This window comes from Roseomonas genomospecies 6 (genome assembly GCF_008365375.1).
Taxonomy (GTDB): Bacteria; Pseudomonadota; Alphaproteobacteria; order Azospirillales; family Azospirillaceae; genus Azospirillum.
On the sequence record NZ_QOKW01000004.1, the window covers coordinates 110,745 to 168,415 of the forward strand.

A 57,671-nucleotide genomic window follows, 5' to 3' on the forward strand; every position below is an offset into this window, starting at 1 on the left:
GACGTGGCCCTCACCGGCGCATCCATAGCGGCGGAGGATGCGGAGGAGCGCACATCCGACGTGCTGGCCGCCTTCCGCGCCAATTTGCCTGACGGGCGGGTGTCGCTGGGCGATCTGATCCAGGCGCTGGGCGACCGGTCGCTGGGCACGATCCTGCTGGCGCTGTCCCTGCCGACGATCGCGCCGGTTCCGCTGGGCGTGTCCTGCCTGTTCGACCTGCCGATCCTGCTCTTTTCGGCCCAGATGGCCTTCGGCAAGCGCGGCGCCGCCTTGCCCGGCTGGGTGCTGCGCCGGTCGGTCAGCCGGAAGCTCGCCGTCCGCATGATCGACAAGGCCATGCCGCGGCTGACCGCCATCGAGAAGATGCTGAAGCCGCGCAACAGCCGTTTCGCCAGCATCGACGGGGAGCGCTGGTTCGGCGTGCTGGTCCTGCTGCTGTCGCTGACCTGCATGGTGCCGCTGCCACTGACCGGATGGCTGCCCGGATTCGCCCTGGTCCTGCTGTCGCTGGGCCTGATCGAGCGCGACGGAAACGCGGTGGCGGTCAGTCTCGCGCTCACCGTGGCCGCCCTGGTTTTCTTCGCGCTGGTCGCCAGCAGCCTGTCCTACGCCGGGCAGACCTTGCTGGCCCTTGCGCCGTCCTATTCCACCTTCACGGCATAGCTTCCGCCTGTCCGCCGGGTTGCGGGGTGACCCCGGATGCGACATAAGTGCGCTCAGGGAATGTTAGGTTCGGGACCCCCTGGGGCTCTTGCTTGTTTAGCCCCGGGGCAAAAACGCTCAACAGCCAACGGCGAAAGGCCGATCATGACACCAACGGAAATCACCGTCGCCGAAAAACGAAAAAGCGGCAAGACGCCGCCGGCCGCGTGGCTTTTCTTCCAGCGTTGGTTGGCAAATCCCCTTTCGATGGGTTCCGTTACACCGTCCTCGGGCGCGCTCTGCCGGCTGATCGGGGAGCAGGTGCTCTGCGCACCCGATCAGGTCGTCGTGGAATTCGGCGGCGGCACCGGCGCGATCACCAAGGCCCTGCTTCAGCGCGGAATTCCGGGCAACCGCATCTTCACCTTCGAGATCGACGACCACCTGTCGCGCTTTCTGCGCGGCCATTACCCGGACGTGAACGTCGTCCATGACGACTGCCGCAAGGCCGCCGACATCCTCGGCCCGGCTCTGGTCGGCAAGGTCGGCACGGTGGTGATCGGCATCCCCATGCTGAACCTGCCGATGCGCGCCCAGAAGGAGGTGGTCGACGCCTGCTTCCGCATCCTTCCCGAAGGCGGGCGCTTCGTCCTCTACACTTACGGCCTCGTGTCGCCCCTGAACCAGCGCGCTCTCGGCGTGAAGGGCAAGCGGCTGGGCTTCACCCCGCTGAACGTCCCGCCGGCCTCCGTCTGGGGCTATTGGAAGGCGAAGCCGTAATCCCCCTCGTCACCCCTTGCGCGGCGCCTGCCGCAGCAGGACATCCGTCAAGCCCGCCGGCAGGGCCGCCATAAGCCACACGGCGGCGGCCATCGGCCAGGGGAAGGCGATGCGGGCCTTGTTGCGGGCAAGGCCACTCCGGATGACCTGGGCGGCGCGGTCCGTCTCCATCAGAAAGGGCATGGGGAAGCGGTTCACCGCGGTCATCCGGCTCTTCACGAAGCCCGGGCAGATCACCGTCACGCCGATCCCCTGCCCCGCCAGATCGCCGCGCAGCGACTCGCCGTAGACCCGCACCGCCGCCTTGCTGGCGCAGTAGGCCGGCGCGCCGGGCATGCCGCGGAAGCCGGCCAGCGAGGCCATCAGGGCGATCTGGCCGCGCCGCCGCGCCCGCATGCCGGACAGCAGCGGGTGGATGCTGTTCAACACCCCGTCCACATTCACTTGAAAGATGCGCCGCGCCTGCTCGGCGCTCTCCACGCCGCCCCCGGTGCCGGCGGAAATGCCCGCGTTGGCGATGACCAGATCGACCGGCGCGCGGGCGTCCAAAGCGGTCAGCCACGCCGCCATGGCCTCGCGGTCCGCTGCATCGACGAGCGCCGTCTCCACCGTCGCGCCCTGCGCGCGGCAGCGCTCCGCCACCGCTTCCAGACGCGCGGAGTCCCGCCCGGTCAGGGCCAGCGTCACGCCCGGCGCGGCGTAGGCGCGGGCCAATTCCTCCCCGATGCCGCTGGACGCCCCGGTGATGACGATCGAGCGCGGATCGCGCATGCCCTTTTCCCCCTGTCCCTGACGCTTGTTGCCGTCGCTCCCCGACGCTATAACCTGAGCCCTGCGATCCCACAAATAGTCGTCGAGGCCGCTTTGCCCGCCAAACGCTCCGCTGTTTCCAGCATGACCGGCTTTGCACGCGTGGACGGCCATGCCGACGGCTACGGTTGGACCTTCGAGGTGAAGAGCGTCAACGGGCGCAACCTCGACATCCGCTGCCGCCAGCCCGCCGGCTTCGACACGCTGGAGGCCGCCGCCCGCGCCGAGATTCCGAAGCGTCTGGCCCGCGGCAGCGTCAACCTGAACCTGACCGTCACCCGCAGCCAGTCGGTGTCCCAGCTCCGTATCAACCGGGAGCTTCTGGCCCAGGTGCTGGAGTTGGCGCGCGAGATCGAGGGCGCCGGGGCCGCCCCGCCGCGGCTCGATTCGCTGCTCGCCGTCCGCGGCATCATCGAGCCGGTGGAGGAGGACGAGGGCGAGGCGCGGGAACGGGTGGAGGCCGCGCTGAAGGCCGACCTCACCCGGCTGATCGGCGAGTTGGTGACCGCCCGCCTGTCGGAAGGGGCGCGTCTGGTCACCGTCCTGAACGGCCATCTCGACGAGATCGAACGGCTGATCACCGCCGCCTCGGCCTGCGCCAGCACCCAGCCCGACGCGCTGCGCGAACGGCTGCGCAATCAGGTCGCCGCCCTGCTCGACGCCGCGCCGGCCCTGCCGGAGGAGCGTCTGGCGCAGGAGGCCGCGATCCTGATCGCCAAGGCCGACGTGCGCGAGGAGATGGACCGCCTGCGCGCCCACATCCAGGCCGCCCGCGACATGCTGGCGGAAGGGGGCGCCATCGGCCGCCGCTTCGATTTCCTGTGCCAGGAATTCAACCGCGAAGCCAACACCCTGTGCTCCAAGTCCGCCGACGTGGAGCTGACCCGCATCGGCCTGTCGCTGAAAGCCTCCATCGAGCAGCTTCGCGAGCAGGTCCAGAACATCGAGTGACGCTGACGACGATGAACGCCCCAACACCATGAATGCGAAGCCCATTTCCCGGCGCGGCCTGATGCTCGTGCTGTCCTCCCCCTCCGGGGCGGGCAAGACCACCATTTCGCGCCGCCTTCTGGACCGCGATCCCGGCATCACCATGTCGGTGTCCGTCACCACCCGCCCGATGCGCCCCGGCGAGCAGCCGGGCGTCGATTACTATTTCGTGGACCTGCCGGAGTTCGACCGCATGGCGGAGCAGGGCGAGTTGCTGGAGCACGCGCGCGTGTTCGGCAACTGCTACGGCACGCCGCGCAGCACGGTGGAACAGGCTCTGGGCGCCGGGCGCGACGTGCTGTTCGACATCGACTGGCAGGGCACGCAGCAGTTGGCGGCCAACGCCCGCAACGATCTGGTCAGCGTCTTCGTTCTGCCGCCTTCCGGCACGGAACTGGAGCGCCGCCTGCACACCCGCGCCCAGGATTCGGCGGAGGTCATCGCCCAGCGCATGGCCAAGGCGTCGGACGAGATCAGCCACTGGGCCGAGTACGACTACGTGATCGTGAACAACGACGTGGACGAGAGTGTCACGGCGGTGCAGGCCATCCTGCGCGCCGAACGCCTGCGGCGGACGCGGCAGGTCGGGTTGCCGGCCTTCGTGCAGAGCGTTCAGGCGGCACTGTAAGGGCGCTGTTGCCCCCACCCTTCCCACGGCTTCGCCGCGGGCCCCTTCCCTCCCCCGCTCTCGGCGGACCTATGGTCCGCCTGCCGCGTCAGCGCAAACCGAAGGTTTGCGCGAGAGCTTCGCAGGAGAGGGAGCTTAATCCCCTCCCCTGCGAAGCGGGGGAGGGCCAGGGAGGGGGCAAAGACCTGGAGGGGGCAAGACCTCACCCCTTCCTGAACGCCCGCGCCAGCGCCGCGAACCCTGCCACATCCACCTCCTCCGCCCGCGCGGTCGGTTCGATGCCGGTGGCGGCCAACAGCGCCTCCGCATCCCCGCCAAGGCTCTTCAGGCTCTGGCGCAGCATCTTGCGGCGCTGGCCGAAGGCGGCGGCGGTCACCTGTTCCAGCGCCTTCCATTCCGCCGGTTCCGGGTTGGCCCGCGGGGTCAGATGGACGACCGTGGAGGCCACCTTCGGCGGCGGGGTGAAGGCCTTGGCGGGCAGGTTGAACAGCACCCGCGCGTCCGACCGCCATTGCGTGATGACCGACAGGCGGCCATAGGCCTTGCTGCCCGGCTTGGCGACCAGACGGTCCGCGACCTCCTTCTGGAACATCAGCGTCAGGCTGACGAACTCCTCGATCCGCGCCAGCCAGCCGATCAGCAACGGCGTCGCCACGTTGTAGGGAAGATTCGCCACGATGGCCCGCGGGGCCGGGGCGATCTCGATGGGATCGACCTCCAGCGCGTCGGCCTCCACGATGGACAGGCGCCCGTCCGCCGCCTGGATCACGTCCTGCAACGCCTCGATGAAGCGGTGGTCGCGCTCGATGGCGATCACCTGCTTCGCCTTGGTCGCCAGCAGCGCGCGGGTCAGGCCGCCGGGGCCGGGGCCGATCTCCACCGCCGTCACGCCGGTCAGGTCGCCCGCCGAGCGCGCGATCCGGCCCGTCAGGTTGAGGTCGAGAAGGAAGTTCTGCCCCAGCGCCTTGCGGGCATCCAGCCCGAAACGGGCGATCACGTCGCGCAGCGGCGGCAGGGCCTGCGGGTCGAAGGCGGGAGTCATGGGTGCGGGATCGGGCGTGGCGTCGGTCATGGCCGCAGTTATAGGACGGTCGACGCCGCACGTCACCTTCACGCTTCGCTTCGGAACGCCGCCTCATCCAGCCCGATTCCGGGCCGCATGCCGGGGTACTCCCTCATTCCTCCAGACCTCAGTCCTCCAGCAGGAAGGAGCGCACCACCGCGATCTGGTCCTCGGTCATCAGGGCCGGGGCGTGGCCGGTGTGGGCGAACTCCACCAGCCGGGCCTTGGGGCCGCGGCGGGTCATCTCCTCCGCCGTGTCCGGCAGCAGGATGTCGGAGGTGGCGCCGCGCAGCACCAGGACCGGGCAGCGGATGCGGTCCCAGACGGCCCACAGGTCCACGTCCTCCATCGGCTGCGCCTTGAAGGCCTCGGCGATGGCGGGGTCGTAGGCGAGTCCGTAGCAGCCGTCCGGACGCGGACGGGCGCTGTGCTCCGCCATATGGCGCCACGCCTCGTCGGGCAGCCGCCCGAAACCCATCAGGACGAAGCGCAGGTAGGATTCGACCGCCGCCAGATCCTCGAACACCGGGTCCTTGCCGACGTAATCGGCGATGCGCTGCAAACCCGCCTTGCCGATGAAGGGGCCGACGTCGTTGATGACCAGCCGTCGGATCGGGCTGTTCGGCTGGGCGGCCAGCAGCATCCCGATCAGCCCGCCCATGGAGGTGCCGACCCAATCCACCGTCTCCACCCCCAGCCGGGCGATCAGCGCCGCCATGTCGGCGCAGTACTGCGGATAGCCGTAGAGCGCCGGGTTGCTCAGCCGGCCGCTCCGGCCGCGCCCGACGACGTCCGGGCAGGCAACGCGCCAGCGGTCCGCCAGATCGAGCGCCAGCGCGTCGAAATCGCGTCCGTTGCGGGTCAGGCCATGCACGCACAGCGCGGTGCGGGCCGCGTCCTCGCGTCCCCACTGGGTGTAGGCGACGCGGTGGAACCCCGCCGCGCTGAGACCGAGAAAGCTGCGTTCGGACATCGGCACGGGCGGCCCCTCCCTGTTGATTCGGTTCTAGCCCTTGCCGGGCCGTGCCAGCTCCGCCGCCTGCCGGGTGACCAGGGGCGACGGCTCCGCCGCCGCGGCGTCGAAGGGATGCCGCGGCGCGTCGTACAGACGACGGATGGCGCGCACGTAGTTCCGCGTCTCCTCATAGGGCGGAACGCCCCGGAAACGGTCCACGGCCCGCTCGCCCGCGTTGTAGCCGGCAAGGGCCAGCGTAACGTCCCCCTGGAAATAGGCCAAGAGCCAGCGCAGATAGCGCACGCCGCCGCGGATGTTCTGGGCGGGGTCGAAGACGTCGGACACGCCGAACCGCTCCGCCGTGTCGGGGATGAGCTGCATCAGCCCCGCCGCCTCCTTCGGCGACACCGCGTCGGAGCGGAAGGCGCTTTCCACCCGGATCACCGCCATCACCAGCGCGGGGTCCAGCCCGTACTGCGGCGCGGTCTTGTGCACCAGCGCGACGATTTCCGGCGGCGGAGCGAGCGCCTCGCGCAGGGGGGCGGCGCCGGGGCGGCACCAGGGGCGGACATGGCCCATGCGCCCCGGCACATAGGCGACCAGCCGCCGCGCCTCCTTGTGCCCGCGCGACGCCGCGGCGCGCAGCCACGCCGTGCCGACTCGCCGGTCGCGCTTCACGCCGACCCCGAACAGGAACCGCCGCGCCGTGCGATAGGCGGCCTCCGGATCGCCCTTCTCCGCCGCCTCGCAATCGGCCATGCGCGTTTCCCGCGAGGAGACGGCGCCGGACTTGCCCGCGGCCAGGGCGGCGGGGGCCGACAGGGCCCCGAAACCGGCGAGGAAACAGGCGAGGAGGAGGGGTGCTGCGCGCACGGGCGGGGCCTTGGGACGTCTGCAAAACCGAAGTCATATGCGATCGCCCGTAAGATGCGGCAAGCGCAGGAGGGGATTACCCCTTTTTCGACACCGCCTGGAGACGGCGCCGCACCGCCCGCGCCCAGCCGCGGATCATCCCAAGCGCCGGAGCCAGCACCGGGCGGATCGCCTCGCGCACCCGCCGCACCGCCCGCTTCGCAGCCCGCCAGGGCGGCAGCGCGCTCAGCCAGGCGAGCCAGCGCACCACCCGGACGTAGCACCAGGCGAAGGCCGGGATGGTCAGCAGCTTGTCCTTTCCGATGTGGAACAGCCGCTCCACCAACGTGACCTTCACCAGCTCCACGCCACCCAGCAGCAGCGCGCCCTGGACCGGATGGCCGGTTCCCATCCAATAGAGGCCGAGGGGCTTCAAAGGTTCCAGCACCACCAGCGGGATCAGGAAGAGGGCCAGCGTCGGGTAGGGGCCGAGCCGGCGGATGCGCGCCGCCAACCGTTCCGCGACACGCAGCCGCCCGATCCAGGCCGCCAGCGGGCGCAGCGCCTCCAGCGCCACCGCGTCGATCAGGAAATAGACCAGCGCCGCGGCGGTCAGCAGGGGCCGCAGCAGGAAGCGGCGCAGCAGCGCGCCCGCTGTCCGGACGAATGCGTGAGAGGTGGAATTCCCTTTCGAGGTAGCCATTAGGTCTTTCGTCAGACGTGCGGGGGCGCTTCGTCGGGTTGGGTTCGAAACGGTCTTCGACTATGTAACAATTTGCGTCTGCTCCTTCGGCTACTCCCGGTGTGCCCCATCGTGCTCGGCCAATACGATCCCTACCTCGTCGCGCTGTCGGTCGTCGTTGCCTCCTTCGGCGGCTACGTGGCCCTGGACCTCGCCTCCCACGCGCGGGAGGCCGGGCGGGGACGGAACGGCTGGCTGGGCGCCGCGGCGCTTGCCATGGGGGCGGGGATCTGGTCGATGCATTTCATCGGCATGATGGCGCTGCGCATGCCGATGCCCGTCTCCTACGACCTCCCCCTGACCGGTCTGTCCTTCCTTCTGGCCGTCGCGGTGTCCGGGGCCGGGCTGTTCGCGGTGGCGCACGGACGGGACCGTTGGGAGCGGGGCCGCTGGCTGACCCTGGCCGTGGCGGGCATGTTGACCGGGTTCGGCATCGTGTCGATGCATTATGTCGGCATGGCGGGGATGCGGATGCCGGTGCCGCTGGTCTATGACCCCGTGCTGGTCATCGTGTCGGTGGTCATCGCCGTCGCCGCCTCCACCGCCGCGCTGTGGCTCGCCTTCCGCACGGCCAGTTCCCTGCAGCGCCTGTCCGGCGCGCTGGTCCTGGCCGCTGCGGTGGTCAGCATGCATTACACCGGCATGGCCGCCGCCAGCGCCGCCGGGCACGGTCACGTGCACGTCCCGGAGCCAGCCTCAACCGCCGAGGACGCTTCCGGGCGGGTGCTGTCCACGCCGACCCTGGCCGTCGGGACCGGCGTCGGGACGCTGCTGATCCTGTCGCTGGGCCTCGCCTCCGTCCTGTTCGACCGCCGCCGCTCGGCGGAACGGGCGGAGGGGCAGGAGGCGCGCTACCGCGCCGTCGTCGACACCGCCGTGGACCCCATCGTTGTGATCGACGAGACCGGCACCATCCAATCCTTCAACCGGGCCGCCGAGACGACCTTCGGCTACGCCGCGGCGGAGGCCATCGGCGCGAACGTCCGCATCCTGATGGCCGACCCGCACCGCGACGCCCATGACGGCTACATGGCCCATTACCGCGAGACCGGCGAGCGGCGGATCATCGGCATCGGGCGCGAGGTGGAGGGCCGGCGCAAGGACGGCTCCACCTTCCCGCTGGAGCTGTCGGTGGCCGAATGGCACGACGGGCGGCAGCGCCTGTTCACCGGCATCATGCGCGACATCACCGCCCGCAAGGCGGCGGAGGACGCCCTGCACCGCGCCAAGGCCGAGGCGGAGCGCGCCCGCGAGGAGGCCCTGGCCGCCCGCGACGACGCGCAGCGCGCCGACATGGCGAAGACCAAGTTCCTGGCCGCCGCCAGCCACGACCTGCGCCAGCCCGTGCAGTCCCTGTTCTTCTTCGCCCATGCCCTGTCCGACCGCTTGGACGGCCACCCCGCCTCCCCCCTGCTGGCGAGCATGAGCGAATCCCTGAACGGCCTGCGCGCTCTGCTGGACAGCCTGCTGGACGTGTCGCGGCTGGACGCCGGGGTGGTTACCCCCGCGGTGACGGAATTCGCCCTGGGGCCGCTGCTGCACCGTCTGGGGGAGGAGTACCGGGGCCGCGCCGAGGAGGTCGGGATCGCGCTGCGCGTCGTCCCCACCAGCGCCTGGACGCGCAGCGATCCCGCCCTGGTCGAGCGCATCCTGCGCAACCTCGTGGAGAACGCCATCCGCTACACCGAGAGCGGGCGGGTGCTGATCGGCTGCCGCCGCACCGGCAACGGCCTGCGGATCGAGGTTCTGGACACCGGCATCGGCATCCCCGAGGACAAGCAGGAAGAGGTGTTCGTGGAGTTCGCCCAGCTCGCCAACCCCGAGCGCGACCGGCGCAAGGGGCTGGGGCTGGGGCTCGCCATCGTGCGGCGGCTGGCCGGGTTGCTCGGCCATGGGGTGACCCTGCGTTCCGAACCGGGGCGGGGCAGCGCCTTCGGCCTGACCGTTCCGTCGGTCGCGGCGCGTCCGGTGATGAAGACCTGCCGCCCCGCCGCCCAGCCCGCCGCCAACGGCAGCAAGGGGCTGGTCGTGGTGGTGGAGGACGACGCGATCATCCTGCTCTCGATGCGGACCATGCTGGAGGAGTGGGGGTACGAGGTCGTTGCCGCCGTCTCCGCCGACGAGGCGGTGGGGACCCTGACCAGCCTCGGCCAGCGCCCCGACATGATCGTCGCCGATTACCGCCTGCGCGAAGGGCGGACGGGGCTCCAGGCCATCCGCGACATCTACGGCGTCTGCGGCGTCCGCGTCCCCGCGCTGGTGCTCACCGGCGACACCGATCCCGCCCGAATCGCCGAGGTCCTGCAGAGCGGCCACCGCCTCCTGCACAAGCCGGTGGCCCCGGAAGACCTCCGCAACGCCCTGACGTCGGCGGCGTAGCCCGATCCTTCCCCTCTCCCGCCCCGGGAGAGGGTGGCCCGCAGGGCCGGGTGAGGGTTGTACGAGGATCAAGACGCTGATTCTCGGCGCTACCCTCACCCTCCCACCGCTTCGCGGCGGGCCCCTCCCTCTCCCGGGACGGGAGAGGGGACTGAAAGGCATAGCCCCGCCCCCTCCCCGCACCCATGTATGGGGGGCCGTTCCAAGAAGCCTCATAAGACCCGGTCTCCGATGATTCCCCGCGCCGTCCGCAAGCCCCTGGCCATCCTGCTTGCCCTTCTCGCACTGGTGGCCGTGGTTCCCGTTCTGGCGGCGGGGGGCGCCCTGCTGTGGCTTCGCCAGCAGATGCCGGTCTACGAAGGCGCCGCCACCCTGCCGGGACTGGAAGGGTCCGTGGAGATCCTGCGCGACCGGCACGCCATCCCGCACATCTTCGCCGCGACCGAGCGGGACGCCTATTTCGCGCTCGGCTACGTTCATGCGCAGGACCGGCTGTGGCAGATGGAGACGATGCGGCGCAGCGGCGCCGGGCGGCTGGCGGAGCTGGTCGGAACCCGCTTCGGCGACTGGGCGCTGCGGCTCGACCGCTCCATGCGCACGCTGGGCGTCTATCGCCGGGCGGAGGAGGCTTACGAGGAATTGTCGCCGGAAGCCCGCGCGGCCTTCGACGCCTACGCCGCGGGGGTGAACGCCTGGATGGAGACGCGGGCGGAGGCGCTGCCCATCGAGTTCCAGCTCCTCCGCCACACGCCGGAGCCCTGGCGCCCAGCGGACAGTCTCGTCTGGGGCAAGCTGATGGCGCTCCAGCTCTCCGGCGATTCGCGGGACGAGCTGTTCCGCGCCAGCGCCCTGAAAAGCCTGTCGCCGGAGCAGATGCGCGACCTGTTCCCCGAGTCCGACCCCACCGCCCCGGTGACCCTGGCCGCCGCGCTGGACGGGATGGACCTGCAAGGGGCGCTGGCGGCATTGCCCGACCTCGGCTTCGACACCGCGTCCAACGAATGGGCGCTGACCGGGGCGCGCAGCGCGACCGGCAAGCCGATCCTCGCCAACGACCCCCATCTCGGGCTGGAGGCGCCGATCCTATGGTATCTGGCGCGGATCGTGACCCCCGAGCACCGCATCGCCGGGGCGACCATCCCCGGCGTGCCTCTGCACGTCCTGGGGCACAACGGGCGGGTCGCCTGGGGCTTCACCACCACCCACAGCGACACCCAGGACCTGTTCATCGAGAAGATCGACCCGCAGGATTCCACCCGCTATCTCACCCCGGACGGCAGCGCGCCGTTCGACACCCGCAGCGAGACGATCCGCATCGCCGGCCAGCCGGACGAGCAACTGACCGTTCGGGAGACGAGGCACGGTCCGGTGCTGACCACGCCGGAAGCCGCCGCGGCGGCGCCGGACGGCCATGTGCTGGCTCTGGCCTTTCCCGGCCTGACCGCCGCCGACACCACGGCGGAGGCGCTGTATCGGCTGAACCACGCCGCCGACGCCGCCGCTGTGCGCGAGGCGCTGTTCCTGCACGTCGCCCCGCAGCAGAACGTCCTCTACGCCGACACGGCGGGCACGCTGGGCTTCCTGTCCCCCGCCCTGGTTCCGGTGCGGCGCGGCGGCGACGGGCGCGTGCCGGTGCCGGGCTGGACCGGCGAGCATGACTGGGTCGGCTACATCCCCTTCGACGCCCTGCCCCAGGCGGTCGATCCGCCGTCGGGCCAGTTCGTCAACGCCAACAACGCCGTGGTCGGCCCCGGCTATCCCTACGCCCTGGCGACCGAATGGCCGGACCCCGCCCGCGCGGAGCGGATCGTGCAGATGCTGGGCGACGGCCCGCACACGGTGGAGGAGGTCGCTGCCCAGCAGATGGACGAGCTGTCCCTGCCCGCGCGAGACCTGCTGCCCCTCATGCTGGAGCCGCTTCGCGCGGTGCCCGACCTGAACGGGCAGGCCCGCGCCGCCCTGGACCGTCTGGCCGGCTGGGACGGGCGCATGGACCGCGACCGGGCGGAGCCGCTGATCTTCTCCTGGTGGGAGCGGGAGTTGGTCCGCAGCGTCTTCGCCGAAGAGCTGGGGCCGCTGTTCCAGGGCTACTGGGACCTGCGCCCGCGCGCCCTCCACCGGGTGCTGACCCGGGCGCCGCAGTGGTGCGACGACCGGACGACTCCGGCCCGCGAGGATTGCACCGTCATGCTGGCCGGGGCGCTGAAATCCGCGCTGGCGGAGATCGAGCGGCGCCATGGGACGGACATGGCGGCATGGCGCTGGGGGGCGGAGCACAAGGCCGCCCTGAACCACCGTCTGCTGGGCCGGGTGCCGCTGCTGGGTCCGTGGTTCGACCTGTCCATCCCGACCGGCGGCGGCGCCTTCACCGTCAACCGCGGCACCACCCGCGTGCGCGACCCGCAAGCCCCCTTTTCCCATGTGCATGGGCCGGGGCTGCGCGCGGTCTACGATCTGGCGGACCTCGGCAACTCCCGCTTCTCCATCGCCACCGGCCAGTCGGGCAACCCGCTGTCGCCCCATTGGGGAGACCTCGTTCAGGGATGGCGCGACGGCGCGGGGCTGCGGCTGACCGGCGACCGCGGCACCCTGGCCCGCGAGGGAGCCAGGGTGCTGACGCTTTCCCCCCGCGACCCAGGGAGTTCCCCATGACCGAGCCTGTCCCCGAACTGACCCTGGACGACATCCGCGCCGCCGCCGCCCGGATCGGGGACCGCCTTCCCGTCACCCCCACCGAAGCTTCCCCCCGCCTGTCGGAGATCACCGGCTGCTCGGTGGTGCTGAAGCTGGAGAACCAGCACCTCACCGGCTCCTTCAAGGAGCGCGGGGCGCTCAACAAGCTGCTGTCGCTGGACGAGGCGGAGCGGCGGGCCGGCGTGATCGCCATGTCGGCGGGCAACCACGCCCAGGCGGTCGCCTGCCACGCCACGCGGCTGGGCATCCGCTCGGTCATCGTCATGCCCGCCTTCACCCCCTTCACCAAGGTGGAGCGCACGGAAAGCCTGGGCGCCCGCGTCGAACTGCACGGCGAGACGCTGAGCGACGCGGCGGCCCACGCGCGCGAGCTTGCGGAGCGGGAGGGGCTGGTCTTCGTGCACCCCTACGACGACCCGCTGATCGCCGCCGGCCAGGGCACAGCGGCGCTGGAGCTTCTGGAGGCCGCGCCGGACCTGGACATGCTGGTGGTCCCGGTGGGCGGCGGCGGGCTGATCGGCGGCATGGCGGTGGCGGCCAAGGCGCTGAAGCCCGGCATCCAGGTGATCGGCGTCGAATGCGCCATGTTCCCGTCGATGCGTCAGGCGCTGGCCGGGCAGCCCATCGCCTGCGGCGGCGCCACCATCGCCGACGGCATCGCGGTGAAGGCCCCCGGCGCCGTCACCCTGCCGCTTGTCCGCCGGCATGTGGACGCGGTGGTGGAGGTGGAGGAATCGCGGCTGGAGGAGGCCGTCTACCGCCTCGCCACCGTCCAGAAGCTGGTCGCCGAGGGCGCCGGGGCCGCCGCCCTGGCCGCCGTGCTGGACGATCCGGAGCGGTTCCGGGGCAGGCGCGTGGGCGTCGTCGTGTCCGGCGGCAACATCGACGCGCGCATCCTGGCGCAGGTCCTGACGCGCGGGCTGGTCTACGAGGGGCGCATGGTGCGGCTGCGCATCGGCATCACCGACGCCCCCGGCGCGCTCGCCCGCGTCGCGCGCCTGCTGGGCGAGGCCGGCGCCAACATCGTGGAGGTGCACCACCAGCGCCTGTTCCACGACGTGCCGGTGCGCATGGCGGAGATCGACGTGGTTCTGGAGACCCGCGGGCGCAGCCACGTCCAACGCCTCGTCGCCCGCATGGAGGAGGCGGGATTTCCGACGGAGCTGATGACCGACATCTCCTGACATGCGATGGAATGCCGCAGCCCGGCTTCCTTCTCAAGTCGTCCCTTCACCCAAGCAGCGCATCCTGTGATAGAGGGAATTCCAGGAATTAGTCTCCATTAGGATGTCCGCGCATGCCTGCCGCCCCCTGGGTTCCCGCCACCGTTGCAACCGTCTACGGATTGACCGCCGCCGACCGTCCCGCCACCGACATCGACGGCGGACCGCTGGGATGCGATCCCGCCCTTCCCCGGACCGGCATCGTCACGGCTCCCCAGACGATCTCCGATCCGTCCCTCACCCCCATCCTGTCGGGGGCGAAGTGGGGCACCGCCCAGGCTGCGGCACCGGTCACCCTCACCTATTCCTTCCATGAGACCGGCGGTCCCGCCGTCGCCACCGCGGGCGTAACCCCCGCGCCTCTCGGCGCGGCCTTCCGCAACGCCGTCCGCGGCGCCCTGGCCAGCATCGCCGACGTCGCCAACATCCGTTTCGTGGAAATCGCCGAGTCGGCGACCGGAGGCCCGCTCGGCGCGCCCGGCGCTTCGGGCGCCTTGGTCGGCCATCTGCGCTTCATCGACGACGCCCAACTGGACGGCAATCCGAACACGGCCTCCTACGCCGTCGGCCCGTCCGCCGCCACCCTGTCCAGCGGTCTGGTCGCCTTCGATGCCGACCGCGTCAACGCCGCCGGCGGAAGCGGCTACGCGACGGTCCTGCGGGAGGTGGGGCGCGCCCTCGGCCTCTCCTACAGCTTCGAACCCGGGGATGCCACTGTGGCCGGCGGCGATCCGCGGACCGAGAACGGCGTGTGGAGCACGGGCTGGACGATGATGTCGGTCACGCCTCCGGCCTCCCGCCTGCCCGCCGGAACGCCGTTCAACCCGGTCGGGCCGATGGCGGCGGACATCCAGGTTCTGCAATCCTGGTATGGGGCCAACCTGAACACGCGGACCGGCAATGACGTCTATCGGATCGACGGGCCGCTCGCGGCCGCGGCGATCTGGGACGCCGGCGGAACCGACACCCTGGACGCCTCCGCGGCGCTGAGCGGCCTGAACATCGATCTGATGGCGGGCACGATCAACAACAACGCCGTCATCGCCAAGGGCGTCGTCATCGAAAACGTCATCGGCGGCGCCGGCAACGACACCATCATGGGGTCGTCCGCCTTCCCCGTCACCGGGACCGGCGGCATGATGACCTACAGTTACGGCCACAACCGGATCGACGGCGGGGCCGGCAACGATTGGATCATGGCGGGTTCCGGCGACGACACGCTGATCGGCGGAGCGGGCAGCAACTGGATCGACGGAAGCCTCGGCAACGACACCGCCGTCTACGCCGCCGCTTCGACCGACGCCTATGCCTACAGCCTGTTTGGCGCCCTGATCCTGTCGATTCCCAAATTGGGCATCAGCGACACCCTGCACGGGATCGAGCAATTGTCCTTCACCGACCGCAGCTTCGCCGCTGCGGACGCCCCGTCGATCATTCCGGCTCGCGTTGGCAATCCCATCAAGGAGCCCCCGGTTCCCACCCCCATCGACCCCTCGCGCCGCCTTTACGTCAACCGCGGCGGCGTCAGCACCGAGGTGGCGATGGACAGCTATTCCGGCCCGGTGAGTTGGCTTCGCAACATGCACATCGGCCAGAGCGACGGTGAGGCGATGGTCGGAACGGAGCTTGCCGACTTCATCAACACGGTGGGCGGCGATGACGCGGTCGACGGCGGCAGCGGCGACGACGTGCTGGACGGCGGCATCGGCTCCAACTACCTGACCGGCGGCGGCGGCAGCGACACCTTCTTCGTGGATGGGCGCGGCGGCGCCGTCACCTGGTCCACCGTGACCGATCTGGAGGCGGGGGAATGGGTCACCGCCTGGGGCTGGAAGGAAGGCACGTCCAAGCTGACCTGGGCCGAGATGGCCGGCGCCGAGGGCGCGAAGGGAGCCACCGCGCACATCGACCTCGACAACAACGGCAGCATCGACATGAGCATGACCATCGCCGGCAGGTCCTCCGGCGCGGTCTTCGTCACCCCCGGCGACGTGAACGGCTCCAGCTACCTCGCCTTCATCCTCAAGTAACGCCCCTTGGCCGACGGGCGTCCGGTCCTTGTCCGGGCGCCCTCCCCACCGGGCGGGCCGTCAGGGAAGCGTTGCGTAGGCGCCGCGGAAATAGAGCAGCGGCTTCCCGTCCTCGCTGCCGGCCAGACGGCGCACGCGGCCCACGATGATGACGTGGTCGCCGCCCTCGTACACATGCTCCCGGTCGCATTCCAGGTTGGCGAGGCAGCCGGTCAGGATCGGCACGCCGCTGTCCCAGCGCTCCACCCCCACCCCGTCCCAGCGCTCCTGAAGATCGCGGCGGGAAAAGCGGGTGGACAGGTCCGTCTGCCCTTCGGCCAGGATGTTCACCGCGAAGGACGGCGCGGCGGTGAAGGCGTCGATCGACATCGCCGCCCGGCCCAGGCAGAACTGCACCAGCGGCGGGTCGAGCGACACCGACGAGAAGGAGTTCACGGTCACGCCGATCGGTTCCCCGTCCGGGGCGACGGTGGTGACGACCGTGATGCCGGTGGCGAAACATCCGAGGGCGTTGCGGAAGGCCCGAGAGTCGAAGGTCATGGCGGCCTGTGTGGCTCGTCGGTTGTTGGGGCGGGGGAACGGCGGCAAAAGGCGGGATTAAACCAGCCGGACCGCCGGTGCAAGCCGCATCTGCCCCTCCCCGCCGGGGACCGCGCCCGGTCGCCGCATTAAACGGATCTTAAGGATAAGCGGCCAACCTCCGGACGCCCGCTCCGGCCAGGAATTCCCGACCGCAGGCCCCAAGGCCCCGAACCGCAAGGTCCCACCCAGCAAGGCTTCATGTCAGCGAACCCGTCCGGCGGCGAACGGCCGATCATCATCAAGAAGAAGAAGGGCGGCCACGGCGGCCATCACGGCGGCGCCTGGAAAGTCGCCTACGCCGACTTCGTGACGGCGATGATGGCCTTCTTCCTGCTGCTGTGGTTGCTGAACGTCACCACCTCGGACCAGCGCAAGGGCATCGCGGACTACTTCTCCCCCATGTCGGTCAGCCGCGAGAATTCGGGGTCCGGCGGCATGCTGGGCGGGCGCACCATCACGGCGCCGGGCGCCCAGATCTCCCCTTCGTCCCCGATGTCCGCCGATGTTCCGGTCTCCGGCCCGCCCGGCCATTCGACCCAGGAGGACGACGAGGCCAACGACCCCACGGACGCCGCCCCGCCGCCCTCCTCGCCGACCGAGCAGAAGTCCAACGAGTCGCGGCTCGACTACCAGAAGCGGCTGGAGGAGCAGGCCAAGCAACTCGGCATGCCCGGCCAGAAGCCGGGGGAACGGCTGTCCGACTTCGCGGAGCGCGTGAAGGAAGGCGGCGAGAAGCTCCAGGATGCCCAGAAGGAGGCCCGCCAGTTCCAACAGGCGGCCACCGAGATCCGGCAGGCCATCCAGTCCGTGCCGGAACTGGAGCCGCTGGCCCAGAACCTGATGATCGACCAGACGCCGGAGGGGCTGCGAATCCAGATCGTGGACCAGGACCGGGTGTCGATGTTTCCCGGCGGGTCGGGCCAGATGTACCCGCAGACCCGCCAACTGGTCATGCAGGTGGCCAAGGCGCTCGCCAAGCTGCCGAACAAGCTGTCGATCAGCGGCCACACGGATGGGACCCCCTTCACCTCCGGCGCCGGGCGCGACAACTGGGACCTGTCCACGGAACGCGCCAACGCCACGCGCCGCGCGCTCATCGCGGGCGGCATCCCGGAGGAACGCGTGCAGGACGTGATCGGGCGCGCCGACCGCGACCTTCTCGTGCCGGACCAGCCGGGCAGCCCGCGCAACCGCCGCATCAGCATGGTCCTTCTGCGCGAAAGCAAGACCGGAGGCGAGCCTGCGGGTGGTGCCGCCGCTCCGCGTTGATACCAAAGCCGGTCAGTCACCGGTACCAAGGCGTTAGTTCCTTACCTTTGTCCGTACCCCTTCTTGTTTTGTCATTGCGTCGCACAACGCCGGGAATGTTTGCCCTGTTCAAAAGGCGAAGCAATGGTTCATACTTCGCGGCAGACACCATTGCCAATCGGCATCGGTCAATCAAGGGCGTTAGCTGCGGGGGAGTCTGTGAGCGTACCCGAAGGCAAGGCGACTGACCTTTTGACGAATTATGATCCCGGCCTTTATTTCGACGAACTGTTCGGAGGCCGTGATTGTCCAGCCGAACATACGGCGCTCATCCGGCAGAGACTGGCCGGTCTGAACTTCGGGGATCTGTTGCGGCGATCGCAGGACGCCGAGCGTGAGCTTTACAATCTGGGCATCACCTTCCTTGTTTATTCGAACAAGGACGCCGTGGACCGCATCCTTCCGTTCGACATCATCCCCAGGGTGATCTCGGCCCGGGAATGGGCGCATCTGGAGGCGGGAATCACCCAGCGCGTGACCGCGCTGAACCTCTTCCTCCACGACATCTACCACGACCAGAAGATCCTGAAGGACGGGGTGATCCCCGCCGACCTCGTGCTGGGCAACGGCTGCTTCCGCCCGCAGATGATCGGGCTGGACGTGCCGTTCGACACCTACATCCACATCATGGGCACGGATCTGGTGCGCGACCGCGAAGGCACCTTCCGCGTCCTGGAGGACAACGGGCGCGTACCGTCCGGCGTGTCCTACGTGGTCGAAAACCGCCACATGATGCAGCGCGTCTTCCCCGACCTGATGCAGGACATCGGCATCCGCCCGGTGGACAACTACGGCCACAGGCTGCTGGACGCGATGATGGAGATCGCGCCGCAGGACGTGGCCGATCCGCAGGTCGTGCTGCTGTCGCCCGGCTCCTACAACTCCGCCTATTTCGAGCACATCTTCCTGGCGCGGGAGATGGGCGTGCCGCTGGTCGAAGGCCGCGATCTGGTGGTGGAGAACGACCGCGTCTACATGAAGACCACCAACGGTCTGGCGCGCGTCGATTCGATCTACCGCCGCATCGACGACGCCTTCCTCGATCCCAAGGCCTTCAACCCGGACAGCATGCTGGGCGTGCCGGGCATCATGGAAGCCTACCGCAAGGGCAACGTGGCGCTGGCCAACGCCGTCGGCACCGGCGTGGCCGACGACAAGGCGATCTACTGTTACGTCCCGCGGATGATCAAATACTACCTGGACCAGGAGGCGATCATCCCCAACGTGGACACGCGCATCTGCCGCGAGGCCGACGCGTTGCAATACACGCTGGACAACCTGGACAAGCTGGTGGTGAAGCCGGTCGGCGAGGCCGGCGGATACGGCATCACCATCGGGCCGCGCGCCAGCAAGGACGAACTGGCGGATTGCCGGGCGAAGCTGCTGGCCGATCCGGCCAACTACATCAGCCAGCCGGTGGTCGACCTGTCGGTTTGCCCCACCGTGACCGACGACGGCATCGATCCCCGCCACGTCGATCTGCGCCCCTTCGCCATCACGGGCAAGAACACCTGGGTGCTGCCCGGCGGCCTGACCCGCGTGGCACTGAAGAAGGGCACGCTGATCGTCAACTCGTCGCAGGGCGGCGGGTCCAAGGACACCTGGGTTCTCCAGGATGGAAATGTCCAGGATGGGGCACAGGAAGGGAGCGCGTCGTGAATCTGCTGGCCCGTTACGCCGAATGCATTTTCTGGATGGCGCGCTACATGGAGCGCGCCGAGAATCTCGCCCGAATCCTGGACGTGCACGAGACCTTCGCGCGCGACACGCGGGGCATGACCAACTGGTTCTCCATCGTCCAGCTCAACGCCGACGAGAAGGACTTCTTCAGCCGCCACGACCGCCCCACGGCGGAGGCGGTGGTCCACTACTACATGTTCGACACCCAGCACACGAATTCGCTGGTGTCCATGCTGCGCATGGCGCGGGAGAACGCCCGCGTCCTGCGCCCCTGGATTTCCACCGAGATGTGGACGCAGATCAACGTGTTCCACAACAAGCTGGTGGAGATGAACGGCAAGGACGTGGCCCTGCCCAACCTGTCCAAGGTCTGCACCTGGATCAAGGAGGAGTGCCAGACCCACACCGGCATCACCGAGGGCACCTTCTACCGCGATCAGGGCTGGTATTTCTACCAGCTCGGCAAGTACATCGAGCGGGCGGACCAGACCACCCGCCTGCTCGACATCAAGTACCACACGCTGCTGCCCTCCCCGCTGGTGGTCGGCTCCACCCTGGACATGAGCCAGTGGACCACCGTGCTGCGCTCCGCCGCGGGGTACCACGCCTTCCGGCGCGTCTACCCGCGGGGCATGTCGCCCACCACGGTCGCCGGCTTCATGATGTTCAACGAGGGCTTCCCGCGGTCCGTTGTGATGTGTGTGCGACAGATCGACGGCCTCTTGACCCGGATGAAGTCCCGTTACACCTTGCGCAACGGCAGTGAGGCGATGGAGAAGGTGGACGAACTGCTCGGCGCGCTTCTGGCCCGCCCGATCGAAGAGGTGATCCAGGTCGGCCTGCACGAGTATCTGGACTGGGTGCAGGGCCAGCTTTGCGGAATCACCAACGAGATCGGACGCGCCTTTTTCGGCCAGGGCACCGTCCCCATGACCCAGAGCCAGTCCCAGTAACCTCTCCGACCGCCCAAGCCTCGATCGCCGAAGCCCAACAGCCACCCAACAGCCCACCAGATGTCGGTCATCCAGCCGCAACTCCGCCCGCTCCAGCAGTTCTTCCGGTCAGGGCCGATGCCCTGCCCCTACCTGCCGGGGCGGGTGGAACGCAAGCTGTTCACCCGGCTGCTGGGACCCTATTCGGCGGAGGTCAACTCGACCCTCTCGCGGGCCGGTTTCCGGCGCAGCCACGACATCGTCTACCGGCCCGTCTGCCCGAACTGCCAGGCCTGCGTCCCGGTCCGCATCCCGGTGGCGTCCTTCGCCCCCACCCGGTCGCAGAAGCGGGTCAGCCGGCTCAACGGCGACCTGATCCTGGCGGAGGCGCCCGCCGCCGCCACGACGGAGCAGTACCGGCTGTTCGCCGCCTACCAGAATTCCCGCCACGGCGAATCCGATATGGCGCGCATGGCGATGGCCGATTTCGCCGCCATGATCGACGAGGGGCGGGCCGACACCAGCCTGTTCGAGGCCCGCGACGCCCAGGGGCGGCTGGTCGGCTGCATGCTGACCGACCGTCTGACCGACGGCTTTTCCGCCGTCTACAGCTTTTACGACCCGCGCCAGGACCGCCGCAGCCTGGGCACCTTCATGATCCTCAGCCTGCTGGAGCGCGCGCGGGCGGAGGGCTTTCCCTACGTCTATCTCGGCTATTGGATCGAACAGAGCCGCAAGATGGCCTACAAGGCGAAATTCCGTCCGCTGGAAGCGCTGGGGCGGGACGGATGGTACCGCCTTCCGAACGATCCGGTCGACTGACGGCCGGACCTTCGGATTGGCCAGGGATCGGGTATATTGGGGCAATCCCGTATAAGGGCCTTCAAGCTCTTGCGCAACCGGGGCCTCCTGCGGAATATTGCCGCAGAAAACACACCGTTGGTGTTACCATAAAAGATTGAACCGGCGCCGTGCGCCGCCGTTCGCAGGGCAACAAAAGGAACGGATCGGACATGGAACCGGTCCAAACCAACAGGGAGGCTCTCCGTTGAGGTTCCTGCTCCGAATCAGCGGGCTGATCGATGCTGTCAACAACGGTATCGGCAAGCTTGCTTATTGGCTGGTGCTGGTCGCCGTGATCGTCAGTGCCGGCAACGCCACTATCCGCTACAGCCTCCATTACAGCTCCAACGCCTGGCTTGAGCTGCAATGGTATCTGTTCTCCGCCATTTTCCTGTTGTGCTCGGGTTATACGTTCCTGCGCAACGAACACATCCGGATCGACATCGTCCTGGGCCGCTTCTCCAGGCGCACCCAGGCCATGGTGGACATCTTCGGGATCATCGTCTTCCTGTTCCCGATGGCCATCCTGATCATGTGGCTCTCCTGGCCGATGTTCTGGGACAGCTTCATCACCAAGGAGATGTCGAGCGACGCCGGCGGCCTGATCCGCTGGCCGGCCAAGATCCTGGTTCCCGTCGGCTTCTTCCTGCTGACCATGCAGGCGGTGTCCGAGCTGATCAAGCGCATCGCCTTTCTGGCCGGTCTCATCGACGAGCCCGGCGAGAAGATGCACAGCCACTCCTAAGACACCGGGGACCAAACGATGGCTGCCTTCCTCGTCGAGAATATGGCGCCGCTGATGTTCGCGGCGCTTGTCCTCTTCCTTCTGATGGGTTTCCCGGTCGCCTTCGCGCTCGCCGCGAACGGCCTCGTCTTCGGTCTGATCGGCATCGAGCTGGGTCTGCTGACCCCGGCGCTGTTCCAGGCGCTGCCGGAACGCGTCTTCGGCATCATGCGCAACGACACGCTGCTGGCCATTCCCTTCTTCACCTTCATGGGCCTGATCCTCGAACGATCCGGCATGGCCGAGGACCTGCTCGACACGGTCGGGCAGTTGTTCGGCCCGCTGCGCGGCGGTCTGGCCTATGCGGTGATCTTCGTCGGCGCGCTTCTGGCCGCCACGACGGGCGTCGTGGCCGCGTCGGTCATCTCGATGGGCCTGATCTCGCTGCCGATCATGCTGCGCTACGGCTATGACCGGCGGGTCGCCACCGGTGTGATCGCCGCGTCCGGCACGCTGGCCCAGATCATCCCGCCGTCGCTGGTGCTGATCATCCTGGCCGACCAGCTCGGCCGTTCGGTCGGCGACATGTACGCCGGCGCCCTGGTCCCCGGCCTGGTGCTGACCGGCCTCTACGCCAGCTACATCCTGATCACCACCATCGTCCGCCCTGAATTCGCCCCGGCCCTGCCGCCGGAGGCGCGCTCGCTGCGCGGCTTCCAGCTCCTGTTCCGGGTGTTGACCTCGCTGGTTCCGCCGCTGGTCCTGATCTTCCTGGTGCTGGGCACCATCTTCCTTGGCATCGCGACGCCGACGGAAGGCGGCGCCATGGGCGCGACCGGCGCCATGATCCTGGCGCTCCTGAAGCGGCAGTTGAGCTGGTCGCTGATGCGTCAGGCGATGGACACGACGGCGAAGCTGTCCTCCTTCGTCATCTTCATCCTGATCGGCTCGACGGTCTTCGGCCTGGTGTTCCGCGCCGTGAACGGCGACCTGTGGGTGGAGCACCTGCTGACCAGCCTGCCGGGCGGCGAGCTGGGCTTCCTGATCGTCGTCAACATCATGGTCTTCCTGCTCGCCTTCTTCCTCGACTTCTTCGAGCTGGCCTTCATCATCGTGCCGCTGCTCGCCCCGGTCGCGGAGAAGTTGGGCATCGACCTGATCTGGTTCGGCGTCCTGCTGGGCGTCAACATGCAGACCTCCTTCATGCATCCACCCTTCGGTTTCGCCCTGTTCTTCCTGAGAAGCGTGGCTCCACGGGAGGACTACAAGGACAAGATCACCGGGAAGATCATCAAGAAGATCACCACCGGGCAGATCTACTGGGGCGCGGTGCCGTTCGTCTGCATCCAGCTCATCATGGTGGCGCTGGTCATCATATTTCCGGAAATGGTCTTCTCCGGTTTGGACCGCGGCGAGCCGATTGACCTCGACAGCATCCAGATCGAGATCCCGCAGTTCGACTCGGGAGAGCCTCCGCCGCCCTTCGGCGCGCCGGAAGAGCCCGCCCAGGACCCGAACGCCGATCTCATGCGGCAGTTGCAGGGCAAGTAACCGGTTCCTCCCTTCCTTCCCCTCCTCCTCCGCCCAGCGGCGGGGGAGGACCCGGGGGCCGCAAAGGACGGGAACACCGGCAACAAAAAAGCCCCGCATCCGCGGGGCTTTTTCGTGTCCGGCTGTAGGGAGCCTTACTTCTTCTTCGGCGTGGGGGCCGAGTAGACGAAGTTGTCGAAGGTGTTCTCGGCGACGCGGAACCACAGATATTCCTCGTCGCGGAACTTCCGCCACTGCTCGTAGATCTTGCGGAACTTCTCGTTCTTCGCGGCCTCTTCCTCGTAGACGTCGAAGGTCGCCTGATAGCAGGCCTGAAGGATGTCGCGCGGATAGGGCTTCAGGATGGTGCCGGCGCCGACCAGACGCTTCAGCGCGTGCATGTTCACCACGTCGTACTTGCCGACCATGTCCGCGGTCGCGTCGGCGCAGGCGGCTTCCAGAACCGCCTGATAATGCTTCGGAAGCTGCTCCCACTGCGGCAGGCTGACGAGGAAGGACACCTGCGGGCCGCCTTCCCACCAGCCGGGGTAGTAGTAGTACTTGGCGACCTTGTTGAAGCCGAGCTTCTCGTCGTCGTAGGGGCCGACCCACTCCGCCGCGTCGATGGTGCCCTTCTCCAGCGCCGGATAGATGTCGCCGCCGGCGATCTGCTGCGGAACGACGCCCAGGCGCTGCAGGATGGTGCCGGCATAGCCGCCGATGCGGAACTTCAGGCCCTTCAGGTCCTCCACCGTCTTCAGCTCGTTGCGGAACCAGCCGCCCATCTGGGTGCCGGTGTTGCCCGCCGCGAACTGGATGATGTTGTAGCCCTTGAAGAACTCGCGCATCAGTTCCATACCGCCGCCGTGCGTCATCCAGGCGTTCTGCTGGCGCGCGTTCAGGCCGAAGGGCATCGCCGCGTCGAAGGCGAAGGTCGGGTCCTTGCCGACGTAATAGTAGGAGACGGTGTGGCCGCACTCGACGGTGCCGTCCTTCACGGCGTCCAGCACCTGAAGGCCGGGGACGATCTCACCGCTGGCGAAGGTGCGGATCTGGAACTTGCCTTCGGTCATCTCCGCGACGCGCTTGGCCACCCGCTCGGCACCGCCGTAGATGGTGTCCAGGCTCTTGGGGAAGCTGGAGGCGCAGCGCCACTTGATCTCCGGATTGCTTTGGGCAATGGCGGGAGCGGCCAGCGTGCTGGCGGCGACGCCGACACCGGCGCTGGTGAGGAAAACACGGCGTTTCATGGATGTCTCCTTGGGTCCTCTCGTCCCGGCGCGGGTGCACGCCGCCGTTCCGGCCCCCGGGAAGGGAGCGCGGCGTGCAAGCCGAAAGGCAATTGGGTGGAAGTTGTCGGCAACGCCGGATCGACGTCACCGTGCGGGTCACGGGATGGGACTGCCGGGACCGACCGGTCGCCGTGCCAACTCTGTGCCTTCACACGGATCTGTGGTGACCATGCGCGTGCCTCCCTGAGGCCCGGTGTTCCGCCGGCCCTGGCACCCCGTTCGGGGCACCGCTTTCGCCGATGGTACCGAGTCCGTTTTGATAGGGTAACTATGCCGGAATCGCGGGGCAGTGTTCAAGTCCGAGCATGGCTCGGCCCTACCAATTCGGGAATTTTCCGTCCGAAATTCCGCCATAAGTGAAGCGGGGGGCCAAGAGCCCCCCGATTGCGCGCAACTTTAGGTGAAACGATTGACCTTCGGGAAGCCGTTGGGCGGCATTTTCCCGACACCCGCGCGGTTGCCCAGCCAGCCCGTTAGGTTGGTGACGTTGAACTGCCGCTCGCCGTGCTTCCAGCTCAAGCCGTCGGCGATGGCGAAGACCTTCAGGTCGGACAGGCTGCCGTCCTTGTATTTCTGAAGCTGCACGCCCTTGCCGCGGGCCATCACCGGCACCTGCTCCAGCGGGAAGACCAGCAGCAGGCGGTTGTTCCCGATGACGGCCACATGGTCGCCCTCCGCCGGGATGCAGATCCGGGCGTCCTTGTTGTCGTCCGGGTTCAGGATCTGCTTGCCGGCGCGGGTCTGGGCGAGAACCTCGTTCTCCTCCACCTGGAAGCCGCGCCCGTCCTCCGACGCGACCAGCAGGCGGCGGTCGGGCTGGTGCCTGAACAGGGTGATGATGTCCGCCTCGTTGCCGAGGTCGATCATCAGCCGCACCGGCTCGCCGAAGCCGCGTCCGCGCGGCAGCTTGTCGGCGGACAGCGTGTAGAACTTGCCGTTGGTGCCGAAGACGAGGAGTTTGTCGGTGGTCTCGCAATGGACCCAGAAGCCTTCCCGGTCGCCTTCCTTGTACTTCACCTCGTCCCGCTCGGCGTCGGTCAGATGGCCGCGCACCGCGCGAATCCAGCCCTTCTGGGAGCACAGCACGGTCAGCGGCTCGCGCTCCACCATGGCGTCCACGGGGATGTCGATGACCGCGGCGGCCTCCGCCACTTGCGTCCGGCGGTCCTCGCCGAAGCGCTTGCGCGTGTCCTCCGTCTCCTTGCCGATGGTCTTCCAGCGCAGGGATTCGTCGGACAGCAACGTGACCAGCCCGGCCTTCTCGGCGGTCAGCGCGTCGTTCTCCCGCTGGATCTCCATCTCCTCCAGCTTGCGCAGGTTGCGCAGCCGCATGTTGAGGATGGCCTCGGCCTGCACCTCCGTCAGGGAGAAGGCGCGCATCAGCTCCTGCTTCGGCTCGTCCTCCTCGCGGATGATGCGGATCACCTCGTCCAGGTTCAGATAGGCGATGAGATAGCCGCCCAGCACCTCCAGCCGGTGGTCGATCTTGGCCAGCCGGTGGCGGGACCGGCGCTCCAGAACCTCCATCCGGTGGTCGAGGAAGGCGTCCAGCACCTCGAACAGGTTCATGACGCGCGGGACGTTGTCCTTGTCCAGCACGTTCATGTTCATGGCGAAGCGGATTTCCAGATCGGTCGTCTGGAACAGCGAGGCCATCAGAACCTCGGGGTCGACGTTGCGGCTCTTCGGCACCAGCACGAGGCGCACGTCCTCCGCCGACTCGTCCCTCACGTCCTCCAGCAGCAGCAGCTTGCGGTTGGTCAGAAGCTCCGCGATCTTCTCGACCAGACGGGCCTTCTGCACCTGATAGGGAATCTCGGTGACGACGACCTGCCAGGTGCCCTGCCCCAGCTTCTCCACCTCCCACTTGGCGCGCAGGCGGAAGGAGCCGCGGCCGGTCCGGTAGGCCTCCACCACGTTGGCGCGCGGCTCCACCAGCACGCCGCCGGTCGGGAAGTCGGGGCCGGAGATCAGGGTGACCAGATCCTCGATCCTCGTCGGGGCCGGCTTCTCCTTGCCGGCCAGCACGGCCTTCACGCAGTCCTGCTTGTGCTTCAGCACCAGCCGAAGGGCGGAGCAGAGCTGGGCGGCGTTGTGCGGCGGGATGTTGGTCGCCATGCCGACCGCGATGCCGCTGGAGCCGTTGGCCAGCAGGTTGGGGAAGTTGGCGGGCAGGACCGCCGGCTCGTCCCCGTCGCCGTCGTAGGTCGGGCGGAAATCGACCGCGTCCTCGTCGATGCCTTCCAGCAGGGCCTTGGCGACGTCGGTCAGGCGCGCCTCGGTGTAACGCATGGCCGCGGCATTATCGCCGTCGATGTTGCCGAAGTTCCCCTGCCCATCGACCAGCGGGTAGCGCACCGCGAAATCCTGCGCCAGACGGACCAGCGCGTCGTAGACGGAGGTGTCGCCGTGCGGATGGAACTTGCCGATCACGTCGCCGACCACGCGGGCCGACTTCTTGGGTGGCGTCGAGGGGTCCAGGCGCAACTGGCTCATGGCGTAGAGCAGCCGCCGGTGCACCGGCTTCAGCCCGTCGCGCACGTCGGGCAGCGAGCGCGCCATGATGGTGGACAGCGCGTAGCTCAGATACCGCTCGCTCAGCGCGTCGCGGAGCGGCTTCTCCTGGATGTCGAGGACGGGGTCTTGGGCAGGGTCTCGGGACGTCATGGCGTGTGGATACCAAATCTAGCGGCCACGCGCCACCGTGTTCTCGTAACGTTCTCTTAATCGCAGCCGCGCCGGCGGCAGGGGTCCGTTCAGCAGGTGACGCTCCAGGAAATGGCCGGTCAGGCGCAGCCCCTCCCCGACCGCCTGCGGCCCGCCGCCGCCCAGCCCGATCAGGAATCCGGGCAGCGGCAGCAGCCGGTCGCGGTAGGGCTCCCCGGCGGAGGCCGACACCGCGCGCCCGGTGCGCGGGCTGACATAGGCGAGGTAATCGTTGGCTCCGGTGACCGCGCAGCGGTCGAGATCCAGCCCGAATCCGAGTTCGGCGAGCAACCCGACCTCCCACCGCACGTAGGACTCGGCCCAGGCGTCGCCGCCCAGCAGGCCGAACAGGGCCAGCAGGCCGTCGAACAGCGCGGGGTGCGGCTCATGCTCCGGCAGGGCGGCCTCGGCCAGCGCGCAGGCGGCTGTCAGGGCGGCGAGTCGCGGCGCGTCGTCCAGAAAGGCGGCGGAATAGCCCTGCACCACCTCCAGCGTCAGGTTTCCCAGATGCTCCGGAAGGCGCCCGCGCCAGCGCGCCGACACCAGCGTTCCGGGCTCCAGCGCCGCCCGCGTCCGGCTGGACCGCCCGCCCATGACCATTCCGGCGTGCCGCCCGTGGTCCCTGGTCAGCAGAGTGGCAACCGCCGAGGTCTCGCCATGCGGGCGGGCCGACAGCACGATGCCCTGATCGGACCATTCCATGCTTCCGCCTCCTCACGTTGACGGGACGTTCCCGATTCCCGCAGTGCGCCCGGTGGCGCCTGGAACCGCCCGCAAGGCGGGTCCGGTCATCTTTTCCACCAGCATGACGCAAATCCATTGCAAGGGGGCTTCATTTCTCGTTCACCATTCGGGCACTATGGTGCGGTTCCAAGGATTGCGGGCGCGCCGCGGCGGTGAGGGGGCTTTGAACAGCACGATCGAGCGATATCTGCTGGCCGAGAAAGCCGGCTCCGAGGGCGTCTGGGACTGGGACCTCCGCAACGATACGATGTTCCTGTCCCCCCGCTTCAAGGAGTTTCTCGGCCTGCCGCCGGGCGAGGTCAATCGCCCGGAAGATTGGCTCGACCGCGTGCACCCGGACGACATCGACTGGCTCTACGCCTCCTTCGAAGGCCAGATGGTCGGCGTCTCGCTGCCTTTCCAGATCGAACACCGCGTCCGCCGGACCGAAACCGGTTTTTCCGCGGGCGACGGCGAGTCCAACTGGCGCTGGCTGGTCTGCCGCGGCATGGCGGTGATGGACGAGTCGGGCGATCCGGTCCGGCTGGTCGGTTCGGTCGCCGACATCACCGACCGCAAGCACGCCGAACGCCAACTGCGCCGGAGCGAGGAGCGCTACGCGCTCGCCGCAGCGGCCAGCAACGATGGGTTGTGGGACTGGGACCTGGACGCCGGGACCGTCTATTACTCGCCCCGCTGGCTGTCGCTCCTCGGACTTGAGGAAGGCGGAGTCGGCAACAGCCCGGACGAATGGCTGGAGCGCGTCCACCCCGACGACCGCCACCCGCTGCGCGCGGCGCTGGACGCGCTCGGCGGCGACAACACCGTCTTCCAGATCGAATACCGCATGCGCCACGCCGATGGCGGCACCCGCTGGATGGCCTGCCGCGGCATCGCCGTTCTGGACGGGCAGGGCCGCCCGGTGCGGCTGGTCGGCAGCCAGGCCGACGTGACGGACCGCAAATCCGCCGAACAGCGCCTGCTGCAGAGCGAGGAGCGCTACGCGCTGGCCGCCGCGGGCGCCAACGACGGGCTGTGGGACTGGCGGCTGGACACGGACGAGGTCTATTACTCCCCGCGCTGGGTGGCCATGCTGGGCTTCGCCGGGGACAGCCTGTCCAACCGCATCGCCGAATGGTTCGACCGCGTGCACCCCGACGATCTGGCCGGGCTGCGCACCGCCATCGACCTGCATCTGACCGGCGAGCGGGAGCATCTCCAGCACGTCTTCCGCATCAGCGCCGCCGACGGGGACGAGCTGTGGATGCTGGTCCGCGGCCTCGCCGTGCGGGACGGGACGGGACGGTCGGTGCGAATCGCCGGGTCGATGACCGACATCACCGCCCAGAAGCGGGCGGAGCAGCAGCTTCTGTTCGACGCCTTCCACGACGGCATGACCGGGCTGCCCAACCGCACCCTTCTGCTCGACCGAATCGGGCAGGCTCTGGACCGCAACCGGCGGGCCGGCGGGAAGGCCTTCGCCGTCATCTTCATCGACCTGGACCGCTTCAAGTCGATCAACGACGCGCTGGGCTCCAGCGTGGGCGACCGGCTGCTGAAGACCATCGCGGAGCGGCTGGACGGAACCCGCCGCATGGGCGACACCCTGGCCCGCCTGTCGGCGGACGAGTTCGCCATGCTTCTGGACGGCATCGACGACGTGGGCGACGCCCTGTCCGCGGCGGAGCGCATGGGCGAGGCCATCGCCATGCCGCTGGCGCTGGACGGGCACGAATTCGTCCTGTCCGCGTCCATCGGCATCGCGCTCAGCGTCTCCGGCTACGACCGGGCGGAGGAGATGCTGCGCGACGCCAGCCTCGCCATGTACCGGGCCAAATCCGGCGGGCGGGCGCGAATCGACGTGTTCGACAGCAACCTGCGCCGTCAGGCGATGGCCCAGATGCGCACGGAAACCGACCTGCGCATGGCGCTGGAGCAGGACCAGCTCTGCCTCTTCTACCAGCCGATCGTCGGGCTGTCCTCCGGCCGAATCGCCGGGTTCGAGGCGCTGATGCGCTGGAAACACCCGGAGCGCGGGCTCGTCCCGCCGGGCGAGTTCATTCCGCTGGCCGAGGAATCGGGCCTCATCGTTCCCATGGGCCGCTGGGCGCTGCGCGAGGCGGCGCGGCAGCTCGCCCAATGGCAGGCCCGTTTCCCCCGCCCCACCCCGCTGTTCATGAGCGTGAACGTCTCCTCCCGCCAGTTCAGCGACGACGACCTGATCGGGCTGGTGAGCGAGGTGCTGGAGGAAAGCCGGGTCCCGCCCTCCAGCCTGAAGCTGGAGATCACGGAAAGCCTGCTGATGAAGGACCCGGCGAAATGCCGGGTGCTGATGCAGCGCATCCGCGACATGGACGTGCGCCTGTCCATCGACGATTTCGGCACCGGCTATTCGTCGCTGTCCTACCTGCACAAGTTCCCGGCGGACACGCTGAAGATCGACCGCAGCTTCGTCCAGGCCATCTCGTCGGGCGAAGGCAACGCCGCCATCGTTCAGGTGATCGCCACGCTGGCCGCGATCCTGGGCATGGACGCGGTCGCCGAAGGCGTGGAGACGGAGATGGAGTCGGAGTTCCTGCGCGACATCATGTGCAAGTACGCGCAGGGCTACCTCTACGCCCGCCCCGCCCCCGCCGACGCCATCGAGGCGCTGCTCGTCCGGGAGGCGGAGGAGCCGCTGGCCGTCCCCAGCCTGGTGTAGGGCGTTTCCCGCCCCCATCCAACGGACACTTCCCCCGGCCCCGCCCTTTGTGCGACTGTCCGCGCTCTTTCACCAGGACAGACCAGGAACTCGCGTTATGGCCGACCGCAATTGCGGAGAATGCACGCTGTGCTGCAAGCTGATGGGCGTGCCCGAACTGAAGAAGCCCTCGGCCAAGTGGTGCGTGTCCTGCGACCAGGGCAAGGGCTGCACGGTCTATGAGGAGCGCCCGCAATCCTGCCGGAACTTCCAATGCTTCTGGCTGATGGACGAGAACTTCCCCGACGAATTCCGGCCCGACCGCATCCACGCGCTGGCCGCCTTCAACGATGTGAAGGACAGTTGCGTCCTCCACGTCGATCCGGCCAAGCCCCGCGCGATGTCCAGCCCGGAGGTCAACGCCCTGATCGACGCCCTGCTGAAGTCCTATGCCAAGGTGTTCGTTCTGTCCGGCAAGGAAAGCGCGCTGATCCAGCGCTGAACCGGCCCCGCGCGAACCTCGCTCGTCAGCGGCGGCGCAGGAGGGTCACGCCGTCGCCGACGGGCAGCATGCACAGGGCCACCCGCTCATCCTCCAGCCGGGCGGCGTTGAAGGCGCGGAAGGCTTCGGTCTTCTCCTTGCGGTCGCTGGGGTCGGCGACGCGTCCCCGCCAGAAGGTGTTGTCGGCAACGATCAGCCCGCCGCGCCGCACGAGCCGCAGGCACCGCTCGTAATAGGCCGCGTAGTTCTCCTTGTCGGCGTCGATGAAGGCGAAGTCGAAGGAGTCGCTTCCGCCGTCGGCGATCAGGTCATCCAACCCGTCGAGCGCCGGCCCGATGCGCAGGTCGATCCGGTCGGTGACCCCGGCCTCGGCCCAGGCCGCGCGGGCCAGCGCCGTCCAGCCTTCGCTGATGTCGAAACTGACGACTTTGCCGCCACCCGGCAGGCTCAGCGCCACCGTCAGGGCGCTGTAGCCGGTGAAGGTCCCGATGTCCAGGGTGCGGCGGGCGCCGATGGTCTCGACCAGAAAGGCCAGCAGTTGGCCTTCCTCCGGCGCGATCTGGTAGTGGGCCTCGGTCAGTTGGGCCGTCTCCGCGCGCAGCCTCGCCTGGACCGGCGTTTCGCGCAGCGAGGTGTCGAGCATGTACCGGTAGATCGCCTCGGGCATGAACATCGACTGCACGGTCACGGCATCGTCCCCCTTGCTGGCCGCCCGCGTCTCGCGGACTCCCGAGCACAGGTAATGCCGCAGGGGATCGCGCTGTTCCGGCGGACGGCATCACCCCCCGCGGAAATTCAGGAGGCTCGGCGCCTTGTCGATGATCTCCTCCAGGATCAGGGAGGCGGTTTCCAGATCGCGCTCCAGATCCGCGCCCAGCTTGCCGGCGTAGTTGGGGCGCTGCAGCTTCTCGTGGGCGTCGTGCAGGCTGCGCAGTTCCGCCACGAAGATCTCGCGGGCGCCCATGGGCAGGATCGGGTTGGCCGACAGCACGAAGAAGAAGCGCATGCTGGCGCGCACCAGCAGCGCCAGCATGACCGTGTCCAGCCGCTCGAACTGGTCCCGCAGGTCGTCGGAGCGGGTGTCCACGAGGTTGCGCAGCCGTTGCTCGATCAGGATGACGAGCGCCTGGAACTCCCCCACCTTGTCGCGGAATTCGCGGTAGGCGCCGAAGCTGTGCTTGCTCGCCTCATGCTCGGCCAACTGGGCGAGCTTCGATGCCTCCCGGCACTGGCGCTCCAGCGCGGACAGCAGTTCCTTGACCTCGGCGCGGGTGTATTGGCGCTTGCTCATGACGGCGGAAAGCCCCTTCGACGCGACGGCCTGCCCTATAGCACGAAGTCCGGCGCCGGTCACGGTGGTGCTTCACCCGTGCGCCCCTCAGTGGTCCGCCGCCGCCGGCTTGCCGCCGGGACGCCGCACCAGCGGCATCAGCAGAAGCCCAGCGAAGAACACCCCGGCCATCAGCAGAAGGCAGTCGTTGAAGGTCAACACCATCGCCTCCCGCTCCACCATGCGGGCCAGCGTCTTCATGGCCGCGGCCTGCGGGTCGGCGACCATCCCGTCGAACGTGGCGGTCAGCCCGTCCAGCGTCTCCTGCACCAGCGGGCGGGCGAGGTTCAGGTTGTCGCCCAGCCGGTTCATGTGCAGGGCCGCCCGCTCCAGGATCACCGTGTTGATCGCCGCCAGACCGATGGCACCGCCCAAATTGCGCATCAGGTTGTAGAGGCCCGACGCGTTCTTGAGCTGCTCCGGCGGCAGGGTGCCGAGCGCGATGCTGTTCACGGGGATGAAGCACAGCATCAGCGACAGGCCGCGCACCGCCTGCGGCAGGAACAGCTCCCAGAAGCCGGACTGGTTGGTCAGGTGGGCGTTCAGCCAGACGCCCGTCCCGAACAGGCACAGCCCCAGCGCCAGCATCGCCCGCAGGTCCATCTTCTTCGACAAGGCGCCGGCGATGGGGGCGGACAGGAACTGGAAGGCGCCGGTCACGAACATGATCGTGCCGATCTGCAGACTGTTCAGCCCGCGCACCCGCGCCAGGAACAGCGGTTGCAGATAGACCGCCCCGTAAAGCCCGATGCCGATGATGAAGCTGTAGAGCGACCCGATGGCGAAGTTGCGGTCCAGGAAGGCGCGCAGTTCCACGATCGGGTTGCGGTAGGTCAGCACCCGCCAGAAGAAGCCCACGGCGGACACCGCGGCGACCACGGCGAAGACCGCCACATACTCGTCCTCGAACCAGTCCTGGCGCGGGCCCTCCTCGACCACGAACTCCAGGCTGCCGAGGAAGGCGGCCATCAGCCCCAGCCCGACGAAGTCGAAGCCCTTGCGCAGCGCCGGGTTGGGCTTGTCCACGTCGACCAGCGTCCAGACCAGCGCCGTCACCGCGATGCCCGGCAGCACGTTGGCCAGGAACAACCAGTGCCAGGAGAAGCTCTGCGTCAGCCAGCCGCCCAGCGTCGGGCCGAGCGTCGGCGCCATGGTGGCGACCAGACCGATCATCACCGACACGCCCGCCCGCTTTTCCGGAGGGAACAGGGAGAAGCTGGTGGCGAAGACGGTCGGGATCATCGCGCCGCCGATGAAGCCCTGAAGCGCCCGCCACACGATCATCGATTCGATGCCGGAGGTGAAGGCGCAGGCCACGCTGGTCAGGGTGAAGCCGGCGGCGGCGATGGTGAACAGCACGCGGGTGGAGAGAATCCGCGCCAGCATGCCGGACAGCGGGATCATCACCACCTCGGCGATGAGGTAGGAGGTCTGCACCCACGCGATCTCGTCGGCGCTGGCCGCGAGGCCCGCCTGGATTTCCGACAGGGAGCTGGAGACGATCTGGATGTCCAGGATCGCCATGAACATGCCGACGACCATGGCCAGGAATCCCAGCCAGTCGCGCGTGGTCACCGGGCGCGGCCCCGCCGCAGGCGAGGAAGGAGCCGCCGCGTCAGCCGGGGGAGTGGCGTTGCGGGCGGAGGGCGTGTCGTCGTTGGTGATGGCGGTCATGGTCGCCCTCTCCAGGACGAAAGGAGTTGTCGGCTCACGCCAGGGCGCGGTTACTTGGACGCGACCGTCCGGCCGGGGACCAGCGCGCCCAGGACGGTGCCGGCGATGTGGGGCTGCTCCTCGGCGCCGCGGGTGTCCACCTCCGCGACCACGGACAGGCCGGGGCGCAGCAGACCGGACAGGGCGCTGTCGCGCGGCAGGGCGATGCGGACGGGCACGCGCTGGACGATCTTGGTGAAGTTGCCGGTCGCGTTCTCCGGCGGCAGCAGGCTGAACTGCGAGCCGGAGGCCGGGGCGAAGCTTTCCACCCGGCCCAGCAACGGCTTGCCGGGGTAGGCGTCCACCTCCACCGTCACCGGCTGGCCGGGGCGCATGCGGGCGAGCTGGGTCTCCTTGAAATTGGCGACCACATAGACGTCGGGCAGCGGCACCAGCGAGAGAAGCTGGACGCCCGGACGCGCGTACTGGCCGACCTGGACGCCGCGGTTGCCCACCACCCCGTCCACCGGGGCGCGGATGACCGTGTTGTTCAGATCGTTGCGCGCGGTTTCCAGGGCCGCCTCCGCCTGACGCAGGCGGGCCTCGGTCTCGCTGCGGCCGGCGTTCAAAACGCCGACCTGATCCTTTTCCGCGGCCAGCGCCGCGCCGGTGCGGGCGGTCTCGGCCACGGCCTTGCGCAGGTCGGCGTCCGCCGTCTCGAACTTCTGGCGGCTCGCCCAGCTTTCGCTGGCCAGCGCGCGGGTGCGGTCGAAATCCTGCTGGGCGCGGCGCTGTTCGGCCTCGGCGCTGGCGACGGACGCCGCGGCCTGGTCGATGATCGCCTTCTGAAGCCGCAGCTTGCTGTCGATGGTGCCGAGCGCCGCCCTCTGCGCGGCGACGTTGGCCTCCGCCTCGGCGAGCTTGGCGCGGAAATCCTGGTCGTCCAGAACCGCCAGAACCTCGCCCGCGGCCACCTGCTGGTTCTCCGCCACCCGGACATCCCGGACATAGGCGGAGACCTTGGGGCTCACCACCGTGATGTCGCTGTGGACGTAGGCGTTGTCGGTCGACTCGAAGAAGCGCCCCTCGGTCCACCAGCCCCAGCCGGCGTAGCCGCCTCCGGCCAGAGCCGCCACCGCCACACCCGACAGAACGATCTTCCGCACGGCCTTGACCATCGTATCCTGCCCGCCTTCTTTGGCCACCCGTTTCGGTTCCGTCCTGCCGCGGGCCGGCTTTCCGCCGCTCCGCCGAAACTGAACCGTTCAGTTTAGTCTTGCGAAAAGATGATCGCGGGCCCACCTGCTGTCAAGAGTGAACTGAACGGTCTAGTTTTAACGTTTGGGATTGTGGTTGAATGCGGAACGCGCTACGGCAGCGGGGTATCGGCGCAGGTATCGGCGCAAGGGGCCCCGCAAGCACCGCCGGCACTGTTGAAGAGCATGGCGCAGGACAGGCTGCAGGACACGAGGAACGCATGAGCACGCTGGTCGCCCCCACCCCGGAGGCAGGATCGAAGCCCGCGCAGATCCTGGAGGCCGCCGGAAAGCTGTTCCTGGACCACGGCTACGGCGCCGTCAGCATGGACGCCATCGCCAAGACCGCCAACGTGTCCAAGGCGACGCTCTACGCCCATTTCGGCAGCAAGGACGAGCTGTTCCGCGCCATGGTCGCCCTCGAATGCAAGGGGCAGACGATGGCCGCCGTCTGCGAGGAGGCGCGGCGGCTCGACATGGCCGAGGGGCTGCGCCTGATCGCCCGCCATTTCGTCACTCTGGTCCTGTCGCCGAAGGCGCTGGCCGGATACCGCGTGGTGGTCGGCGAGGCGCACCGCTTCCCCGAACTGGCCAGCGCCTTCTACGAGGCCGGCCCGGCCCGCACCATGGAGCAGATCACCGCCTTCATGGCCGACCTCGACCGGCGCGGCCTGCTCTCCATCCCCGATCCGCAACTGGCGGCGGAGCAGTTCGTCGGCCTCATCAAGTCGCACACGCACCTGCGCTTCCTGCTGTGCCTGACCGAACGCCCGACGGAGGAGCAGTTGACTCGGATCGTGGACGGCGCGGTCACCCTCATCATCCGGGGCTACGCCCCGTAACGGGCCGGCGCTCAGCGGCCGCCGTCGAAGGTGATCATGATTTCCAGCACCCCGTCGGCGTCCTGCCGGGCGTCGCGGAAGGTGGCGATCTCGCCGGGAAGGATCTGGGACGGCACCGGTTCGACGGACCAGCTCTTCAACGGCTGGCGGTCCGCCCCCAGCGCGGTGACCCGGATGGCCGGGACCGTCCGCGCGGTCTCGGAGACGTTGACGATCTGCCCGTCCACCACCAGGACCGGCTTCCCGTCCTCCACCCTCTGCTCGGACCGCAAGTTCTGGATCGAAAGGCCGGTCCCCGGCGGCTCCACCGGCAGGCCGACCGTCTCGTAGAGCAGGGCCGCCGGGGGCCACAGCCGCACGATGGTCCCGCGCCCGAAATAGCCGGCGGCGCCGAGGGCCACCAGAACCGCCAGGAAGGCCCCCCAGCCGATCGTCGCCCGGCGCCGCGCGTCCGGTTCGGCCGCGGGCTTCGCCGGGGCCTGCTTCCTTTGGGGCGGCGGGGGCGGAGGCGGATGGAACTCGGTCACCTCGTCGGAATGGAAGACCGGCTCTTCCTCTTCCGGCGATTGCCACCACATGTGGCCGCATTGGGCGCAACGCACCTTCCGGCCCTGCGGACCGACCGCCGAATCGGCAAGAGTGTACCGTGTGGCGCAGGCCGGGCAGGTGATGATCATAGATGCCGATCGTGGTCACCGAAATTGCAGAATGTCGTTATAGGTAGTCATGAGGTATGAAGCAAGGAACGCTCTGGCGACGCCCGCGGGGGTGCCGCCGGGCCGGGCGGGTCGGACGGCGGTGGACGCGCCGGCCCCTGCCGGTGCATTGTCCATCCGCGCACCGGGCGGGACGCCGCCGGGGTGCGCCGTTGCGCCGTTGGTGGGACCGTGATCCGTTTCGAGAATGTGGGACTGCGCTATGGCACCGGACCGGAGGTGCTGCGCGACATCAGCTTCACCCTGCCGCCCGGTTCGTTCCACTTCATGACGGGGGCGAGCGGGGCCGGCAAGTCGTCGCTGCTGAAGCTGATGTATCTGGCGCTCCGCCCGTCCCGCGGGCTGGTCACCCTGTTCGGGAAGGACATGGCGCGGGTCAAGCGCGCCGACCTGCCGGAGCTGCGGCGCCAGATCGGCGTGGTGTTCCAGGACTTCGCCCTGCTCGACCATCTCTCGGCGCTGGACAACGTGGCCCTGCCGCTGCGCATGGGCGGGGCGCGCGAGTCGGACGTGGTGGAGCACTGCACCGAGATCCTGCGCTGGGTGGGGCTGGGCAACCATCTGCACTCCCTGCCCTCCACCCTGTCGGGCGGGCAGCAGCAGCGCGTCGCCATCGCCCGCGCGGTCATCAACCGCCCGCGCCTGCTGCTGGCGGACGAGCCGACCGGCAACGTGGACGACGGCATCGGCATGCGCCTTCTGTATCTGTTCGAGGAGCTGCACAAGCTGGGCACCACCGTGGTCATCGCCTCCCACAACGAGGCGCTGATCCGCCGTTTCGAGCACCCGCGCCTGATGCTGGAGAACGGGCGCCTGCACGTCCTGCCGGCGCAGGCCGCGCGCTGGGCCTGAGTCCTTAGGGAAGGAGACACGCCATGGCCCTGCCGCCGCTGACCCGCCGAAGCTCCGACCTGCCGCTGGCGAAGGACCCGACCTCGCGCTTCCTCATGTGGCTGACGGCGCTGATGGTCTATTTGGCGGCCCTGGCGCTGGCCGGGGCGCTGCTCGTCTCCGACATGACGCGGCGCTGGGACAGCGGTCTGGCCGGCGGGCTGACGGTCCAGATCATGCCGCTGCCGGACAGCGCCCAGGCCGCATCGCTTGAGGAGCGGACGGAATCCGCGCTGACCGTCCTGCGGTCCACGCCCGGCGTCGCGACCGCCAGCGTCCTGTCCGCCGGCGACGTCGGGCGGCTTCTGGAACCCTGGCTGGGCAAGGAGGCCACGGACCCGCTGCTGCCCATGCCGCGGCTGATCGACGTGATGACCAACGGGCCGGTGGACACGGCGGCGCTGACGGCCCGGCTGTCCTCCGCCGCCCCCGGCGCCACGCTGGACGACCACGCCGTGTGGCTGGCCGACCTGCGCCGCTTCGCCGGGGCGATGCATCTGGCGGCGCTGGGAATCGTGGGGCTGATCGGCGGGGCGGGTGTGATGGCGGTGATCTTCGCCGTGCGCTCCGGCCTCGCCATCCACCGCCATGTGGTGGAGTTGCTGCACCTGATGGGAGCCACCGACCGCTACGTGGCGCGGCAGTTCGAATCGCACGTCATGGGCCTGACCCTGCGCGGCGGGCTGACCGGGCTGCTGCTGGCCGCCGGCACGCTGGGCGGAATCGGGCACGCCGCCGCCGGGCTTCACGCCAGCCTGCTGCCGGACCTCGCCACTTCTCCCTGGTGGGCCCTGGCCGCTCTGGGCGCCGTGCCGCTGGCCGCCTGCCTGCTGGCCGCGCTGACCGCGCGCTGGACAGTGCTGCGCACGCTGGAGTCGATGCCGTGACCACGCTCCCGCCCCGTCCATCCGGAGGCTGAGGGATGGCGCTCCCCTTGCGGCGTGCCCGGTTCCTCCGGGCCTTGAGACGGCTGCTGCTGCTGGCGGTGTGGTGCGGTCTCCTGTGGACCGGCGGGCTGTTCTGGTTCGCCGCGTCGATTCCGCGCAGCCCGCCCCAACCCGGCAGCGCGGAGGCCACCCGAGCCACCGACGCCATCGTCGTGCTGACCGGCGGCAGCGGGCGGCTCAGCACCGGGCTGGAGTTGCTGGCCGACGGGCGGGCGGCCAGGCTGTTCGTGTCCGGCGTCTACGAGGGGCTGGAGGTGCAGGAGCTTCTGAAACGCTCCCGCCAGTTCCCGGGCGAGATGGAATGCTGCATCACGCTCGGCTATTCCGCGGACAGCACCGTCGGCAACGCCTACGAGACGGCGGACTGGCTCCGCGCCCAGGGCTTTACCTCCATCCGGCTGGTCACCGCCAACTACCACATGATGCGCAGCCTTCTGGAGTTCCGCATGGTGATCCCGGAGGTGGCGGTGGTGCCCCACCCCGTCGCCTCCCCCAACGTGCATCTGAACGACTGGTGGCTGTGGCCGGGCACCGCGAATCTGCTGATGACGGAGTACAACAAGTACCTCGTGACCTACGCGCGGTCCCTGCTGGTCTCCGTCATCGGCAGCCGGTGATGCCGTCCGTTCAGGTGAACCAGGCGTCCGAGATCCCGGTGCGCCCCATCACCGTGAGGGTGCTGCCGTCGGACAGGGAGAAAACGGTGTTCGCACCCGAAACCCTGGCTCCCGCGATCAGTTGGGCAACGGTGACGCCGGCAAAACTCAACGTGTCTTCCACCGGGTTGAAATCGAACACGGTGTCGTGTCCGCTTCCGATTCCGAAGAAGAAGACATCCTGTCCAGCGCCGCCGATCAGCCAGTCGTCGCCGGCGCCTCCATTCAGGTGATCGTTGCCATCTCCGCCGAACAGCGTGTCGTTGCCGGCGTCTCCGAACAGCGTGTCGGCGTCGGCGCCGCCATCGATCAGGTCGTCGCCGCTGCCACCGCCCAGAAGGTCGTCGCCATCCCCGCCCAGGATCGAATCGGCTCCCTCACCGCCGGCGATGGTGTCCGCTCCCCTGTCGCCGGTCAGCAGATCGTCGCCGGCCATTCCGAAGATGAGGTCGGCGCCGGAACCGCCGATCACGGTGTCGGCTCCGCCCTCCCCGAGCAGCGTGTCATCTCCGTCGTCACCGCTGACGAGGTCCGCCCCATCGCCACCGCCGACGAGATCGCCGCCGTCCCCACCCAACAGCGTGTCGTTGCCGCCCCCGCCGACGAGGGTATCGTTCCCGCCTTCCCCGGAAAGGAAGTTGTGGCCGCTGGTTCGGATGAGAAACTCGCCGCTCGTGCCGCCGCGCACCGTATCGTTGGCATTGCCGGACGAAAGATTGGCAACGGACGGATTGTCCGGGGGTGGTTGGTAGCCCGGCAACACCAGAACGCCCGGTGCTCCCGAAAGCTGCTCCAGGACCAGTTCCTTGTTCAGAATGATGGTGCGGTCCATCATGCCGTCGCCGTCCCGGTCGATCTCGATCAGCGTGTTGTTGGCTGCGACCCGGTAATAGATGAACCCCTTGCCCCGATAGCCGTCCGGCACGCCGGGATACGGCAGCTTTCCAAGGAAGGGCATTCCCAAGGCGGACAGATCGATGCGGTCGTTCTCGCCGAAATCGGTGATCTGCACGGACTCATAGCTGTTCGTAGCCAGGATGCGGAAGACGTCGTGCCCGGCGCCGCCAGTCATGACGTCGTTCCCGTCCCCACCAACCAGCGTGTCGTTCCCGGCGCCGCCGGACAGCGTATCCGCACCGGCCCCGCCGACGAGGCTGTCGTCGCCGTCACCGCCGTCCAGACGGTCGTTGCCGCCGAGACCGCGCAGGACATCGTTTCCGGCGCCGCCGGACAGGGTGTCGTGGCCGCCTCCGCCATCCAGCGAATCGTTCCCGCCGGTGCCATTGATCGAACGGTCCTGCACGCGGACCAGCATCCCCGAAGAACCGGCAAGCTCCTCCAGAGCATGCGCTCCTTCCAGCGTGATGCTCCGGCTCATCATGCCGTCGCCATTGCCGTCGATCACGATCTGGGTGTTGCCGGCGACGACGCTGTAGCGAACATGCCCTATTCCGCCGTAGCCGGCGGGTATTCCCACAAGCGGCGCCTGTCCGATGAAGGGCAGGTTCAACGCGGTCAGATCGATACGGTCGCCGTCGCCGAAATCCTTGATCATGGCATGGGAATAGCCCGCTTCCGGGGCAAACCGGAACGCGTCGTTCCCAAGGCCGCCGGTCAGGGTGTCGGCTCCCATCCCGCCGTACAGCGTATCGTCGCCATCACCACCCACGAGATGATCGTTACCTGATCCACCGGGAAAATAGGGCATGACAGCAACCTCGACGCGATGAATACTCCATCAAGTGCTTACCACCTCACGCGCCAACTTTCAACTCAAAGTGGATTTCCGTCGCGCGACATCTCCTCGCACGGCGCGGATCGCGACGCGCTCGCGACGCCGGTCCGGATTGACCGTCGCCATCAGCATGAGTTGTGTCCCCCTGAGCAGATTTCTCCAGGCCCGCCCATCCGTGGACGGAGTTCGGAAAGCATGATCCAGCCCCAAGGGCCTTCTCCCGATCGGCGAGCCCGGGCGACGCTCCGTGCTTGAGAAGCTGATCGAATCCTGACAAGTTCCGGCCATGATCTTCCTGCGCTCCCTCGCCTTCAACGTTGCCTTCCACGTGTGGACGGCGGTCATCTGCGTCGGCATCCTGTGGACGCTGCTGCTGCCGCGGCGTGGCATGATCCGCGTGATCACCTGGTATTTCAGCACCGTGGCGTGGCTGGAGCGCACGCTCGTCGGAATCCGCTACGAGGTGCGCGGGCGGGAGCATGTTCCCAAGAGCGGGTCCTTCCTGCTGGCCGCCAAGCACCAGTCGGCCTGGGAGACGATGAAGCTGCACTTCCTCGTCGACGACCCGGCGATCATCCTGAAGCGGGAGCTTCTGTGGATTCCCATCTGGGGTTGGTACGCCGCCAAGTCCCGCATGATCGCCGTGGACCGCGGCGCCAAGGGGCGCGCCGTCGCCTCCATGGTCAGGAACGCCCGTCCGGTGCGGGACGAGGGGCGGCCCATCGTGATCTTCCCGCAGGGCACGCGCGTCGCCGTCGGCACCTACCGCCCCTACCGGATCGGTGTGGGCGTGCTGTACAAGAGCCTGGACATCCCCATTGTGCCGATGGCGCTGAACGCCGGCCTCTACTGGGCGCGCCACAGCTTCATCAAGCGGCCGGGCACCGTGATCGTGGAGTTCCTGCCCCCCATCCCGCCGGGTCTGGGCCGCGCCGAGGCCATGCGGGAGCTTGAGGAACGGCTGGAGGCGGCCACCGACCGGCTGGTCGTCGCCGCGGGCGGCCCGGCCACCGTGCGCCCGGCGCCGACGACGAAGCCCGTACCCTCCACCGCCCCGCGCGAGACCAGCGCCGCGTCCTGAACCGTGGCCTGAACCGTGGCCTGAACCGTGGCCTGAACCGTGGCCTGAACCGCGCTTCCGCAGGGCATGCGGGAACGCAAACGGAACGGCCCGGTTGACCATCCGGTGGATGGTCCCTACTCTTCCGTACATGCGGAAGGAAGGAAGCTGCATGCCGGACATCGCCGCCATTTCCCAGCGGATCTGGGACATGAAGTACCGCTTCAAGTCCGCCGCGGGCGAACCCATCGACCAGAGCATCGCCGACACATGGCGTCGTGTCGCCGCCGCGCTCGCCGCCGCCGAGGCCGATCCCCAGCTCTGGGCGCCCCGTTTCGAGGAGGCCTTGTCCCGCTTCGAGTTCCTGCCCGCCGGGCGCATCCTGGCGGGGGCCGGCACGGGCCGCTCGGTGACTCTGTTCAACTGCTTCGTGATGGGGACGATCGAGGACGACCTCGGCGCCATCTTCGCCCATCTGCGCGAAGCGGCGCTGACCATGCAGCAGGGCGGCGGCATCGGCTACGACTTCTCCACCCTGCGGCCCAAGGGCGCCCTCGTGAAGGGCGTCGGCGCCGACGCCTCCGGCCCGCTGTCCTTCATGGACGTGTGGGACGGCATGTGCCGCACCATCATGTCGGCGGGCGCCCGGCGCGGTGCGATGATGGCCACGCTGCGCTGCGACCACCCGGACATCGAGGATTTCATCGACGCCAAGCGCGAGCCCGGGCGGCTGCGCATGTTCAACCTGTCGGTCCTCGTCACCGACGCCTTCATGGACGCCGTGCGGGCGGACCGGCCCTGGCCGCTGGTCTTCGGCGGGCGGGTGCACCGCGAGGTGCGCGCCCGCGGCCTGTGGGACCGCATCATGCAGGCCACCTACGCCTACGCGGAACCCGGCGTGATCTTCATCGACCGGGTGAACGGGCTCAACAATCTCAGCTATTGCGAGTCCATATCTGCAACCAATCCTTGCATCACCGCCGACAGTTGGGTGCAGACCGCCGAAGGCCCGCGCCTCGTGGCGGATTTGTTGGGCCGACCCTTTGCAGCGGTGGTCGACGGCACCCCCTTTCCATCGACACCGGAGGGATTCTTCCGCACCGGCAGCAAGCCGGTTCTGCGGATCGTGACCAAGGAAGGCTTCACGCTGCGGGCCACCACCGATCACCCTGTCCGGACCGTCACCCGGCAAACCCGTTACACCCGTGAGGAGGAGTGGAAAGCCACCGGAGCGCTGGTGCCGGGCGATCTGGTCGTCCTCAACGATCATGGCGGCAACCATCATGGCGGCGGGCTGCGGTGGGATGGCGCCTATGGCGAGGCGGAAGGCTACCTGACCGGCCTGCTCGTCGGCGACGGGACGCTGAAGGAGGACAAGGCGGTTCTGTCCGTATGGCCGGGCGAAGCGGTTGCGAACGCTCCGTCCACAAGGCCGGGTGTCGCCGGGGTGATGGAGGCGGCTCTGGCCGCCGCGCGCAGCTTGCCGCACCGCGCCGACTTCGTCGGCTGGGTCCCGGTGCAAGGCCGCGGCGAACGGCGGATGGCTCTCGGCGCGTTGAAGCGGATCGCGGGCAGCCTTGGCATGGCTCCCGGAATCAAGGAGATCACGCCGGCCTTGGAACGGACGTCCAGCGACTTCTACCGCGGATTCCTGCGCGGCCTGTTCGACGCGGACGGCACCGTTCTAGGCGATCAAACGAAGGGTGTCAGCGTCCGGCTGGCGCAGAGCGACCTGGACCGGCTGCGAGCGGTGCAGCGGATGCTGCTGCGGCTCGGCATCGTCGGCCGCATTTATGCCGAGCGCCGCCCGCCCAGCCTGAGACTGCTGCCCGATGGCAAGGGCGGGCGCAAGGCATATCAATGCAACGCCGACCACGAACTGATCATTGCGAACGACAATCTGGGCCGCTTCGCCGAGCGCATCGGCTTCGCCGACCATGAGAAGCGGGCCAGACTGACCGCCGCCCTGAAAAGCTACCGCCGCACGCCGAACCGGGAGCGCTTCGTCGCCGAGATCGCGTCCGTCGAGGAGGACGGGATCGAAGACGTCTTCGACGTCCGGATTCCCGGTTTGCACGCCTTCGACGCCAACGGTCTCCTGGTGCATAACTGCGGCGAGCAGCCGCTTCCCCCCTATGGTGCCTGCCTGCTCGGTTCGATCAACCTCGCCGCGCTGGTGCTGGACCCGTTCGAGGAGACCGCCCGGCTCGACACGGCCCGGCTGAAGGAGCTGACCGCTCTGGCGGTCCGGATGATGGACAATGTGGTGGACGCCTCGCGCTTCCCGCTGGAGCAGCAGGCGCGGGAGGCCCGCGCCAAGCGCCGCATCGGGCTGGGCGTCACCGGGCTGGCCGACGCGCTGATCCTCTGCCGCACGCGCTACGGCAGCGAGGCGGCGGTGGCGCTGACCGAGTCCTGGCTGGGGACGGTCCGCAACGAAGCCTACCGCGCCTCGGCCCTTCTGGCGGCGGAGAAGGGAGCCTTCCCGCTCTACGACCGCGACGCCTATCTGGACGCCCCGATGGTCCGTGGGCTCGACGCGGACGTGCGCGCCCTGATCGCGGAGCACGGCATCCGCAACGCCCTGCTGACCTCCATCGCCCCGACCGGCACGATCTCGCTGTTCGCCGACAACGTGTCCTCCGGCATCGAACCGGTCTTCTCCTACAGCTACGACCGCACCGTCCTGATGCCCGACGGCACCCCCCGGACGGAGGAGGTGAGCGACCACGCCTATCGCCTGTTCCGCGCGCGGTTCGGGGAGGACCACCCCTTGCCCGATTATTTCGTGGACGCGCAGTCCCTGACCCCGGCGGAGCATGTGGTGATGCAGGCGGCGGCCCAGCGCCATGTCGACAGCTCCATCTCCAAGACCATCAATTGCCCGGAGGACCTGCCCTTCGACGCCTTCAAGGACGTCTATTGGCAAGCCTACGAGCTGGGCTGCAAGGGCTGCACCACCTACCGCCCGAACGAGGTCACCGGCGCCGTGCTGTCGGTGAAGAAGGAGGGCGCCGCCGCCACACCGCCTTCGATCACCGCCGCCGTCGCGGCCAAGCCGCCCGACCGTCCGGAAACCCTGCCGGGCGAAACCTACAAGGTGCGCTGGCCGGACAGCGACCACGCCATGTACATCACCATCAACGACATCGTGGAGGGCGGGCGGCGCCGGCCTTTCGAAGTCTTCATCAACTCCAAGAACATGGAGCATTACGCCTGGACCGTGGCGCTGACCCGCATGATCTCCGCGGTGTTCCGCCGCGGCGGCGAGGTCGGCTTCGTCGTGGAGGAGCTGAAGGCGGTCTTCGACCCGCGCGGCGGCGCCTGGATGCAGGGGCGCTACGTGCCTTCTCTTCTGGCGGCCATCGGGGACGTCATCGAACGGCATCTGAAGGCCATCGGCATGCTGCCGGACGACGGGACGCCAATCGCCTTTCCGGCCCCACCCGCCATCGAAGCGGAGCGGGCCAACCTCCGCCAATGCCCGAAATGCGGCCAGCCGGGACTGATCCGGCAGGAGGGGTGCGACAACTGCCTGAACTGTGGCTATTCGAAATGCTCCTGACCGCCGCTCGCGGAAAGCGGCGCGGCGGACCGATCAGGACTCCATGACGCCGCGCATCCTGTGGCATAAGAGCCCCCGCAACGCCACAGGAACGACGCCACAGGAACCCGGCCTCACATGATCCGCTTCGACAACATCAGCAAGCAGAATGGTCACCGAATCCTCTTCCTCGAAGCATCGGCGGCGTTGAACCGGGGCGAAAAGATCGGACTCGTCGGTCCCAACGGCGCGGGCAAGACGACGCTGTTCCGCATGATCACCGGCGAGGAACTGCCGGACACCGGTCAGGTGGCGATCGAGAAGCAGGTGACGATCGGCTACTTCAACCAGGATGTCGGCGAGATGTCGGGCCGCTCCGCCGTGGCCGAGGTCATGGACGGTGCCGGTCCGGTCAGCACCGTGGCCGCGGAACTGGCGGAGCTGGAAACCGCCATGGCCGATCCCGACCGCGCCGACGAGATGGACGCCATCATCGAGCGCTACGGCGAGGTCCAGGCCCGCTTCGACGAGCTGGGCGGCTACGAGCTGGAGGGCAAGGCGCGCGAGGTGCTCGCGGGTCTCAGCTTCAGCCAGGAGATGATGGACATGGACGTCGGGATGCTGTCCGGCGGCTGGAAGATGCGCGTGGCGCTGGCCCGCATCCTGCTGATGCGCCCCGAGGTCATGCTGCTCGACGAGCCGAGCAACCATCTGGACATCGAAAGCCTGATCTGGCTGGAAGGCTTCCTGAAGGGCTTCGAGGGCGCCCTGCTGATGACCTCGCACGACCGCGAGTTCATGAACCGGATCGTCAACAAGATCATCGAGATCGACAGCGGGTCGCTGACCAGCTACTCCGGCGACTACGGCTTCTACGAGCGCCAGCGGGCGCTGCGCGAGAAGCAGCAGGAGGCGCAGTTCGAGCGGCAGCAGGCCATGCTGGCGAAGGAACTGAAGTTCATCGAGCGCTTCAAGGCCCGCGCCTCGCACGCCAGCCAGGTCCAGAGCCGGGTGAAGAAGCTCGACAAGATCGAACGGTTCGAGCCGCCGAAGCGCCGCCAGCTCGTGACCTTCGACTTCCCGCCGGCCCCGCGCTCCGGCGACGACGTCGCGGTTCTGAAGAACGTGCACAAGGGCTACGGCAGCCGGACCATCTACGAGGGCCTGGACCTGACGATCCGCCGCAAGGAGCGCTGGTGCGTCATGGGCGTCAACGGCGCCGGCAAATCGACCCTGCTGAAGCTGGTGGCGGGCGCGACCGAGCCGGACAGCGGGACCGTCGCGGTCGGCGGCAGCGTGCGGATGGGCTATTTCTCCCAGCACGCGATGGACCTGCTCGACGGCGACAAGACAGTGTTCGAATCGCTGGAGGCGTCCTTTCCGCAGGCGAGCCAGGGAGCGCTGCGCGCGCTCGCCGGCTGCTTCGGCTTTTCCGGCGACGATGTGGAGAAGAAGTGCCGCGTCCTGTCCGGCGGCGAGAAGGCCCGTCTGGTCATGGCGACCATGCTGTTCAACCCGCCGAACTTCCTGGTGCTGGACGAACCGACCAACCACCTCGACCTCGACACCAAGCAGATGCTGATCGCGGCCCTGTCGGCTTATGAAGGCACCATGCTGTTCGTGTCGCACGACCGGCATTTCCTGGCCGCCTTGTCCAACCGCGTGCTGGAGCTGACCCCGGAGGGCATTCACCAGTATGGCGGCGGCTACACCGAATATGTGGCGAGCACCGGGCAGGAGGCGCCGGGCATTCACTGAGGCGCGGGGGATCGTGCGCCGCAACAAGCGGCTTGCGCGATCCGCATCCTCCATGGAAACTCGGCACCGTGTCGTCGGGCTGAGATGCGCAACCTTGGAGATGGGAAATGGCTGGGTACGACAACGCCGACGGCCCCGCGGGGCTGGTCATCCGCCTGATTGACACCGCGGTGAAGGCTCTGGACGATATGTCCGACGCTGCGGGCGACATTGCACCGGACGTCGGCGATCTGACGGACACGCTGGTCGCCGCCCAGCGCATCGCCGACCGGGCGGCGCAAGATTTGCGGCGCCTGTCCCAAAAGGTGGCCGTCCAGAAAGTGGCCGCCCAATAGCGGCCGAAGCGGTGCGGCGCCGGGAAAGCGCCGCACCGATCCTCCCCTACCGGCGCTGGCCGGCGGTGAAGGCGAAGTTGTCGAAGCTGTTCTCGGCGACGCGGAACCACAGATATTCCTCGTCGCGGAACTTCTTCCACGGCTCGTAGATCTTGGCGAACTTCGGGTTGTTCTTGGCGGTCTCGTCGTACAGCTCGTAGGCCGCCTTGTAGCACGCCTCCATCACCTCGCGCGGGAAGGGGCGGAGCTGGGCGCCGCCGGCCACCAGCCGCTTCAGGGCGGCGGGGTTGTCGGCGTCGTACTTGGCGTTCATGATCGCCAGCGCCTCGAAGCAGGCCGCTTCCAGGGCCGCCTGATAGGGCTTCGGCAGCTCGTCCCACTTCTGCTGGTTGACGAGAAGCGACACGTTCAGCCCGCCTTCCCACCAGCCGGGGTAGTAGTAATACTTGGCGACCTTGTTGAAGCCGAGCTTCTCATCGTCGTAGGGGCCGATCCACTCCGCCGCGTCGATGGTGCCCTTTTCCAGCGACGGGTATATGTCGCCGCCGGCGATCTGCTGCGGGACGACGCCCAGCTTGGTCAGCACCTGGCCGGCGAAGCCGCCGATGCGGAACTTCAGGCCGCTCAGGTCCTGGACCGTCTTGATCTCCTTGCGGAACCAGCCGCCCATCTGGGTGCCGGTGTTGCCCGCCGGGAAGTTGACGACGTTGTAGCCCTTGAAGAAGTCGCGCAGCAGTTCCATGCCGCCGCCCTGGAGAATCCAGGCGTTCTGCTGGCGCGCGTTCAGGCCGAACGGAACCGTCGAGTCGAAGGTGAAGGTCGGGTCCTTGCCGACATAGTAGTAGCTGGCGGTGTGACCGCACTCGACCGTGCCGTTCTGAACGGCGTCCAGAACCTGCAGGCCGGGGACGATTTCACCGGCGGCGAAAGGCCGGATCGTGAACTTGTTGTCGGTGATGGCCGCGACGCGGCGCGAAATCACGTCGGCGGCGCCGTAAATGGTGTCCAGGCTCTTCGGAAAGCTGGAGGCAAGGCGCCAGTGGACTTCCGGCGTGCTCTGCGCGATGGCCGGAGCCGCCAGGGTGCTGGCCGCAACGCCGACACCGGCGCTGGCGAGGAATGAACGGCGTTTCATAGCGGGAGTCCCCTCCTGTTCTTTTGTTCAGGAACGAACCTATCAGCGTCCTCCGCAGCCCCGCAAAATGTTAGCCGTGCAATGAGCGAATGGCTTACCCGACGAAATGTTTCGTGACAAACGGTTGCGCATTAAAACCCAGAGTTACAGCGCCGCCACCTCATGGTCGCGGAACCGTCCATAAGTGTAATGGGCAGCACACCCCCCTTCCGCCGACACCATGCAGGAGCCCATCGGGTTCTCCGGCGTGCAGACGGTGCCGAACAGCTTGCAATCGCTGGGCTTCTTCACGCCGCGCAGGATGTCCCCGCATTCGCACCCCCTGTGGTCGGGAACGGTGCGGCCCGGCACGGCGAAGCGCCGTTCCGCGTCGAAGGCGGCGAAGCTCTCCCGCAGGCACAGGCCGCTGTCGGGAAGCGAGCCGAGGCCGCGCCATTCGAAGCCGGGGCGCAGATCGAAGGTCTCGGCGACGATCCGCTGGGCCTTCCGGTTGCCGTCGCGGGTCACGGCGCGGGTGAACTGGTTCTCCACCTCGGCCCGCCCATCGTTCACCTGACGGATCAGCATCAGAATGGCCTGGAGCACGTCCAGCGGCTCGAACCCCGCGATGACCACGGGCTTGCGGTAGGTCTCGGCCACGAACTCGTAGGGACGGCTGCCGATGACGACGGAGACATGCGCCGGCCCGACGATCCCGTCCAGCGGCAGCGTGCCCAGCGTCCGCACCTCCGGGCTGTCCATGATGCCGCGGATGGCGGCGGGGGTCAGGACGTGATTGCAGAAGACGCTGAAATTCCCGAAATTTTTTGCCTTGGCCGTCTGGACGGCCACCGCGGTCGGCGGCGTCGTGGTCTCGAAGCCGATGGCGAGGAAGACCACCTCGCGGCCCGGATTCTCCTCCGCGATGCGCAGGGCGTCCATGGTGGACAGAACCATCCGCACGTCCGCCCCTTCGGCCTTGGCCTTCAGCAGGCTGACCCGCCCCGATCCCGGCACGCGCAGCACGTCGCCGTAGGTGCACAGGATCACGCCGGGCTGGCGCGCGATGGCCACGGCGTCGTCGATCCGCCCCACCGGCAGGACGCAGACCGGACAGCCCGGCCCGTGGATCATCCGCACATTGTCCGGCAACAGGTCGGGGATGCCGTAGCGGGACACCGCGTGGGTGTGGCCCCCGCAGAACTCCATCAGGCTGTAGGTCCGCCCGGTCGCCGCTTCCCGCCCGATCGCGGCGGCGATGCCGCGGGCCAGCCCCGCGTCCCGGAATTCATCGACGTACTTCATGCCCCGCCCCCTCGGCCTGCCGTGGCGGCATTTGGACGGCGGCGGGCGGCGCTGGCGTTGATGCGGATCAAGAAGAGGGTTCGGGGGACGGCGGCGCGCCTTCCCCCCGAACCACGCCTTTACTTCGAAGCGCCCATCAGGGGCAGCGACAGTTCCGGCCCGCGCCCCGAATCCTCGATTCCGATGGCGGAGGAACCGGGCGTGCCCAGGGCCACGCTCACCGGACGCCCGTTGTTGTGGTTCTTCCACATCTCGTAGAGCGCCAGAGTCGCGTAGATCTTGGCCTCGCGGCTGGTGTTGTAGAGCCATTCCTGGGTCGGAATGACACGGAGCGCGCCGTTCCCCGACTGCTCCACCCGTTCCGCGAAACGGTAGCCGAGCTGGTTGTTGATGTTCGCCAGCAACCCGTCGAAGCCGGAGGAGATCCGCCCGAACCCGGCATCCGACGCGGCGGAGGACGCGCCGCCGAGCGTGCTGGGCGTCTGCCGCTTCACGAGGTCGCCGAAAACCCAGCCCTCCTCGCCGGTGCGCATCGACCGCACGCCGATCCAGCTTCCTTCCTGCTTCAGCTCGATCACCTCGTCGCCGCGGGTGACCGTGGAGCGGATCGAGGCGTTGTCGGACGGGGCCGCGCGCAGGTTCACCTTCTCGCCGGTCACCGTGTGGATGTCGCCGGGCGCCGCCGCCGCGGGCAGGGCCAGCGCCGCCGCCACGCCGATGCCGGCCAGGGTTCCCAGGAAACTCGTCGTCATCCGAGACATGTGCATTCTCCCGCAGAACACGCGCATCGCGCGCCGTTTCCCCTACAACAGGCAAAGGCGGGGTATGCTCCAAGGACAGGCGCGGTACGGACGGGACTACTCGAAAGACACACGCAGCGGGCTGTCCCCGGCGGGCCAGACGCCGCGGTCCACGGCGCGGGCGCCCTCGAAGACCAGCCAGCTCTGCCGCCCGTAATGGGGCAGCGGGCGCAGCAGGGCCTGGAGCGCCGCCGCGTCCTCCGCCGCCACCGCCAGCACCGGACGCCCCTGCGGGGTTCTCGCGGTCCACACCCGCGCCGTGCCACGCCCGTCGAGGCTGTCCGGCACCGGCGGCAGGCCGAGCCGGGCCAGTAGCCGGTCCACCTCCGCCGCCGTCCCGATCACGGCAAGAGGAGCGGCAGGATCGGCGCGATCAAGGTCGGCGCGGTCCGCGGCGGCGATGCGCGGCTTGCCGTCCGCCAGCCGCTCCGCCAGCGCGCGGGCGGCCTCCGCGGCGGGACCGTCGGCGGCGATGACCGTGGTGGTGGCGTGGTCCAGAGTCACGTCGCGCAGGGTCGGCGGCGCCTCCCCCGGCGCCAGACGGCGGAACAGCTCGACGTCCGGATCGACCGACAGCGCCAGTGGCCGCGCGGCGGTCGGGACCGTCACGGTGGCCTCGCGCCCGTCGAGGCGGACGCTGTGCCGCTCCGCCCCCGCCGCCGTCCGCACCTCCACCGGCACGGTCAGACCATAGGCCGGCTCGGTCTGGCGCAGGGTCAGGGTCACCCCGTCGCTTCCGGCCTTCGCCCCGGCCAGTTCCAGCGCGGGAGCGCCCACGCGGGTCAGCCATTGCTCGAAGAAGGAACCGAGGTCCCGCCCCGATGCCGCCTCGAAGGAGCGGCGCAGGTCGTCCCACCCCGCGTCCGCGAAGCGCTTGTCCTCCCAGAAGCGGCGGATGCCGGCGTCGAAGGCGTCCGACCCGATTTCGGCGCGCAGCATGTGGAACAGCATCGCCGCCTTGCCGTAGCCGACGATCTGGGCGGCGTCGTGGACCTTGGCGCGGAACTCGGTCAGGGCGGAATCGCGGCCCGCCGGAAGCGCCGCGTAGTCGCGCAGCCAATCCAGCCGCATCGCCCGCGCCGCGTCCTCGCCCCGCGCCTCCGCCGCCGCGTAGTCGGCCATGAAGGTGGTCAGCCCCTCCGACCAATTGCCGGGCCAATTGCCTCCCTCGCCCACGCGGACTCCATTCCCCCACCAGTTGTGCAGGATCTCATGGGGCAGAGACTGGGCGCGGATGAAGGGCAGCGGCATCACCTGCCGCCCGATGTAGGTCAGCCCCGGAAAGCCCAACCCGACCGGCAGCGGCGCCGACAGGATGGCGAAACCGGCGAAGGGATAGGCGCCGATCCGCGCCGCCTGCGCGTCGATGGTTCGGGCACTGAGGTCCAGATAGTCGTCGGCCAGCGCCGCCTGCTCCGGATGGAAATAGGTGCGCAAGCGAAGATCGCCGTGCCTCCGCTCCGTCACCTGCCACGCCCCGGCGAAGAGCGACGGCTCCTCGACGCTGCGCTCCTCGGCGAAGGTGGCGGTGTAGCCCGCGCCGTCGCGCGTCTCCTCCAGCAGCCGGCCCGTCGCCACCGCGACGAAGGGCGCCGGCACGCGGACGGTTAGGCGCCAGGAGGGCGGCCGGCCGCTCTCCGGCATCGGGAGCCAACCGCTTCCCGCGGGCAGATAGGCCCCCTCCGCCCCGCCACCCCCACCGCGCGATTCCGGCGTCAAGGGCGGGAGCATCCCGGCGTAGCGCAGGCGAAGCTCCCCGCCCCCCTCCCGCACGGTCACCGGCAGGGCGTTGCCGCGCACCGCGACCGGCTTGCCGTCGAGCAGGGCTTCCTCCACCGCCAGCCCCGGCGCCAGCCGCAGCCGATGCGACCCGGCGGGCAGCCGCAGCCGGTCCTCCACCTCCAGCCGCCGCGCGGCGGGGTCCAGCGTGACGGTCAGGTCATGGTGCAGGCCGGCGGCCCAGCCGGGCACGGCGGCGAGGATGCCCAGAAGGGCCAGGAGGAAGGTCCGCATGCCCTTCCAATATATGGCTTGGGCTGCGCCGCGCCAGCCGCCTCAACCGGCCCGCGCGCGCACCGCGGCCAGCAGGCTGCACAGGCCGCGGTCGTGGATGCCGATGGCCTCCAGATGGGCGACCGTGTTGGCGAGATAGTCCAGGTTCGGACCGCGCTCCCCCCGGCATCCGGCGATGCGCTCCGCCATGGTGGTCTCGTCCATGCAGCCGCAATATTGCCGGTGGCGGCGGTCCACCACGAAGGTGCAGGCGGTGACCGGCGTCCCGCCGTCGCGCGGGCGGACGGGCAGCAGCTTCGGGCGGTAGACGCGGTTCAGCATCTCCCGGTCCCACAGATAATCCAGCGTCTCGGGCACCCGCTCCGCCGCCACGCGGAAGACGATCCCCCGGCAGGAGCCGCCGCGGTCCAGCCCCAGCACGAGGCCGGGCCGCTCCGGCGTGCCGCGGTAGCGGTGGGATGACACGCAGAAACGGCGGTGGTAACCGCCCAGAACCGCCGGGTGACGCTCCAGAAAGGGAAATTCCGGGTTCCACATCAGGGACCCGTAGGCGAAGACCCACAGGTCGGCGCCGGGTGTCACGGCGATGTCGGCGGACCAGGAAGAGTTGGATGGTGCCGGACGCGGCGCCGGTGCATCGACCGGAAGCTCGGCAACAGGCGATTGCGTATCGAGCAGCATGACCCTTAAGCAATGCAGCGTGCGCCGACTGGTGGCGACGCGGTGAATGCTAGCACGGCCCCTGGCCGCCCGCTATAAGGTGGGTGCCATAAAACGGAAATGCCACAGATGCGCGTTCGGAAGATCCTGGGCTTTGCCGTTCTTGCCCTTGCCCTGCTGGCCGGCGCCTATTCGGTCTGGTGGTGGCAGGCGGCGTCGGCGGTGGAGCGCGGCGTGCTCGCCTGGATGGACGAGCAGCGGGCCGCGGGCGCGGTGGCGGCTCATGGCGGGCTGAGCGTCGGCGGCTATCCCTTCACCATCCGCGCCGCGCTGGAGACGCCGCACCTCGCCACCCGCGACGCGGAGTGGCGGGGCGCCCGGCTGGTGGCGGAAGCCCCGCCCTGGAACCACACCCACATCGCGCTGTCCCTGCCCGGCGAGCAGCGCGTGACGGTGGTGCAGGCGAACCAGCCGCCCTTCACGCTGGTCGCCCGCGACGGGGGCCAAGGGCATGTCGGCCTCACCCTGACTGGCCAGCCGGTTGAGGCGCGGCTCACCTTCACGAATCTCGTGGCGCAGCCGGACGCCTTGCCCGTCCCCATCGCCGCGCTGGACCTGACCGCCTCCCAGCCCGCCGAACCGCCGGCCAGCCACACCGACACCGGCCTGTCCGTCACTCTGGAGGCCCGCGGCGCCACCCTGCCCGACGGCACGCCGGACTCGCTGGGCCGCGAGGTGCAGCGGCTCCTGCTGACCGCGCGCATCCTCGGCCAGCCGCCGAAACCGGAGCCGGCCAGCCTGTCCGCCTGGAGCCGCGACGGCGGCACGCTCCAACTCGACGGGCTGAACCTGGATTGGGGACCGCTGAAGCTGGCGATGAACGGCACGCTGGCGCTGGATGCCGCCTTGCAGCCGCAAGCCGCGCTGACGGCGGAGGTGCGCGGGTTCCAGGCGGTTCTGGACGCGCTTCAGGGCCTGTTCCGGCCCAAGGATCTGGCGATGGCCCGCACCATGCTGGGCCTGCTGGCCCGCCCCGCCGGGCCGGATGGCGAGCCGGTGCTGACCGCCCCGGTCACCGTGCAGAACCGCGGGTTGTTCCTCGGCCCGCTGAAGGTCGCGGCGCTGCCGGCGGTGGTCTGGTAGGGGGCGCTTTGCCCCACCCTTCCCACGCTTTGCGTGGACCCCTTCCCTCCCCGCTTTCGCAAGGGAGGGAGAATAGTCCCCTCCCCTGCGTCAGCGGGGGAGGGTTAGGGAGGGGGCAAGACGTCGCGACGCGACAACCTCACGCCGCCTTCAGCATCCCCTGCATGTCCTCGTAGGACGGCAGATGGTCCAGCTTGCCGACCGCGGACACCGCCATCGGCCCGGCGAAGACGCGGTTGGCCGCCGCCGCCACGTCCTCCGGCGTCACGGCGTCGATGCGCTCGAAGATTTGCTCGATGGTCCGGATCTCCCCGGTGCGCAGCAGGGTGCGGGCGAAGCGGTCGGCGCGGCGCATCGTCGATTCCAGCGACTTGCCCACTGAAAAGCGCATCTGTTCCTTCGACCGCTCAAGCTCCACCGCGGTCACGCCGTCGCGGGCCTTGCGAAGCTCCTCGAAGAAGACCGGCACGAGTTCCGCCACCTCTTCCGGCCCGGTGCCGGCGTAGAAGCTGAGCGCCCCGCCGTCCGCATACTGGATGGGGGCTGCGTAGACCGAATAGACCAGCCCGCGCTTCTCGCGGATCTCCTGGAACAGGCGGGAGGTCATGCCGCCGCCCAGGATGTTGGCGAGGTGGCGCAGCGCGTAGCTCGCGGAATCCTCCGTGCCGACGCCGGGGAAGGCGGCCATGAAATGCACCTGCTCCGCGTCGCGCTTCAAAAGCGCCGCCCCGCCCTTGTTGACGACCGTCTCGTGGAAGGGGTCGTCCTTGGCGGTCAGATGGCCGAACAGCGCTTCCGCGCGGCGCACCACCGTGCCGTGATCGACGTTGCCGGACACCACGTAGACCATGCGGCGCGGGTCGTAGTGGGACACGTAATCGAACAGATGCTCGCGCCCGAAGCCCGCGACGTTCTCCTTCGGGCCGAGGATCGGGCGACCCAGAGCCTGCCCGTCGAAGGCGGTGCGGCGCAGCGCCTCGTAGACCACGTCCTCCGGCTCGTCGGCGTAGCGGCCGATCTCCTGGATGACCACGCCGCGCTCCTTCTCCACCTCCTCTTCCGGGAAGACGGAGTTCAGCACGATGTCGCCGATGATCTCGCAGGACACATCGACGTGCTTGGCAGCCATCTGCGTGTAGTAGGCGGTGACGTCGTAGTCGGTGTAGGCGTTGAACTCGCCGCCGCGGTTCTCGATCTCCAAAGCGATGCCCAGCGCGTCACGGCTTTCCGTGCCCTTGAAGATCATGTGCTCCAGGAAATGGGCGATGCCGTTCACCGCGGGCCGTTCGTTGCGCGCCCCGACTCCGACCCACACGCCGCTGGTCACCGTGCCGAGATGAGGCAGGTGGTCCGTCAGCACGCGGAAGCCGTTGGCAAGGGTGGTCAGTTGGATCGTCACACAGGGTCTCCTGGTAGGGCACGGGGCCGTCCGAGAAAAAGGGGGCCGCGAAAAAGGGGTCCGCGAAAAAGGGCGTCGTCATGACGTGGGATGCCGTCCGCGCAGGAACAATGCCCGGCGAGGCGAGGTCAAGCGGACACAGTTCAAGCGGACACAGTTCAGGCGGGCGTCAGCCCCGCGGCGGCGCGAGGGCGGCGCTGAGGGCGCGGCGGTTGCGGTGGGCGCGCATCAGCAGCGGGGCCGGAACGTTGCCCGGCACCAGCAGGCGCCCGCCCGGCAGCAACCGCACGCCGTGCCGTTCCAGTTCGTTCAGCAGCTCCGCCGTTGATCTGCGCATGGTCGTCCTCCGCCGACGAGATTTTCACGGTTCCCATCATGGCGGAGAAAACCGATAGGATCTATTCGGTTCATCCTATTCCATCGATAGACATCACCTATGAACGCCGACCGGTTCAGTGACGGGTTTTCAGCGCCGAGAGGCGGTCGGACAAGCTGCTGGGCGCCGGCTTTGCTCCCGTCGCGGCATCGAGCGCGGCCTTGATGTGGGGATCGTCCTCCTCCGGCTTGGACGGCTTCAGCAGGTCGGCCTTGGCGCTGGATGCCTCCGCCCGGGCGAGGTCGCGGGCCGCGGCGTCCTGCATCGCCTTCAGCGCGGTGCCGAGACTGGAGGTGGCGCTGCTCAGCCCCGCCGCCTGCCGGGCCGCCTCCGCCCGCTGCTGGGCCATGTCGCGCTGCTGGGCGGCGCGACCCATGTCGCGTTCGGCCCGCTGCAACGCGCTGCGCGCGGCCTTCAGCTTGCCACCGGCCTCGGCGTAGGTCTTTTCCAGCATGGTCAGGAAGTCGCGCGCGTCGTGGGCGTCCTGCTCCTCCCGGTCGATCTCCGGGGCCATCTGCTCCAGCATCCCGACCAGCGTCTCCAGGCTCTGCTGAAGCTGGGCCTTGCGTCCGGCGTCGGTCTCCGCCTCCATCTGCCGCTGAAGATGCTCGGCGGCGGTCATACGCTGACGGGAGAGCTGGAGGATGGCCTCCGCCTCCTTTTGCTCCTTCTCATAGGCGGCGCGCGCCTGCGCGACTTGAAGGCCGAGACTGTCCAGATGCTCTTCCATCGTGCGCAGTTCGGCCTCCGTTGCGGCCTTCGGGTCCCAGCGGACCAGGGCTTCCACCGCCGACTGGACGGCCTGATCGGTCTTCACCCCGACGAGGTTGCGGATGAACGAGATCATG

Annotated in this window: 48 protein-coding genes (1 of these 48 only partly in view); 25 read left to right on the forward strand and 23 right to left on the reverse strand. The window is 68.7% G+C overall.

The features are described from left to right. Positions 1-663: the 3' portion of an exopolysaccharide biosynthesis protein gene (locus DS843_RS07135; RefSeq protein ID WP_149468199.1), read on the forward strand. Its footprint begins 15 nt before the window's first position; 663 of the gene's 678 nt are visible here — the last part of the coding sequence; its start codon lies off the left edge, out of view; its stop codon occupies positions 661-663. A gap of 246 nt (positions 664-909) precedes the next feature. Next, positions 910-1,422 (forward strand): class I SAM-dependent methyltransferase, encoded by a 513-nt coding sequence (locus DS843_RS31075; protein ID WP_167525220.1) that lies wholly within the window; start codon positions 910-912, stop codon positions 1,420-1,422. A 9-nt stretch (positions 1,423-1,431) separates the two neighbouring features. Here DS843_RS31075 and DS843_RS07145 read toward each other — a convergent pair whose 3' ends face one another. After that, positions 1,432-2,193, reverse strand: a complete 762-nt coding sequence (locus DS843_RS07145; RefSeq protein WP_149468200.1) for an SDR family NAD(P)-dependent oxidoreductase — start codon at positions 2,191-2,193, stop codon at positions 1,432-1,434. Between the two features lie 123 nt (positions 2,194-2,316). Between DS843_RS07145 and DS843_RS07150 the strand changes: the two genes are divergently transcribed. Both DS843_RS07150 and gmk read left to right on the forward strand, forming a co-directional pair. Beyond that, positions 2,317-3,183: a YicC/YloC family endoribonuclease gene (locus DS843_RS07150; protein ID WP_149468201.1), complete on the forward strand. Its 867-nt coding sequence runs from the start codon at positions 2,317-2,319 to the stop codon at positions 3,181-3,183. A gap of 28 nt (positions 3,184-3,211) precedes the next feature. Continuing rightward, positions 3,212-3,850 (forward strand): guanylate kinase, encoded by a 639-nt coding sequence (gmk, locus tag DS843_RS07155; RefSeq protein ID WP_149468202.1) that lies wholly within the window; start codon positions 3,212-3,214, stop codon positions 3,848-3,850. A 202-nt stretch (positions 3,851-4,052) separates the two neighbouring features. Here gmk and rsmA read toward each other — a convergent pair whose 3' ends face one another. The 4 genes from rsmA to DS843_RS07175 form a co-directional block, all read right to left on the reverse strand. Continuing rightward, on the reverse strand, positions 4,053-4,922 hold the full coding sequence (gene rsmA, locus DS843_RS07160; protein ID WP_149468203.1) for a 16S rRNA (adenine(1518)-N(6)/adenine(1519)-N(6))-dimethyltransferase RsmA: 870 nt from the start codon (positions 4,920-4,922) through the stop codon (positions 4,053-4,055). A 118-nt stretch (positions 4,923-5,040) separates the two neighbouring features. Beyond that, positions 5,041-5,886 carry an alpha/beta fold hydrolase gene (locus tag DS843_RS07165; RefSeq protein WP_167525235.1) on the reverse strand — a complete coding sequence of 282 codons (846 nt, stop codon included), beginning with the start codon at positions 5,884-5,886 and terminating at the stop codon, positions 5,041-5,043. Between the two features lie 33 nt (positions 5,887-5,919). Further along, complete coding sequence (locus DS843_RS07170) at positions 5,920-6,741, reverse strand: lytic transglycosylase domain-containing protein (protein ID WP_149468205.1); 822 nt, start codon at positions 6,739-6,741, stop codon at positions 5,920-5,922. Between the two features lie 76 nt (positions 6,742-6,817). Then, on the reverse strand, positions 6,818-7,423 hold the full coding sequence (locus DS843_RS07175) for a hypothetical protein (RefSeq protein ID WP_149468206.1): 606 nt from the start codon (positions 7,421-7,423) through the stop codon (positions 6,818-6,820). A gap of 111 nt (positions 7,424-7,534) precedes the next feature. On the opposite strand from DS843_RS07175, the gene DS843_RS07180 reads away from it, so the two are divergent. The 4 genes from DS843_RS07180 (at position 7,535) to DS843_RS07195 (ending at position 15,788) form a co-directional block, all read left to right on the forward strand. Continuing rightward, positions 7,535-9,841, forward strand: a complete 2,307-nt coding sequence (locus tag DS843_RS07180) for a hybrid sensor histidine kinase/response regulator (RefSeq protein WP_149468207.1) — start codon at positions 7,535-7,537, stop codon at positions 9,839-9,841. A gap of 231 nt (positions 9,842-10,072) precedes the next feature. Beyond that, positions 10,073-12,493 carry a penicillin acylase family protein gene (locus tag DS843_RS07185; RefSeq protein WP_149468208.1) on the forward strand — a complete coding sequence of 807 codons (2,421 nt, stop codon included), beginning with the start codon at positions 10,073-10,075 and terminating at the stop codon, positions 12,491-12,493. Then, positions 12,490-13,719 carry a threonine ammonia-lyase gene (locus tag DS843_RS07190; protein WP_149468209.1) on the forward strand — a complete coding sequence of 410 codons (1,230 nt, stop codon included), beginning with the start codon at positions 12,490-12,492 and terminating at the stop codon, positions 13,717-13,719. Before DS843_RS07185 ends, DS843_RS07190 begins: the two co-directional genes overlap by 4 nt. A gap of 113 nt (positions 13,720-13,832) precedes the next feature. Continuing rightward, positions 13,833-15,788, forward strand: a complete 1,956-nt coding sequence (locus DS843_RS07195) for a M10 family metallopeptidase C-terminal domain-containing protein (RefSeq protein WP_149468210.1) — start codon at positions 13,833-13,835, stop codon at positions 15,786-15,788. 60 nt (positions 15,789-15,848) lie between these two features. Here the strand turns inward: DS843_RS07195 and DS843_RS07200 are convergent, their stop codons facing one another. Beyond that, the gene (locus tag DS843_RS07200; RefSeq protein ID WP_149468211.1) at positions 15,849-16,328 is read right to left on the reverse strand and encodes a flavin reductase family protein; all 480 of its coding nucleotides are present in this window, start codon (positions 16,326-16,328) and stop codon (positions 15,849-15,851) included. Between the two features lie 240 nt (positions 16,329-16,568). Between DS843_RS07200 and DS843_RS07205 the strand changes: the two genes are divergently transcribed. The 6 genes from DS843_RS07205 (at position 16,569) to DS843_RS07230 (ending at position 23,408) form a co-directional block, all read left to right on the forward strand. Next, positions 16,569-17,639, forward strand: a complete 1,071-nt coding sequence (locus DS843_RS07205) for a flagellar motor protein MotB (protein WP_149468212.1) — start codon at positions 16,569-16,571, stop codon at positions 17,637-17,639. Between the two features lie 198 nt (positions 17,640-17,837). Beyond that, on the forward strand, positions 17,838-19,337 hold the full coding sequence (locus DS843_RS07210) for a circularly permuted type 2 ATP-grasp protein (protein ID WP_208852194.1): 1,500 nt from the start codon (positions 17,838-17,840) through the stop codon (positions 19,335-19,337). Then, a complete protein-coding gene (locus DS843_RS07215; protein ID WP_149468214.1) occupies positions 19,334-20,311 on the forward strand; it encodes an alpha-E domain-containing protein in 978 nt (325 codons plus the stop codon). Before DS843_RS07210 ends, DS843_RS07215 begins: the two co-directional genes overlap by 4 nt. Before the next feature lie 60 nt (positions 20,312-20,371). Further along, a complete protein-coding gene (locus DS843_RS07220; RefSeq protein ID WP_149468215.1) occupies positions 20,372-21,112 on the forward strand; it encodes an arginyltransferase in 741 nt (246 codons plus the stop codon). A 226-nt stretch (positions 21,113-21,338) separates the two neighbouring features. Next, positions 21,339-21,878, forward strand: coding sequence for a TRAP transporter small permease subunit (locus DS843_RS07225; RefSeq protein ID WP_149468216.1), 540 nt, complete (start codon positions 21,339-21,341; stop codon positions 21,876-21,878). 18 nt (positions 21,879-21,896) lie between these two features. Beyond that, complete coding sequence (locus tag DS843_RS07230) at positions 21,897-23,408, forward strand: TRAP transporter large permease (RefSeq protein ID WP_149468217.1); 1,512 nt, start codon at positions 21,897-21,899, stop codon at positions 23,406-23,408. Positions 23,409-23,542: 134 nt separating this feature from the next. Here the strand turns inward: DS843_RS07230 and DS843_RS07235 are convergent, their stop codons facing one another. The 3 genes from DS843_RS07235 to recO form a co-directional block, all read right to left on the reverse strand. Then, complete coding sequence (locus tag DS843_RS07235) at positions 23,543-24,637, reverse strand: TRAP transporter substrate-binding protein (RefSeq protein ID WP_149468218.1); 1,095 nt, start codon at positions 24,635-24,637, stop codon at positions 23,543-23,545. A gap of 438 nt (positions 24,638-25,075) precedes the next feature. Next, the gene (gene parC / locus DS843_RS07240; RefSeq protein ID WP_149468219.1) at positions 25,076-27,346 is read right to left on the reverse strand and encodes a DNA topoisomerase IV subunit A; all 2,271 of its coding nucleotides are present in this window, start codon (positions 27,344-27,346) and stop codon (positions 25,076-25,078) included. Positions 27,347-27,364: 18 nt separating this feature from the next. Beyond that, complete coding sequence (gene recO, locus DS843_RS07245; RefSeq protein WP_149468220.1) at positions 27,365-28,087, reverse strand: DNA repair protein RecO; 723 nt, start codon at positions 28,085-28,087, stop codon at positions 27,365-27,367. 205 nt (positions 28,088-28,292) lie between these two features. On the opposite strand from recO, the gene DS843_RS07250 reads away from it, so the two are divergent. Together DS843_RS07250 and DS843_RS07255 are read left to right on the forward strand one after the other, a co-directional pair. After that, complete coding sequence (locus DS843_RS07250; RefSeq protein ID WP_149468221.1) at positions 28,293-30,809, forward strand: sensor domain-containing protein; 2,517 nt, start codon at positions 28,293-28,295, stop codon at positions 30,807-30,809. A 97-nt stretch (positions 30,810-30,906) separates the two neighbouring features. Next, entirely contained in the window at positions 30,907-31,290 is a 384-nt protein-coding gene (locus DS843_RS07255; protein ID WP_094303475.1) for a hypothetical protein, read from the forward strand. Between the two features lie 25 nt (positions 31,291-31,315). On the opposite strand, the gene DS843_RS07260 is transcribed toward DS843_RS07255, so the two are convergent. The 4 genes from DS843_RS07260 to DS843_RS07275 all read right to left on the reverse strand — a co-directional run bounded on the left by DS843_RS07260 (position 31,316) and on the right by DS843_RS07275 (position 35,439). Beyond that, positions 31,316-31,978, reverse strand: a complete 663-nt coding sequence (locus tag DS843_RS07260) for a class I SAM-dependent methyltransferase (RefSeq protein WP_149468222.1) — start codon at positions 31,976-31,978, stop codon at positions 31,316-31,318. A gap of 90 nt (positions 31,979-32,068) precedes the next feature. Further along, complete coding sequence (locus DS843_RS07265) at positions 32,069-32,581, reverse strand: hypothetical protein (RefSeq protein ID WP_149468223.1); 513 nt, start codon at positions 32,579-32,581, stop codon at positions 32,069-32,071. 87 nt (positions 32,582-32,668) lie between these two features. Then, positions 32,669-34,294: a DHA2 family efflux MFS transporter permease subunit gene (locus DS843_RS07270; protein ID WP_149468224.1), complete on the reverse strand. Its 1,626-nt coding sequence runs from the start codon at positions 34,292-34,294 to the stop codon at positions 32,669-32,671. A gap of 50 nt (positions 34,295-34,344) precedes the next feature. Continuing rightward, complete coding sequence (locus DS843_RS07275; protein ID WP_475849056.1) at positions 34,345-35,439, reverse strand: HlyD family secretion protein; 1,095 nt, start codon at positions 35,437-35,439, stop codon at positions 34,345-34,347. A 311-nt stretch (positions 35,440-35,750) separates the two neighbouring features. On the opposite strand from DS843_RS07275, the gene DS843_RS07280 reads away from it, so the two are divergent. Then, the gene (locus tag DS843_RS07280; RefSeq protein WP_149468225.1) at positions 35,751-36,371 is read left to right on the forward strand and encodes a TetR/AcrR family transcriptional regulator; all 621 of its coding nucleotides are present in this window, start codon (positions 35,751-35,753) and stop codon (positions 36,369-36,371) included. 11 nt (positions 36,372-36,382) lie between these two features. Here the strand turns inward: DS843_RS07280 and DS843_RS07285 are convergent, their stop codons facing one another. Then, positions 36,383-37,048 carry a DUF3426 domain-containing protein gene (locus DS843_RS07285; RefSeq protein WP_149468226.1) on the reverse strand — a complete coding sequence of 222 codons (666 nt, stop codon included), beginning with the start codon at positions 37,046-37,048 and terminating at the stop codon, positions 36,383-36,385. A gap of 210 nt (positions 37,049-37,258) precedes the next feature. Between DS843_RS07285 and ftsE the strand changes: the two genes are divergently transcribed. From ftsE to DS843_RS07300, 3 genes are read left to right on the forward strand one after another with little or no spacing between them, the layout of a single operon-like run. Further along, on the forward strand, positions 37,259-37,939 hold the full coding sequence (gene ftsE / locus DS843_RS07290) for a cell division ATP-binding protein FtsE (RefSeq protein ID WP_149468227.1): 681 nt from the start codon (positions 37,259-37,261) through the stop codon (positions 37,937-37,939). Between the two features lie 23 nt (positions 37,940-37,962). Further along, positions 37,963-38,865, forward strand: a complete 903-nt coding sequence (locus DS843_RS07295) for a cell division protein FtsX (RefSeq protein WP_149468228.1) — start codon at positions 37,963-37,965, stop codon at positions 38,863-38,865. A 35-nt stretch (positions 38,866-38,900) separates the two neighbouring features. Further along, positions 38,901-39,542: a YdcF family protein gene (locus tag DS843_RS07300; protein ID WP_149468229.1), complete on the forward strand. Its 642-nt coding sequence runs from the start codon at positions 38,901-38,903 to the stop codon at positions 39,540-39,542. Between the two features lie 10 nt (positions 39,543-39,552). Here the strand turns inward: DS843_RS07300 and DS843_RS07305 are convergent, their stop codons facing one another. Further along, positions 39,553-41,289: a calcium-binding protein gene (locus tag DS843_RS07305; RefSeq protein ID WP_149468230.1), complete on the reverse strand. Its 1,737-nt coding sequence runs from the start codon at positions 41,287-41,289 to the stop codon at positions 39,553-39,555. Positions 41,290-41,602: 313 nt separating this feature from the next. On the opposite strand from DS843_RS07305, the gene DS843_RS07310 reads away from it, so the two are divergent. The 4 genes from DS843_RS07310 (at position 41,603) to DS843_RS07325 (ending at position 48,013) form a co-directional block, all read left to right on the forward strand. After that, the gene (locus DS843_RS07310; protein WP_149468231.1) at positions 41,603-42,397 is read left to right on the forward strand and encodes a lysophospholipid acyltransferase family protein; all 795 of its coding nucleotides are present in this window, start codon (positions 41,603-41,605) and stop codon (positions 42,395-42,397) included. 151 nt (positions 42,398-42,548) lie between these two features. Beyond that, on the forward strand, positions 42,549-45,941 hold the full coding sequence (locus DS843_RS07315; protein ID WP_149468232.1) for an LAGLIDADG family homing endonuclease: 3,393 nt from the start codon (positions 42,549-42,551) through the stop codon (positions 45,939-45,941). A gap of 117 nt (positions 45,942-46,058) precedes the next feature. Beyond that, the gene (locus DS843_RS07320; RefSeq protein ID WP_149468233.1) at positions 46,059-47,678 is read left to right on the forward strand and encodes an ABC-F family ATP-binding cassette domain-containing protein; all 1,620 of its coding nucleotides are present in this window, start codon (positions 46,059-46,061) and stop codon (positions 47,676-47,678) included. Positions 47,679-47,785: 107 nt separating this feature from the next. Further along, on the forward strand, positions 47,786-48,013 hold the full coding sequence (locus tag DS843_RS07325; protein ID WP_149468234.1) for a hypothetical protein: 228 nt from the start codon (positions 47,786-47,788) through the stop codon (positions 48,011-48,013). 46 nt (positions 48,014-48,059) lie between these two features. On the opposite strand, the gene DS843_RS07330 is transcribed toward DS843_RS07325, so the two are convergent. From DS843_RS07330 to DS843_RS07350, 5 genes are all read right to left on the reverse strand, one after another. Further along, the gene (locus DS843_RS07330; RefSeq protein ID WP_149468235.1) at positions 48,060-49,148 is read right to left on the reverse strand and encodes a TRAP transporter substrate-binding protein; all 1,089 of its coding nucleotides are present in this window, start codon (positions 49,146-49,148) and stop codon (positions 48,060-48,062) included. A 144-nt stretch (positions 49,149-49,292) separates the two neighbouring features. Beyond that, positions 49,293-50,432, reverse strand: coding sequence for a hydrogenase formation protein HypD (hypD, locus tag DS843_RS07335; protein ID WP_149468236.1), 1,140 nt, complete (start codon positions 50,430-50,432; stop codon positions 49,293-49,295). Between the two features lie 119 nt (positions 50,433-50,551). Continuing rightward, positions 50,552-51,193 carry an SH3 domain-containing protein gene (locus DS843_RS07340; protein WP_149468237.1) on the reverse strand — a complete coding sequence of 214 codons (642 nt, stop codon included), beginning with the start codon at positions 51,191-51,193 and terminating at the stop codon, positions 50,552-50,554. A 96-nt stretch (positions 51,194-51,289) separates the two neighbouring features. Continuing rightward, complete coding sequence (locus DS843_RS07345; RefSeq protein WP_149468238.1) at positions 51,290-53,245, reverse strand: M1 family metallopeptidase; 1,956 nt, start codon at positions 53,243-53,245, stop codon at positions 51,290-51,292. Positions 53,246-53,287: 42 nt separating this feature from the next. After that, positions 53,288-53,926, reverse strand: coding sequence for a gamma-glutamylcyclotransferase (locus DS843_RS07350; protein ID WP_149468239.1), 639 nt, complete (start codon positions 53,924-53,926; stop codon positions 53,288-53,290). A gap of 108 nt (positions 53,927-54,034) precedes the next feature. Between DS843_RS07350 and DS843_RS07355 the strand changes: the two genes are divergently transcribed. After that, positions 54,035-55,048 (forward strand): DUF2125 domain-containing protein, encoded by a 1,014-nt coding sequence (locus DS843_RS07355; protein ID WP_149468240.1) that lies wholly within the window; start codon positions 54,035-54,037, stop codon positions 55,046-55,048. A gap of 139 nt (positions 55,049-55,187) precedes the next feature. On the opposite strand, the gene DS843_RS07360 is transcribed toward DS843_RS07355, so the two are convergent. The 3 genes from DS843_RS07360 to DS843_RS07365 all read right to left on the reverse strand — a co-directional run bounded on the left by DS843_RS07360 (position 55,188) and on the right by DS843_RS07365 (position 57,670). After that, the gene (locus DS843_RS07360; protein ID WP_149468241.1) at positions 55,188-56,447 is read right to left on the reverse strand and encodes a M16 family metallopeptidase; all 1,260 of its coding nucleotides are present in this window, start codon (positions 56,445-56,447) and stop codon (positions 55,188-55,190) included. A gap of 169 nt (positions 56,448-56,616) precedes the next feature. Continuing rightward, on the reverse strand, positions 56,617-56,784 hold the full coding sequence (locus tag DS843_RS31080) for a hypothetical protein (RefSeq protein ID WP_167525223.1): 168 nt from the start codon (positions 56,782-56,784) through the stop codon (positions 56,617-56,619). Between the two features lie 115 nt (positions 56,785-56,899). Continuing rightward, on the reverse strand, positions 56,900-57,670 hold the full coding sequence (locus DS843_RS07365) for a hypothetical protein (protein ID WP_149468242.1): 771 nt from the start codon (positions 57,668-57,670) through the stop codon (positions 56,900-56,902). Between the last annotated feature and the right edge of the window lies 1 nt (position 57,671).

Coding starts and splice junctions, on each gene's coding strand:
- DS843_RS31075 (WP_167525220.1), top strand. CDS start 910: ATGGGTTCCGTTACACCGTCCTCGGGCGCGCTCTGCCGGCTGATCGGG.
- DS843_RS07145 (WP_149468200.1), bottom strand. CDS start 2,193: ATGCGCGATCCGCGCTCGATCGTCATCACCGGGGCGTCCAGCGGCATC.
- DS843_RS07150 (WP_149468201.1), top strand. CDS start 2,317: ATGACCGGCTTTGCACGCGTGGACGGCCATGCCGACGGCTACGGTTGG.
- gmk (WP_149468202.1), top strand. CDS start 3,212: ATGAATGCGAAGCCCATTTCCCGGCGCGGCCTGATGCTCGTGCTGTCC.
- rsmA (WP_149468203.1), bottom strand. CDS start 4,922: ATGACCGACGCCACGCCCGATCCCGCACCCATGACTCCCGCCTTCGAC.
- DS843_RS07165 (WP_167525235.1), bottom strand. CDS start 5,886: ATGTCCGAACGCAGCTTTCTCGGTCTCAGCGCGGCGGGGTTCCACCGC.
- DS843_RS07175 (WP_149468206.1), bottom strand. CDS start 7,423: ATGGCTACCTCGAAAGGGAATTCCACCTCTCACGCATTCGTCCGGACA.
- DS843_RS07185 (WP_149468208.1), top strand. CDS start 10,073: ATGATTCCCCGCGCCGTCCGCAAGCCCCTGGCCATCCTGCTTGCCCTT.
- DS843_RS07190 (WP_149468209.1), top strand. CDS start 12,490: ATGACCGAGCCTGTCCCCGAACTGACCCTGGACGACATCCGCGCCGCC.
- DS843_RS07195 (WP_149468210.1), top strand. CDS start 13,833: ATGCCTGCCGCCCCCTGGGTTCCCGCCACCGTTGCAACCGTCTACGGA.
- DS843_RS07200 (WP_149468211.1), bottom strand. CDS start 16,328: ATGACCTTCGACTCTCGGGCCTTCCGCAACGCCCTCGGATGTTTCGCC.
- DS843_RS07205 (WP_149468212.1), top strand. CDS start 16,569: ATGTCAGCGAACCCGTCCGGCGGCGAACGGCCGATCATCATCAAGAAG.
- DS843_RS07220 (WP_149468215.1), top strand. CDS start 20,372: ATGTCGGTCATCCAGCCGCAACTCCGCCCGCTCCAGCAGTTCTTCCGG.
- DS843_RS07230 (WP_149468217.1), top strand. CDS start 21,897: ATGGCTGCCTTCCTCGTCGAGAATATGGCGCCGCTGATGTTCGCGGCG.
- DS843_RS07235 (WP_149468218.1), bottom strand. CDS start 24,637: ATGAAACGCCGTGTTTTCCTCACCAGCGCCGGTGTCGGCGTCGCCGCC.
- parC (WP_149468219.1), bottom strand. CDS start 27,346: ATGACGTCCCGAGACCCTGCCCAAGACCCCGTCCTCGACATCCAGGAG.
- recO (WP_149468220.1), bottom strand. CDS start 28,087: ATGGAATGGTCCGATCAGGGCATCGTGCTGTCGGCCCGCCCGCATGGC.
- DS843_RS07255 (WP_094303475.1), top strand. CDS start 30,907: ATGGCCGACCGCAATTGCGGAGAATGCACGCTGTGCTGCAAGCTGATG.
- DS843_RS07265 (WP_149468223.1), bottom strand. CDS start 32,581: ATGAGCAAGCGCCAATACACCCGCGCCGAGGTCAAGGAACTGCTGTCC.
- DS843_RS07270 (WP_149468224.1), bottom strand. CDS start 34,294: ATGACCGCCATCACCAACGACGACACGCCCTCCGCCCGCAACGCCACT.
- DS843_RS07280 (WP_149468225.1), top strand. CDS start 35,751: ATGAGCACGCTGGTCGCCCCCACCCCGGAGGCAGGATCGAAGCCCGCG.
- DS843_RS07285 (WP_149468226.1), bottom strand. CDS start 37,048: ATGATCATCACCTGCCCGGCCTGCGCCACACGGTACACTCTTGCCGAT.
- DS843_RS07295 (WP_149468228.1), top strand. CDS start 37,963: ATGGCCCTGCCGCCGCTGACCCGCCGAAGCTCCGACCTGCCGCTGGCG.
- DS843_RS07300 (WP_149468229.1), top strand. CDS start 38,901: ATGGCGCTCCCCTTGCGGCGTGCCCGGTTCCTCCGGGCCTTGAGACGG.
- DS843_RS07305 (WP_149468230.1), bottom strand. CDS start 41,289: ATGCCCTATTTTCCCGGTGGATCAGGTAACGATCATCTCGTGGGTGGT.
- DS843_RS07310 (WP_149468231.1), top strand. CDS start 41,603: ATGATCTTCCTGCGCTCCCTCGCCTTCAACGTTGCCTTCCACGTGTGG.
- DS843_RS07315 (WP_149468232.1), top strand. CDS start 42,549: ATGCCGGACATCGCCGCCATTTCCCAGCGGATCTGGGACATGAAGTAC.
- DS843_RS07320 (WP_149468233.1), top strand. CDS start 46,059: ATGATCCGCTTCGACAACATCAGCAAGCAGAATGGTCACCGAATCCTC.
- DS843_RS07325 (WP_149468234.1), top strand. CDS start 47,786: ATGGCTGGGTACGACAACGCCGACGGCCCCGCGGGGCTGGTCATCCGC.
- DS843_RS07330 (WP_149468235.1), bottom strand. CDS start 49,148: ATGAAACGCCGTTCATTCCTCGCCAGCGCCGGTGTCGGCGTTGCGGCC.
- hypD (WP_149468236.1), bottom strand. CDS start 50,432: ATGAAGTACGTCGATGAATTCCGGGACGCGGGGCTGGCCCGCGGCATC.
- DS843_RS07340 (WP_149468237.1), bottom strand. CDS start 51,193: ATGTCTCGGATGACGACGAGTTTCCTGGGAACCCTGGCCGGCATCGGC.
- DS843_RS07345 (WP_149468238.1), bottom strand. CDS start 53,245: ATGCGGACCTTCCTCCTGGCCCTTCTGGGCATCCTCGCCGCCGTGCCC.
- DS843_RS07350 (WP_149468239.1), bottom strand. CDS start 53,926: ATGCTGCTCGATACGCAATCGCCTGTTGCCGAGCTTCCGGTCGATGCA.
- DS843_RS07355 (WP_149468240.1), top strand. CDS start 54,035: ATGCGCGTTCGGAAGATCCTGGGCTTTGCCGTTCTTGCCCTTGCCCTG.
- DS843_RS31080 (WP_167525223.1), bottom strand. CDS start 56,784: ATGCGCAGATCAACGGCGGAGCTGCTGAACGAACTGGAACGGCACGGC.
- DS843_RS07365 (WP_149468242.1), bottom strand. CDS start 57,670: ATGATCTCGTTCATCCGCAACCTCGTCGGGGTGAAGACCGATCAGGCC.